The organism is Kocuria coralli, assembly GCF_008831305.1.
Lineage (GTDB): Bacteria > Actinomycetota > Actinomycetes > Actinomycetales > Micrococcaceae > Kocuria > Kocuria coralli.
This window is the reverse complement of sequence record NZ_ML708622.1, coordinates 1-57,671: the sequence shown is the minus strand read 5'-3', so window position 1 is coordinate 57,671 and position 57,671 is coordinate 1. Positions and strand designations below refer to the sequence as shown.

Below are 57,671 nucleotides of genomic sequence, written 5' to 3'. Positions count from 1 at the left end.
CGGGCGTGCGGGCCGAAGTTCAGCCCGATGTCGGCCGCGCACGACGCTCATGCGATCTCGCGTTCCAAGGGGACATCGTCCAGGCCTGCCATGGGGCGGGTGCGCCAGAGCCAGAGGATGCCGATGAACGGCAGCACGAGGGGGATGAAGCCGTAGCCCTGCCCGAAGTGGGACCACACGGTGTCGTCGGCGAACAGATCCGGGGCGATGAACGTCCAGGCGCCGATGGCGATGACTCCCGCCATCTCGATGAGCACGGCAGCCGTAGCCACTCGATGCCACACCCGTCCCGCCCTGGTCAGGGCGACGGCGGCCAGGACGTAGACCACCGCGGCGAAGAGGGAGAGCAGGTAGGCCAGCGGGGCGACGTCGAACTGGGTGCCGATCTGGTAGATCGCGCGTACCCCCGCGGAGAGGGCGAAGATGCCGTAGATCGCGATGATCACGCGCCCGAATCCGGTGGACTTGGCATCCTTGCGCACGGGCTGCCCGCGCGGCCCGAAACGGCGTTGCAGCACACCGCCCGTGCCCTGGACAGGTGCCTGCCCGGCGGGATCCACCGGGGAGGCGTCCTCATCCGGCTTCGGGGGAATGGGGTCGTGAGCCACGCACAGTCCTTTCTGGATGAGCTCTCTCGATGAGGCTCTGCTCCCTACTGGTAATACCAGATGAAGTTCATTCTGTAGACCATCACGATGATGGTGGGCCCGGTGGCCGCGAGGATCCAGTTGGACCAGCTCGATCGCTCGACGAGAGACCAGATGAAGGTCCCGGCCGGGATGATCAGGGCGGTCAGCAGATAGCCCCAGTATTCGAGCACGCTGCCCGAGGCCTCGGGGCCGATGAAGAGCATCAGGATCGACCCCAGGCCGTACAGCAGCAGGAAGGCCTCCTGCAGCAGGACGGAACCCTGGGTGAGGTCGCCCGGCGCCTTGCCGCGCAGCGCTTGGACCACGCACACCAGGAACGACAGCGTGCCGAGGACCACAGAGGCCCAGAACCATCCGTCATAACCCCACAGCACCGGTCGTCTCCTTCATCCGTATGTCTTTTGCCTCCGCCGGGCGGGCCGGTTCCACCGTAGTCCGGCTGTGTTGTCCGGCCGGCCATCCCCGTCTCATCTCACCGGGCGCGCAGCACCAGGACGGGTTTCGCCGTGCGCTCCCCGGGATTGCCCCGGTCTTCGACCAGGGCCACCACACGGCCCTCAGGGTCGAAGGCAGCGGTCAGGTCCCGGGTTCCGGTAGCCGGTATGCGCTTGCCGTGGCTGAGATCGAGCGCTTCCCGTTGCGAGAGCTCCCGGACGGGGAACATGGCTCGCGCCGCCTCGTCCAGGGAGGTCGCCGGAACGGTCCCGCCGTCGGCGACGATGGCGCGCAGCCGCTCCAGGTCGCTCGCGTGCGACAAGTCCAGCGAACCCACGCGGGTGCGCCGCAACGCGGTCAGGTGGCCATGGATGCCCAGAGCCTCGCCCAGGTCGCGGGCCAGGGCGCGCACGTAAGTGCCCGAGGAGACGTCCACGGTGACGGACAGGTCGATGACGGCCGAGCCATCGGCCAGCCGGTGCCGCGAGACCTCGTGCACCTCGAAACGCGAGACGGTCACGGACCGGGCGTCGAGCTGGACATCCTCCCCCGCCCGGACACGGGCGTAGGAGCGCTTGCCGTCGACCTTGATCGCGGACACCGCGGAGGGCACCTGCCGGATCGGACCCGTCAGCGCGCTCACCGCCCCCGCGATCGCCTCGTCGGTCACGGCCTCCACGCGTGCGGTCTCCGCGACGGAGGTGACCTCTCCCTCGGCGTCCTCCGTGACGGTGGCCACGCCCAGCCGGATGACGGCGTCGTAGGTCTTGTCCGCGCCCACCAGGTAGGTCAGGAGCTTGGTCCCCCGGCCCACGCCCGCCACCAGGACGCCCGTGGCCATCGGATCCAGCGTCCCCGCGTGGCCCACCTTCTTGGTGCCGCACAGACGGCGGAGGCGGCCGACGACATCGTGGCTGGTCCAGCCCTGGGGTTTGTCCACCACGACCAGTCCCTCGGGGACGGGAAGCTGCGGATCCGGACGCGGGACCTCCTCCCGCGGTGCCCGCTCCCCGCCCTCGACGGACGGGGAGCGGGCACCGCGGGAGGAGTCACTGCGAGCCGAGGCGGTCACCGCTCCGTGGACTCCGGCGACCCGGCCGGCGCGCCGGAATCCTGGTCGGCGAGGTCCTCGGCGTCCTCATCCGCGCTGCGGTAGGGGTTCTCGTCGGAGGCGTACTGGGCGCCGACGGCGGCTGCCGCGACCTCGGCGTCCTTCTCCTTGGCCCGGCGCAGCACGTCCTCGAGGTGCGATGCGGCCTCGGGGATCTCGTCGGCCACGAAGGTCAGGGTCGGGGTCAGCCGCGCCGTGATGTTCTTGCCGACCTCGGAGCGCAGGATGCCCTTGGCGGACTCCAGTGCCCGGGCCGAGTCGGCCTTCTCCTCGGCGGTGCCGTAGACCGTGTAGTACACGGTGGCATGCTGAAGGTCATTGGTCACCCGGGCGTCCGTGATGGTCACGAACCCCAGCCGGGGATCCTTGATGCGACGCTCCAGGGCCTGGGCCACGATCACCTTGATGCGGTCGGCCAGGCGGGATGCGCGCTGAGTGTCGGCCATGGTTGCTCCTTGGCTCGGTGAGTTCGGTGGGATTTGCTTGAGGGCTTGGTGGATCCGCGAGGGTGGCAACGGCCCGTACCCCGTCCGGTGAGGACAACGGTACGGGCCGTCACGATCGGGCGATCAAGCGCGGGGCTTCTCCTGAAGCTCCCAGGTCTCGATGATGTCGCCTTCCTTGATGTCGTTGAAGGAGCCGAGTCCGATACCGCACTCGTATCCGTCGCGGACCTCGACGGCGTCGTCCTTGAAGCGACGCAGCGACTCGATCTTCAGCTTGTCCTGCACCACGTTGCCGTCGCGGACCAGACGCGCGTTGGCGTTGCGCCTGATCAGCCCCTCGGTCACGTAGGAACCGGCGATGTTGCCCCACTTGGAGGAGCGGAACACCTCGCGGACCTCCGCCTTGCCGAGCTCGACTTCCTCGTACTCCGGCTTGAGCATGCCCTTCAAGGCTGCCTCGACGTCGTCCAGGGCGTTGTAGATGACCGAGTAGAACTTCATCTCGACGCCTTCGCGGTCGGCGAGGTCGGTGACCCGCTCCGCCGGACGGACGTTGAAGCCGATGATGATCGCGTTGTCCACGGTCGCCAGGTTGACGTCGTTCTGGGTGATCGCACCCACGCCGCGGTGGATCACGCGCAGTTGAACCTCGTCCGAGGCCACCTCGATCTTCATGAGCGAGTCTTCCAGGGCCTCCACGGCACCGGACACGTCGCCCTTGATGATCAGGTTCAGGGTGTCGATCTTGCCCTCGGCCACGGCGGCGTCGAAGGACTCCAGGGTCACGCGCTTGCGGCGCTTGGCCAGCAGGGCGTTGCGGTCGGCCGCCTGACGCTTCTCGGCGATCTGCCGGGCCGTCCGCTCCTCGCTGGTCACCAGGAAGGTGTCACCGGCACGCGGCACGGAGTTCAGGCCGAGCACCTGCACGGGCCGCGAAGGAGTCGCCTCTTCCACTGCCTGGCCGTCCTCGTCGAACATCGCCCGGACGCGGCCGTGCGCGCCACCAGCCACCATGGCGTCGCCCACGTGCAGGGTGCCGGACTGGACCAGCACGGTGCACACCGCGCCACGGCCCTTGTCCAGGTTGGCCTCGATGGCCACACCGCGGGCTTCCTTGTTCGGGTTCGCCTGCAGCTCCAGGGTGCCGTCGGCGGTCAGCACGACCGCCTCGAGCAGGCCCTGGATGTTCTGACCGGCACGTGCGGAGACGTCGACGAACATGGTGTCGCCACCGTATTCCTCGGGAACCAGGCCGTACTCGGTGAGCTGGCCGCGGATCTTCTCCGGGTTGGAGTCGGGCTTGTCGATCTTGTTCACCGCGACGACGATCGGCACGTTGGCCGCCTGGGCGTGGTTGAGCGCCTCGACGGTCTGCGGCATGACGCCGTCGTCGGCGGCGACCACGAGCAGGGCGATGTCCGTGACCTGGGCACCGCGGGCACGCATGGCCGTGAAGGCCTCGTGACCGGGGGTGTCGATGAAGGTCAGGCGGCGATCCTCGCCCTCCACCTCGGTGGAGATCTGGTAGGCACCGATGTGCTGGGTGATGCCGCCGGCTTCGCCCTCGATCACGCGGGTGTTCCGGATGGCGTCCAGCAGGCGGGTCTTACCATGGTCGACGTGGCCCATGACGGTCACGACGGCCGGGCGCGGCTCCAGCACTTCCTCGTCCTCGGCAGCCGATTCGGCGGCCAGGTCGATGTCGAAGGACTCGAAGAGCTCGCGCTCCTCGTCCTCGGGCGAGACCACCTTGATGACGTAGCCCAGCTCGGCACCGAGCAGCTCGAAGGTCTCCTCGTCCAGCGACTGGGTCTGGGTCGCCATCTCGCCCAGGTGGATCAGCACCTGGACCAGCGCTGCCGGGTTGGCCTCGATCTTCTCGGCGAAGTCCATCAGGGACGCGCCGCGGCGCAGCCGCACCTCGGTCGAGCCGTCACCGTGCGGAACGGAGACGCCACCGATCTTCGGTGCGTTCATCTGCTCCAGTTCCTGGCGCTTCGCCCGACGCGACTTGCGGCCCTTGCGGGAGGGCCCACCGCGCCCGAAGGCGCCCTGGGTCGCACCGCGGCCACCGCGGCCGGGTCCGCCACCGGGACGGAATCCGCCTCCGCCGCCGGGAGCACCGCCACCGCCACCGCGGCGCGGGCCGCCCTGGCCGGCACCGGCTCCGCCGCGGCCGCCGGGCCGCGAACCGACCGGGGCCACGTTGGCGGTGTGACCGGGCATCATGTTCGGGCTGGGGCGGGGACCCGCGGGACGGGGTCCGCGAGGCGCCTGTCCCGGACGGGGAGCAGCGGGACGGGGACCGCCCTGGCCGCCGCCCTGACCCGGACGGGGAGCCGCCGGACGGGGACCGCCCTGGCCGCCGCCCTGACCCGGACGGGGAGCCGCCGGACGGGGACCGCCCTGACCGCCCTGCGGGCGCGGACCAGGACGCGACATCCCCTGCTGCGAGGCGAACGGGTTGTTGCCCGGACGCGGGCCGCCGGGACGGGGACCGCCCTGGCCGCCGCCCTGCGGGCGCGGACCGGAGCGCGACATCCCCTGCTGCGAGGCGAACGGGTTGTTGCCCGGACGCGGGCCGGCCCCGCCGGGCTTGGGGCCCGGGGTCGGGCCGCCGGTGGGCTTGGGCGCGGGCTTGGCCGCCGGAGCCTCCGGGGTCTCCGCAGCCGGAGCGGCCTCGGCAGCCGGCTCAGCCGGTGCTTGCTGCGGCTCCGCCGGGGTCTCGGGCTTGGTCTCCTCGGCCGGTGCCTTCGCGGCAGCCGGCTTGGGCCCGGGCTTCACACCGGGCTTGGGAGCAGCCGAGGGCTTGGGCGCCGCGGCTTTCGTATCGGTCTGGGGGGCCTGGGCCGCCTTCCCGGCGGACTCCTTGGCCGCAGCGGACTTGGCGGACGCCGCACCACCGGTGCCGATGGCGTCCTTGAGCTTCTTGGCGACCGGCGGTTCGACCGTAGAGGACGCTCCGCGGACGAATTCGCCCAGATCCTGCAGTTTGGCGATGGCCTCCTTGGAGGTCATGCCGAGCTCTTTGGCCAGCTCGTGTACTCGTTGCTTAGCCACTTCTCTCCTGTCCCGGTCCGCATCCGTGACAGGAGGCGGACCGACTACTTGCCGTGGGGGTTCTCCCGCGCAGACTTCGGGCGCACGGGAACACCGTTTTCAGAGCACTCTGAAGCACTCATCGTTCGGCACTCATCGGGTTTCCATCAGCTTCTGACTCGCTTTCCATAACAGTCCGCACCGGAAGTCGTCTGTCCGCCACGTTGACGGGCCAGCCGGTCCGGACCCGGCCGCCCGTACTGGCGGCCGTGGTCGGCTTACTCGTGCTCGGCGGCCGTTTCCGAGGCCACCTGCCTGAACGTCTGCACCACGGCGTCCGCGTCCACCGGCGCGCGGAAGGCGCGGTTGAAAGCCTTGCGGCGCACGGCGTTCTGCAGACACTGTTCCGTGGGATGCAGCCAAGCACCTCGGCCACCGAGTCTGCGCCCTTCGTCGATCATGACGACGGCGGTCCCGGTCGCGTCGGTGCGCACGGTCAAGCGCACGAGCTGGTCGGGTTCATCGACGGCCCGGCATCCAATACAGGTGCGGCGCGCAACGTGTCTCACGAAATGAACGCACCCCTGTGTTGAGAAATTCCTCCGCGTGGTTCCGCGCGGAGGCACGTCCCATCGACTTTTCGACCGCCGAACAGTCTAGCCCCTCGATCGATTCTCAGCCGAATTTGAGGCCTTCGCCACGCTGGGCGGCTCGGGACGGCCCTCAGGCGCTGTCGCGGGATTCGGGAACGATGTCGATCTTCCACCCGGTCAGCTTGGCCGCCAGGCGGGCGTTCTGCCCCTCCTTGCCGATGGCCAGGGAGAGCTTGTTATCGGCCACGACGGCGCGCGCTGTCTTGGCCCGCTCGTCGAGAACCTCGACCTTCACGGTCTTCGCGGGAGACAGGGCGTTGCCGATGAATACGGCGGGGTCGTTGGACCAGTCGACGATATCGATGTTCTCGCCACCCAGCTCGTTCATGACGGCGCGCACGCGGGTGCCCATCTCGCCGATGCACGATCCCTTGGCGTTGACGCCCGACGTGTTGGCGGCCACGGCGATCTTGGACCGGTGGCCGGCCTCCCGGGCGATGGCCATGATCTCGACGTCGCCGTCGGCGATCTCCGGGACCTCGAACTCGAAGAGCCGGCGGACCAGTTCCGGATGCGAACGGGACAGGGTGATGGAGGGTCCCTTGGGGCCCCGGCGGGCCTCGAGCACGTAGGCGCGGATCCGGCCGCCGTGGGGGTACTTCTCCCCCGGCACCTGCTCGTGCGGCGGAAGGACGGCCTCGACCGTCCCCAGGTCCACCTGGACCATGTGCGGATTGCGGCCCTGCTGGATCTGCCCGGAGACCACTTCGCCCTCGCGGCCCTTGAAATGGCCCAGGACGGTGTCGTCCTCGACGTCGCGCAGACGCTGCAGGATGACCTGCCGGGCGGTCGAGGCGGCGATCCGGCCGAAGCCGTCCGGGGTGTCGTCGAACTCCCCGATCCTGCTGCCGTCCTCGTCCACTTCGGGAGCCCAGATGGTCACGTGGCCGGTCTTGGGATCGATCTCCGCGCGGGCGTCCTTGATGGCGCCCGGGGAGCGCATGTAGGCCAGGACCAGGGCCTGCTCGATCGTGGGGACCAGCAGGTCTACGGGGATTTCGCGCTCACGCTCAAGCATCCGCAGGGCACTCATGTCGATGTCCATATCGGGCCTTCCTGTCGTGGTGCGCGGGACCTCCTGCGCCCAGTGATTGACAACAGCGCACCACCCGGTCCGGGCGGAACGCTGTCCTCGAGAACTTACATGGCGGTCGCTTCCGCTCCGGTCCGCCGATCCGGCGGCCCGGATTGCGCGCTGCGCTCCGGTATCAGCCCTCCACCATACACCCGCCCGGGACCGGCCGAGCGGGCCCGTCCTCGCCGCGGATGCGGTACGGGCTCAATCCTGGACCTGGACCTTGGCCCGCCGGATCTCCGTCAGCGTCCAGGTCTCGGGCGGCAGCTGCTTGACCGGCATGCCCTTCTTGACCTGCTCGCTGCGCTGCAGCGTGACGACGGCGTGGTCCTCGCCGGCCGACGTGTCGACGGACAGCAGGCGGGCCGTGAACTTCGCCTCACGGACGGTGTCCATGGGCGTGACCGTGACCTGACGGCCCACGGAGCGCTTCCAGTGCCGTAGCTGCTTGAGTTCCCGGGCGGCCCCCGGGGAGGAGACCTCCAGCTCGTAGCCGGGACCGTCCACGGCGTCGTACTCGTCCAGGGCCTCCGACACCGCGCGCGACACCCGGGCGATGTCTTCGAGGTCCACGCCCTCGGTGGTGTCGTCGGGCAGGTCCACCAGGACCTGCACGATGCGGCTGGCGCCCGCTCCCCTGACGCTGATCTCCTCCAGGTACAGACCCTGGCCTTCGACCACGGGGGTCAGGATCTCGCGCAGCGGGGCAGCGGGGTCGGTGCTTGCCGGAGTGGTCACGGTTAGGCTCCTGGTGATCGGCGGGTTACGGTCCAAGCGCCCCCATCCTAAGGTCTCCCGCCGGCCCGGGAGTCTTCCCCAGTCCGCGGGCGCCCCTGAGTGCCGGCCCCGCAGCTCAGCCCCCGCCCCGGCCGCGAAGCACAGATCGTGAGAGAGGACGACCATGCGTCAACGCTCCGTACGCCCCGCTCCGCGGGCCCGGTCCTGGCCGGGCACCACGCCGGTCCTCGTCCTGATCGTCGTGCTGGCTGCGGCGCTGGCCGGGGTCTGGGGGCTCGCGGGCGCGGTCGGCTCCTCCCGGGACATCGAGGATCCGGACGCCACCCGTGCCTGGCTCGCCTCCGAGGCCCTGACGGAGGCCCGGCACTGGGAGGGCCTGACGGCCGGGCAGGCGGAGGCCATCAGGGAGGACCTCCAGCAGCAGCTCGACGCCATGGGGCCGGAGCCGTCGCAGTCCGCGCGGGAGCGGGCTGCCGAAGAAGCGGACGACGAGACGCAGCTGGTGCAATATTCCACCGTGACGGATCCGCAGCGGGCCCTGCTGAGCACGGCGCGTGAACTCCTGGACCTGCCCGCGGCGGACCGGCAGCAGCGCGCGGTGAACGTCTCGGCGGCGGCATATCGCGCCGCCGTCGCCGTGGACCTGGGTGCCGATCCCGGCAGCGCGACCTCCCTGGTGCCGGAACCGGCCGAGGAGGCGGCATCCGCCGTGACGGAGGGGCCGGCGGAGGACGGCAGCTCACCGGCGCCGTCGGACGAGCCGGCGTTCGGGCTCGCCTCCGCCCTGGCCGGCACCCGCTTCGCGGCGCAGACCTGGGAGGCCCTGCCGAAAGGCGAGAGGCCCCGGCCCGGGGACTGGTCGCGTTCCCTGGACCCCGTGCTCGACGGCGCCTGGCTCCGGGCCATGACCGCCCGCAGCCCGGGGGTGGTCAGCGGGCAGCCGAGCATGCCCGCCGGGTTCCGGAGCGAACCGGGACGAGCCCTCGACCGGCTGATGGCCGATCTCACCGATGCCGCCGCAGCCCAGATTCTGGACGCCGGGGAGGATCCGCGGGCGTCGGCGCCCGGCGAGGCGGTGCTGCTGCGAGCCGTCGTGACCCAGGTCCGGGTCCGCGGGATCGACGCGGCTCCCGGAGATGCCGCAGCCGGTCTCGAAGCCCTTCCGGGTCTCGAGACCGGCTGAGAGACGGACTCTGAAGGACGGGTACGGATCAGCCACGGATCGCCGCGGCCACCTCCGGGCCGACGCCGTCGCGCCGGACGTCGCGGGCCTCTCCGGTGGCACGGTCCTTGAGCTCGAGCATCCCATCGGCCAGGCCGCGGCCGACCACCAGCATGGTGGGCACGCCCAGCAGCTCGAAGTCGCCGAACCGCACACCCGGGGAGACCTTGGCGCGGTCGTCGAAGAGCACCTTGAGGCCTTGGGCCTCCAGCTCTTCCACGATCTTCTCGGCCTCGGCCATGAACTCCGCCCCCTTGCCGGTGGCCACGACGTGGATGTCGGCCGGGGCCACCGCCCGGGGCCAGATCAGGCCCTTGTCATCGTGGTAGGCCTCGGCCAGGGCAGCCACGGCCCTGGTGACGCCGAACCCGTAGGAGCCCATGGTCACCACGACCTGCTTGCCGTTCTGGTCGAGGACCTTGAGCCCCAGGACCTCCGCGTACTTGCGGCCCAGGGCGAAGACGTGCCCCATCTCGATGCCGCGGGCGGCCTCCAGGGGCCCGGATCCGTCCGGGGCGGGATCACCGGGCAGTACCTGCGCGCACTCGATGGTGCCGTCCCACGTGAAGTCCCGGCCGGCCACGAGGTCGTAGACGTGCTGTCCGGAGACGTTCGCCCCGGTCACCCAGCGGGTGCCCTCGACCACGCGCGGATCCACGAAGTACGGGATACCCGTCACGGACTTCTCGCCCAGCAGGGGCTCGCCGAGGTTCAGCCCCGGCCCCAGGTAGCCCTTGACGATCAGCGGCCGGGACCGGAGGTCGTCGTCGGAGGCCTGCTCGACCTCGATCTCGCCCTGGATCTCCAGGGCGTCGCCGATGCTGACCTCCAGGCGCTTGATGTCGACGTTGCGGTCGCCCGGCAGCCCCACCGCCACCAGGACGTGCTCGCCGTCCGGGCGGGTGATCTTCAGGACCACGTTCTTCAGTGTGTCCGCGGCGGTCCACTCCCGGTCCTCGCGCGGGTGCAGCTCCTGGGACTGGCGCACGAGCGACTCGATGGTCGGCGAGGCCGGGGTGTTGCGCACGACGGCGGCCGGGGCGTCGTCGTAGGGCACGGCCTCCGGCACGACGGTGGTCACCGCCTCCACGTTGGCGGCGTACCCTCCGGGCGATCGTACGAAGGTGTCCTCCCCTATGGCGGTGGGGAACAGGAACTCCTCCGATCGCGAACCGCCCATGGCGCCCGAGTCGGCGGAGACGGCGACGACCTCGAGTCCCAGTCGTTCGAAGATTCGCACATAGGCGGCCCGGTGCAGGCGGTAGGACTCGGCCAGGCCATCGTCGTCGACGTCGAAGGAGTACGAGTCCTTCATGATGAACTCCCGCGTCCGGATCAGCCCGGCCCGCGGACGCGCCTCGTCCCGGTACTTGGTCTGGATCTGGTAGAGGATCGTGGGCAGGTCCTTGTAGGACGAGTAGAGGTCCTTGACCAGCAGGGTGAAGACCTCTTCGTGGGTGGGCGCCAGGAGGTGGTCCGCGTCCTTGCGGTCCTTGACCCGGAAGAGGTTGTCGCCGTACTCCTCCCAGCGGCCGGTGGCCTCGTAGGGCTCACGGGGCAGGAGCGCCGGGAACAGCACCTCCTGGCCGCCGATGGCGTTCATCTCCTCGCGCACGATCGCCTCGATGTTGCGCAGCACGATCATGCCCAGGGGCAGCCAGGCGAAACCGCCGGGGGCGACCCGCCGGATGTAGCCGCCGCGCGCAAGCAGGCGGTGACTGGCCACCTCGGCGTCTACGGGGTCCTCGCGCAGGGTGCGCAGGAACAAGGTGGAGAGTCGCAGTGCCACGGGCGCTCCGTTTCGGGGTGATCGGTGAAGAGTTCGGTCCCAGCGCTTCCCCGGTGTGCCGCTGCAGCGCGACGACGAAGGGCCAGACCCGGGCCATCCTATCGCCCATGGGTCCGGCCCCCGCACACCGCAGGATCCCGTCAGGCCCCCTGGAGGAGCTGGGCCACCTCGGTCAGCAGCGCCTCGTAGTCCGCCTGCTCGCCCTGGTACTCGCCCGAGGACAGCACGGAGACGACGGAGTTGCCGTAGACCATGCGGCCGGAGTGCACGGCGATGCTCTCTCCGGCCCCGCTGGCGTTGAGCCGGGTGCGGATCGCGGTCTCCGCGCCTTCGACGGTGAGGTCCTCGTCGCTCAGTTCCACCGGCAGGGATTCCCCGTCGACCGACATGGTGGCCTCGGAGCAGTCGTCCACCTCGTCACGGAACCCCTGCAGGTCGGCCTCGGCGTCCTGGACCGAGTCGAAGGAGTGCACGGTGATGATCACGCTTCCGCCGGTGTCCACTCCCACGACGCCGTCGGCCATGTTCGACTGCATGATCCCGCCCATGAAGGAACCCTGGACCGGGTCCGCGCAGCTGGCCGGGTCGACCGCGACGACGCCCAGGGACTCCTCGAGCAGCGCGGGAATGTCCTGCCCGGAGGCCTCCATGAGGCTCACCGGCAGCGCGTTGAGCTCCACCCCGCCGACCACCTGGCCGTTGAGCGCTCCCATGACGCTGCTGTTGGACAGATCCGCGGGCGCCTCACCCGCGCCCCCGCCCGCCGTGGCGGACGAGCTCGCCGTGGCGCTCGGGGACGGTGCCGCCGAGGAGGTCTCCGCGGTGGCCTCGTCTGTGGCATCCGGGCTCGCCGTCGTCGCCGTGGCTTCCGCGCTGCTCTGCTGCGCGGTCTCCTCGGGTGCCGGCTCATCCTCGCCGCCGAACAGGCCGCAACCGGTCAGCACCAGGGCTGCTGCCGCCGAGGCGGCAGCCAGCAGGGGGGCTCTTCGGTGGTCTCTCATGGTGGGCTCCTCCCGGGCGTTCCGGGGGCCGCGCCGGCCCCCGGAACGGTGGCTATATCAGGATGCGGACGGGCTGGCGGAGGAGGTGGGCTCCACGGGACCGTCGACGAACGCGCCGGCGAGGTCCTTCAGGCTGGACTCCAGCTCGTCCTCGCTCGCCGGTGACGCCGTCGTATCCGAACCGCCGTCCACGACCGACATGCTGTCGCCGGGCGAGACCATGACGACCAGGTTGCCCACGCTCATGGAGGCGGCGCTGAAGGTGCTCTCCCCGCTGGGGCTCGCCGTGCTCCCGGCATCGCTGGCGCTGCCCTCGACGAGCAGCACCTGGCCCGCGCCCTCGATCTCCGGCGAGGAGGTCGAGGAGGTCATCTGACCCTCCTCACCCATCGCCGACAGGGTGATGTCGCCGCAGCCGTCCAGGCTGGAGGTCATGTCCTGGACCGCCTGGTCGGCTGCCTCGCGGGAGTCCATGACCCGGGCGGAGACCACGATGTCCTGTCCGGCGCTGCCGCCCACCATCTGGTCGAGGTTCTCACTCATCCCCTGGCCGTCCATGACGCCGGCGGAGACGATGGTGAACAGCGGGTCCTTGCACTCCTCCGGATCGGTCTCCACGAGTGCCATCATCGCGCCGAGCATGGCCTGGGCCGACTCGGCCTCGGAACCGCCCTCGGACAGGGCCTCCGAGGCGGGGGTCACGTCCGAGACCTGTTCGCCGCCCACCGTGGCGGAGGCCAGCGTGGACTCGGTGTTCTCCAGCGTGTAGTCGGCCGGTGCCTCAACGGGTGCGGCGCTCTCCTCCCCGCCGCCTCCGCCCCCGCCGCCGCATGCCGTCAGGGCCAGCACGCAGACCGCTCCGGTCGCCAGCAGGAACTTGGACTTCTCCGTCATGGTTCTCCCCTTCGTCGTCCGACCACCATCCACTCGGACCGTGGAGGCTTCGCGTCGGAAGATTGTATGGATTCACATTAGTTATGTGCAGATGCGAACGCTATCCATTGACGCACAGCCACGGGATACGGCGCTCGTGTGACATGACATGACGTCGCACGGGCCCGATCGGGGATCCGGCCGGAAGGGCGTCTCCGTGCACAGATGAGGCTCAGAAGAGGACCGTGGCGAACGTCCCCGCCTGCCGGAAGCCGACACGGCGGTAGGTCCTCAGCGCGGGCAGGTTGTAGGAGTTCACGTAGAGGCTCACGGTCGGCCAGCGCTGCTGCACCCGCTCCACGACGGCGGCCATGCAGGGCGCGGCGAGACCCTGACCCCGGAAGGCCGGCGCTACCCAGACGCCCTGGATCTGGCAGACCTCCCCGGCGGCGGCCCCCACATCGGCCTTGAACACCACGCGCCCGTCGCGCATCACCACGAACGTGCGCCGGTCCTGGATCAGCCGGGACACCCTGCGGACGTAGCCGTTGTCGCCCTCGACATAGGGCGAGTAGCCCACTTCCTCCTGGAACATGGCGGCGCTGGCCGGCAGCACCTCGGCGATCTCGGCGGGTTCGGCGTACCGGACCTCGGGATGCGGGGTCACCTCGCCGTTTCCCTCGAAGACGAGCAGCGGCTGATCGTCCCGCACGGCGAAAGGCTGAGGCCACCTGTCCTTCAGGGAGTCCCAGACCCCCAGAACCTCGCGCTGCGGGCCGAAGAAGGACGAGCGCGGTGTCCTGGTGACCAGCAGGTGATCGGCCACGAGCCTGATCCCGTCGTCGTCCAGGCTGACCGGCACCACGTTGGTACCGACCCAGCACGCTCCGTGGAGTTTCACGGCCTCCGTGCGCCTGCCGGGCAGGCCACGGCCCCCGCTGGTGATTCCCACCACCGGCGCGGCCCGCCTGGAACCCGCCGCGCGGTATCGGCCGACGTTCTCGGCCACGAACACCGAGGACACGGGGGTCGCTGCGAGCAGATGCTCGAGCGCCCCGTCCGGGACGGCATGCGGTGGAACCAGCCGTGGGGCCGTCCCGGCGAAGAGTCTCATCCCGCGACGGTCACGGTCGGAGCACCGGACTCCTCCCCCTCGGCCACGTCCATGTCCTCGGCGATGCGATTGGCCTCTGTGATCAGGGTCTCCACGATCTGGTCCTCGGGAACCGTGCGGATCACCTCGCCCTTGACGAAGATCTGCCCCTTCCCGTTGCCGGAGGCCACTCCCAGATCGGCCTCCCGCGCCTCACCCGGTCCGTTCACCACGCAGCCCATCACGGCCACCCGCAGGGGGACGGTCAGGTCCTTGAGGCCTTCCGTCACGTCGTCCGCGAGCTTGTAGACGTCCACCTGGGCACGGCCGCAGGAGGGGCAGGAGACGATCTCCAGCTTCTTGGGGCGCAGACCCAGCGACTGCAGGATCTGGCTGCCGACCTTGACCTCCTCCACGGGCGGTGCGGACAGGGAGACCCGGATGGTGTCCCCGATGCCCTGCGAGAGCAGGGCGCCGAACGCGGTGGCGGACTTGATCGTCCCCTGGAACGCCGGGCCGGCCTCGGTCACGCCCAGGTGCAGCGGCCAATCACCCGACTCGGCCAGCAGCTGGTAGGCGCGGACCATGGTGACGGGGTCGTTGTGCTTGACGGAGATCTTGAAGTCGTGGAAGTCGTGCTCCTCGAACAGCGAGGCCTCCCACCGGGCCGACTCGGCCAGGGCCTCGGGGGTGGCCTTGCCGTATTTCTCCATGAGGCGTTTGTCCAGAGAGCCCGCGTTCACGCCGATCCGGATGGACACCCCGGCGTCCTGGGCGGCCTTCGCGATCGCCCCCACCTGGTCGTCGAACTTGCGGATATTGCCCGGGTTCACGCGCACGCCGGCGCATCCGGCGTCGATGGCGGCGAATACGTACTTGGGCTGGAAGTGGATGTCCGCGATCACCGGGATGGGTGATTTCATCGCGATGATCGGCAGGGCCTCGGCGTCGTCCTGGGACGGGCAGGCGACCCGCACGATGTCGCAGCCCGCCGCATTGAGCTCGGCGATCTGCTGGAGCGTCGAGTTGATGTCGGTGGTGGGGGTCGTCGTCATCGACTGGACGCTGACCGGGGAATCGGAGCCGACGCCCACGGAACCCACCCTGATCTGCCGGGTCTTGCGACGCGGCGAGAGGACGGGCGGGGGTGCTGCGGGCATGCCCAGGCTGACCGGACTCACGAATGCTCCTGACACATTGGCGATTGAATTCTCTCGGCGGGGCCGTTTGTGAACGGCGCGTTGCCGATTTCCCATTGTGCCCCAGTTGAGGGCGCGACGGGCACCGGATTCGTGAGCGCTCGGGCACACCGGCGGCGGCATCCGCCGGCGGCGCACCGGGCGATCCGAGCGGTCCGCGCCCCGGTGAACGTCAGAACATCCGGATCGGCTCGACGATGTCCGCCAGCACCAGGACCAGCGTCATCACCATGAAGGCGCCCACGACCACGTAGGTCAGCGGCAGGAGCTTGAGCGGGTCGAAGGGGCCGGGATCGGTGCGGCGGGTGAGCTTGGCCAGGGTCCGGCGGATGCGCTCCCACAGGGCGCCGGCGATATGGCCGCCATCCAGCGGGAGCAGGGGAAGCAGGTTGAAGGCGAACAGCGCCAGGTTGACGGAGCCGATCAGGCCGACCAGCGTGGCGGCCTTCTCCCTCAGGTCCAGCCGGTCGGTCGTGGCCACCTCGCCGGAGATCCGGCCCACGCCCACCACGGACATGGGGCCTTCCGGATCCCTCGGGGCGTCGGTGACCGTGGAGACGGCCGCGTTCCAGACGTTGACCGGCAATCGCCACAGCACTCCGGCCACGGAGCTGAGGGCATCGCCGACCGCCCCGGGCACCTCCGTCACGGGCTGGGGGACCATGTCGAAACGCGGAGAGACCCCGATGAACCCGACCTGCTCCAGGACGTACTGCCCGTTACGGACGATCGGCTCGCCGTTGGCGTCCTGTTGTGGGCGTTCGGTCAGGAGCGGGGTGATGGTGGTGCTGACCCGCTGCCCGTCGCGCTCGTACTCCAGGGGCACCTCCCGATCGCCCTGCTCCCGGATGATCGAGGTGAGCTGCGTCCAAGAGTCCACGTCCTGGCCGTTGATCGACACGATCCTGTCGCCGGGCTCCAGACCGGCGGCGTGGGCGGGGGCCTCGGGGTCGGCCTCGCCGCAACCCTCCTGGGCCGGCCCGGGGCCGTCGGCGTCGCCCGCTCGGACCTGCACCACGCATTCGTTGACGGAGGAGACCTGGGTCGTCGGGGCCTGGACCCCGAATCCCGTGATCAGGACCGCGATGCACACGACCGCGATCACGAAGTTCATGAACGGCCCCCCGAGCATGATGATGATCCGGCGGTACACCGGGAGCCGGTAGAACGCCCGTTCCTCGTCCCCGGGTTGTGCCAGCAGGTCCTCCGCGCTGCGGGTCTGCGCCGCCGCCTGCTGGAGCAGGCCCGTGGAGTCCACGCGCGGTGCCTCGCCCCGGTGCGGCGGGTACATGCCCACCATCGCCACGTAGCCGCCGAGCGGGATCGCCTTCAGCCCGTACTCCGTCTCGCCGCGGCGCCAGGAGAAGACAGTGCGGCCGAAACCCACCATGTACTGCCGCACGCGCACTTTGAAGAGCTTGGCGGGCACCAGGTGGCCCAGCTCGTGCAAGGCGATCGAGACGATGAAGGCGACGGCGGCCAGGATGACGCCGACGGCGTAGAGCAGAACGGTCACGGCGGCCATGCAACCACACTCACCCTGGAATTACCGTGCCCGCCGCCTAAGCTCTGCCCCATGAGGCATATCGCATCCATCGGTTCACCCGCTCCGCCGGCGACCGGGGCATCCGCTCGTCGCGAGCGACCGGGCCCGGCACGAAAAGCGACCGCCACGAGCCTGCTCCTCCTCGCGGCCGGAGCCCTCATGGCCCTGTCCGGCTGTTCGTCCTCCGACCCGCTCCCGGTCCCGCCGGCGACGGGCAATGTCACGGACACCGCGGACGTGCTCTCCGACGACCAGGAGCAGGAACTCGAACGGGTGATCGAGGCGGGCAACGACTCGACCGGCAACGCCCGGGTCGCCGTCCTGACCGAGGAGGACGCCGGCGGCGACATCGAGGACCGTGCGCGTGCCGTGGCCACGGCGTGGGGCGTCGGGGACAAAGGCGAGGACAACGGCGTGCTCGTCCTGCTGGCGGTCGAGGACCGCGAGGTGCGGATCGAGGTGGCCGACGGAGCCCGGGAGCACCTCGATGACGACGACGCCGCGGCCATCGTGGAGGACACCATGGTGCCCGAGTTCGAGGACGAGAACTACGGCGCCGGTCTCATCGAGGGCACCCGGATGATCTACGAGACCGCCTCCGGACAGCGGGACCCCGTCGCGGAGTCGGAGGCCGGAGGGTCGAACAATGCGGTGATGTGGATCGTGATCGTCATGACCGGTCTCGCCGTCGTCGTCGGCGTGATCGTCGTGGCCTCGGTGGTCGTCGACCGCCGCCGGAAGCGGACGGCGCAGCAGTTTCTGGAACAGGCGCGGCGCGAGGACCCGGACCTTCAGCTGACGGAGCAGCAGGAGGAGGACTATGTGCGCTGGGCCAGAGGACAGCGCATGGCCAACATCTCGACCGTCGCCCTGTGGCTGCCTCTCTACGCCCAGGAGCCCTCGAACTACGGCGCCGCACCGCCGCCTTCTTCCTCGGGGGACCCCGGCGCCGGAGGAGGATCCTCCTTCGGCGGTGGCGGCGGATTCAGCGGGGGCGGTGCCGGCGGCAGCTGGTGAGCCTCCGTCCACAGCGGGTGCCGGTGACAGCGGGCTGACGGTGCGGAACTGGTGGGACAATGCCGAAGAGGCGCCTCCCCGGACGACTGAGCTGTCCGGGGAGGCGCCTCTTCGGCATTGAGGTAGGGACCGCGCCCTACCGCCGCATGATCTTGCGTGCCGCCGAGTTGCCGACGAACTGCACGAGCTGGACCAGCACGATGATCACGGCGACGGCGGCCCAGGTGACCTCGTCGTTGAACCGCTGATACCCCAGGCGCAGGGCGAAGTCGCCGAGGCCGCCGGCGCCGATCGCACCGGCCATGGCGGACATGTCGGTCACGCCGATCACCAGGAAGGTGTAGCCCAGCACCAGCGGGCCCAGTGCCTCGGGGAGGATCACGGTAGTGATGATCTTGGGCCGGGAGACCCCCATGGAGCGGGCGGCCTCGACCACACCGGGATCCACGGACATCAGGTTCTGCTCCACGATGCGCGCCACGGCGAAGACCGCCGCGATGGACATGGCGAAGATGGCCGCGTTCTGCCCCAGCCGGGTGCCGACCACCGCATCGGTCAGCGGCCCCAGCGCGGCCAGGAGGATGATGAACGGGATGGGCCGGACGAAGTTGACCACCAGGTTGATCCCCGTGTTCACCGCACGGCTGGCGTAGAGGTTCCCCGTACGCGTCACGTAGAGCGCGACGCCGAAGAACAGCCCGATCACGCCGGCGATCAGCATGGTCAGGGCGACCATGTAGAGGGTCTCCCCGATGGCGGTCAGCAGCTGGGGACCTTGGACGGACCAGTTCATGCCGAGACCTCCTTGACGGTGGTGACCTGACTCAGTGCTTCGATGGCATCGTCCACGACATGGGGCTCACCGCTCAGATCCACGGTCAGCGAGCCGAAGGACTGCTTCTGCAGCACGGAGACTCCCCCGAAGACGATGCGGAAACTCACGCCGCGCGCGGCCGCCGCGGACAGGACGGGACCGACGTCGACCCCCTGCCGGATGTCGATGACGACGAGCCTGCCCTGGCGTTTCTCGCTCAGGTAGGCCAGTTCCTCCGCATCGGGCTCGTCATGGCTGACGGTGGCCACGAACTTGCGGGCCGTCGAGGTGGTGGGGGCGGAGAAGACCTGGGCCGTGGCCCCCTCCTCCACCACCCTGCCGCTGTCCATGACGGCGACCCGGTCCGCGATCGAGCGGACCACGTCCATCTCGTGGGTGATCAGCACGACCGTGATCCCGAACTCGCGGTTGGCGCGGCGCAGCAGGTTCAGCACCTCCTGCGTGGTCTCCGGGTCGAGCGCGGAGGTGGACTCGTCGGCCAGCAGGATCTTGGGCTGGGCGGCCAGCGCGCGGGCGATGCCCACGCGCTGCTTCTGCCCGCCCGAGAGCTGCTCGGGGTAGTTCCCCGCCCGCTCGGACAGGCCCACGAACTGCAGCAGCTCGGCGACCCGCGCCTTGCGCTTGTCCTTGGACCAGCCCGCGCGGATCAGCGGGTACTCGACGTTGCCGGCAACGGTCCGGGACGTGAAGAGGTTGAACTGCTGGAAGATCATGCCGATATCGCGGCGGATGGGAGCCAGCTGCTCTTCCGTCCGGCCGTCCACGCGCCGCCCGTCGACCTCGATCTCGCCGCTGGTGGCGGGCTCGAGGCCGTTGATCATGCGCACCAGGGTCGACTTCCCCGCCCCCGAGTACCCGATCACGCCGTAGATCTCGCCACGCCGGATGTTCAGCGTGACGTCGTCCACGGCGGTGACCTCACGGCGCCCCTTGCCCTTGCCGGTGACGAACGTCTTGGTGGCGCCGTCGAACCGGACGATCACCTCGGCGTCCTCACCCGGCCGGGCGAGAGGGTTGTCCGTTGCCGTGGAGGTCACTTCTGCAGGTCCTGCTGGTAGTCGGCGAGGATCTGCTCGAGCTGCTCACGGGGCAGGTCCAGGGAGACGGCGGTCCCCTTGGACTCCTCCGCCTCCGCATCCAGGACGGGCTGGGTGTGGAAGAGCTCGGCGACCTTGTTCAGCGTCTCGTCGTCGGCGTTCTCCGGGGTCGTGGTGAACAGGTTGACGTAGGGGTAGGAGCTCTCCTCCCCCACGCCGTCCTCGGCCAGGGCGCTCTCCGGATCGATGTCGGCGCGCTCCAGGAAGTCGTTGTTGATCACCGACGCGGCCACGGAGTCCATCGACAGCACCGTCTGCTCGGCGGAGACCGGGGTCACGGTCACCTTGGAGTTCTCCGTGTCGACGTCGGTCTCGGTGGGCGCCGTCGTCTCGGAGGTGAACTCGACCAGGTCGTTGGCCTTCAGCAGCAGCAGGGCACGGGTCTGGTTGATGGAGTCGTTGGGGATCGCGATCTCGTCACCGTCCTGGATCTGGTCCAGGGAGTCGTACTGGTTCGAGTACAGGCCCAGGGGGTAGATCGAGGTCGACACGATCGGGGTGATCTCTTCCCCCGAGTTGTTCATGTAGTCGGCCAGGTAGGCGATGTGCTGGAACCGGGACATATCGATGTCGCCGTTGACGGTCGCCGGGTTCACCTGGCTGTAGTCGCCGAACTCCTGCAGCTCGACGGTGATGCCCTCTTCGGCCGCTGCCTCGACGATCGCATCGTCCACGGGCGAGGAGCCGATCACGCCGAGGGTGACCACGCCGTCGTCGTAAGGGCCCTGACCCTCCTCGTTGTCGGATCCGCCGCAAGCGGCCAGGGTGAGACCGAGGACGGAGGTCAGGGCCAATGCGGAAACTCGGTAAGCGCGCATGAAGGGTGTGCCTTTCGTTCGTGATGCGGCGGCCACAGGGCCCGCGGCATGCACGGTGGAAAGCACCTCGACGAGGGGCGCAGATTTCGTGCTTGCTGTCAGGTCCGTGACCGGAGCCGGATGTTCATCTGGGGCACCCCACCACGTGAGAGGGTTGCCGCCCGGCCAGCCAGAGCTAGTCGCCGGGACTCGTCATCCTTTGCGGAAACTTTAACATCGTGGCCGCCTCTCGGACCGCGTCGTGTCGCATCACGCAATACTCGGGCCGAACCGTCCATCCAGAAGATGTGCGCGATACGAACGTATTAAACGCAAACGAACACACATGTTCGGCAAGAAACCCACTGCAACTCCCTCCGGTGCGCGTACCGGGATCCCTAACGTTGTAGCTGTACGTGAGGACGCGTTCAGACCCGGACGGCGGCCTCACCGGACCGCCGGGACGTCACGATCGTCCCGGCTGCGCGAAGGAGGAGCCGCATGACCGCACAGACCACCGATCGCCCCGTCCACGACGAGGACGTCGACCCCGGAGCGCGAGCCTGGCGTGGTTTCGCGGCCGGTCCGTGGCAGACGGACATCGACGTCCGCGACTTCATCCAGCGCAACTACACCCCCTACGACGGGGACTCCGCCTTCCTCGAGGATGCCACCGAGCGCACGACCGGCATCTGGCAGAAGCTGCTCGAGATGTTCCCGGCCGAACGGGAGAAGGGCGTCTACGACATCGACGCCACGACGCCGTCGACCATCACCTCCCACCGGCCCGGCTACATCGACGCCGAGCAGGAGATCATCGTGGGTCTGCAGACCGACGCCCCGCTCAAGCGCTCCATCATGCCCAACGGCGGATGGCGCATGGTCAAGAGTTCGCTGCAGACCTACGGCTACCCCGTCGACGAGAACCTCGAGAAGGTCTACTCGACCTACCGCAAGACCCACAACGACGGCGTCTTCGACGTCTACTCCCCCAACGTGCGGGCCGCACGCTCCTCCCACGTGGTGACGGGCCTGCCCGACGCCTACGGACGCGGCCGCATCATCGGCGACTACCGCCGCGTCGCCCTCTACGGCGTCGACGCCCTGGTCGAGGGCAAGCTGCGTGAGCGCGCGGAGCTGGACCTCTACCCCGCCGAGGAGAAGGTGATCCGCGAGCGCGAGGAGAACGCGGAGCAGGTCCGCGCCCTGCGCGAGCTCGAGCAGATGGCCCGCTCCTACGGCTTCGACATCTCCGGCCCCGCTGCCAATGCCACCGAGGCCGTGCAGTGGCTGTACTTCGCTTATCTGGGCGCGGTCAAGGAGCAGAACGGCGCCGCCATGTCCTTCGGCCGCAATACCGCCTTCCTCGACGCCTACTTCACCCGGGACCTCGCCGAGGGCACGCTGACGGAGTCCGAGGTCCAGGAGATCGTCGACGACCTGGTGATCAAGCTGCGTATCGTGCGCTTCCTGCGCACCCCCGAATACGACCAGCTCTTCTCGGGTGATCCGACCTGGGTCACCGAGTCGATCGGAGGCATGGGCGCCGACGGGCGGACCCTTGTCACCAGGACCTCGTTCCGCTTCCTGCAGACCCTGTACAACCTGGGCCCGGCCCCCGAGCCGAACCTGACCGTGTTCTGGTCGGCGGAGCTTCCCGAAGGCTTCAAGCGCTTCTGCGCGCAGGTCTCGATCGACACCTCGGCCATCCAGTTCGGGTCCGACGAACTGATCCGCGACGCCTGCGGCGACGATGCCGCGATCGCCTGCTGCGTCTCCCCGATGACCGTGGGCAAGCAGATGCAGTTCTTCGGCGCCCGGGTCAACGTGGCCAAATCGCTGCTCTACGCGATCAACGGTGGCCGCGACGAGGTCTCCGGGCAGCAGATCGCCCCCGAGTCCCCCGCGGTCACCGGCGAGGTCCTGGACTTCGACGACGTCTGGGAGAAGTTCCTGGTCCTGCTGGACTGGCTGGCCGCCACCTACGTCGAGGCGCTGAACTGCATTCACTACATGCACGACAAGTACGCCTATGAGCGCCTGGAGATGGCCCTGCACGACCGCGAGGTGCTGCGCACCATGGCGTGCGGCATCGCCGGGCTGTCGGTGACCGCCGACTCCCTGTCCGCGATCAGGTACGCCACGGTGCGGCCGGTGCGCGATGACACCGGGCTGGTGGTGGACTACGAGATCGAGGGCGAGTTCCCCGCCTACGGTAACGATGACGACCGCGCCGACGAGATCGCCGTGCGGATCGTGCACGAGTTCATGGAGCGGATCCGCCGCCACCCGACCTACCGGGACGCCGTGCACACCCAGTCGGTGCTGACCATCACCTCGAACGTGGTCTACGGCAAGGCCACCGGCAACACCCCGGACGGCCGCAGGCTCGGTGAGCCCTTCGCCCCCGGTGCCAATCCGTCCAACGGCCGTGACACCCACGGCATGCTGGCCTCCGCGCTGTCCGTGGCCAAGCTGCCGTTCGGCGAGGCCATGGACGGGATCTCGCTGACCAGCACCGTGGTGCCCAGCGGGCTCGGACGTACCCGGGACGAGCAGGTCACCAACCTGGTCGGCCTGCTGGATGCGCAGAACCTCTCCGACGGCTACCACATGAACATCAACGTGCTGAACCGGGAGACGCTCGAGGACGCCATGGTCCATCCGGAGGACTACCCGCAGCTGACGGTCCGGGTCTCCGGCTACGCGGTGAACTTCGTGCGGCTGACCAGGGAGCAGCAGCTCGACGTGCTCTCCCGCACCTTCCACGACCGCGTCTGAGCCGGTCCCGCCGGCAGCCGCCCTGCCGTACCTCGCCAGGGCACGGCAGGGCGGCTGCCGCCCCGGACCCCTCGGGCAGCGACGAATCGAGCGGAGAACCATGCCCGGAACACGCACCATCCACCCCAGATTCACACCGTCGGAGGGCTCAGTCGCGGCCATGCGACCCACCGAGGCGGTGTCCCCCGTCGGCCACGGGGCCCCGGCACGACCGCGCAGCCGCGGAACGGCCTCCGGACTGCCCGAGACCCTGGCGGAGCTCCACCGGGAGCTCCTGCCGCTGGACGACGACGGAGCACCACTCCATCACGAGAAGGTCCAGGCCCTGCATGCGGGGCGGATCGGGTCGATCCATTCGTGGGAGCTCGTGACCGCCGTCGACGGGCCGGGCACGCGGATGACCCTGTTCCTCTCCGGTTGCCCGTTGCGGTGCCAGTACTGCCACAACCCGGACACCATGCAGCTCAAGAGCGGCACGCTGCAGCCGGTCGAGGAGGTGCTCCGGCGGATCAGGCGCTACCGGAAGGTCTTCGCGGCAACGGGCGGAGGGCTCACCATCTCCGGGGGCGAGCCGTTGTTCCAGCACCGGTTCGTACGCCGCATCCTGCGCGGCGCCCGCGAGATGGGGGTTCACACCGCCCTGGACACCTCCGGTTTCCTGGGCCGGGTCGCCGACGATGAGCTGCTCGACGACGTGGACCTCGTGCTGCTGGACGTGAAATCCGGCACCGAGGCCGTCTACCGGGAGACCACCGGCCGCGCCCTGGCCCCCACCATCGCGTTCGGCGACAGGCTGGCCGCCATGCGGAAGCCCCTGTGGATCCGCTTCGTCCTGGTCCCCGGCCTCACGGACGCCCCGGAGAACATCGAGGCCGTCGCGGACATCGTCGCGCAATGGGGCTCCGTGGAACGGGTCGAGGTGCTGCCCTTCCACACCATGGGCGCGGACAAATGGGCCGCACTGGGGCTGGACTACACCCTCGGAGGCACCCAGCCGCCGACGGCGCGGGAGACGGAAGCGGCTCGCGACCGGTTCCGCGCCAGGGGGCTCACCGTGTACTGAGCAGTTCGTCCGCCCGCGCCCGAGCCCATTCCTCGGCGGCCAGAACGGTCTCGACGCTGAGCTCCCGGGCCGGTTCGTGCTCGTCGACCACACGGGCCACGGTGTCCACGATGTCCAGGAACCCGATCCTGCCGTCGTGGAAGGCCAGCACCGCCTGCTCATTGGCCGCGTTGTAGACCGCGGGCGTGGTGGGGCTCTTGGCGGCCGCCCGCTTGATCAGGCGCACGGCCGGAAACGCGTCCTCATCCAGCGGCTCGAAGCTCCAGGAGGTGGCCCGGGACCAGTCGCACGGTGCCGCAGCCCCGGGGACCCGGTGCGGCCAGCCCAGCCCCAGGGCGATCGGCAGGCGCATGTCGGGCGGTGAGGCCTGGGCGATCGTGGAACCGTCTGTGAACTGCACCATGGAGTGCACCACGGACTGGGGATGGACCACGACGTCGATCCGTTCCAGCGGGACGCCGAACAGCAGATGGGCCTCGAGCACCTCCAGAGCCTTGTTGACCATGGTGGCCGAATTGGTGGTGACCATCAGGCCCATGTCCCAGGTGGGATGCGCCAGCGCGTCGGAGGGCTGCACCTCCAGCAGCTCGCTCCGTGCCCGTCCCCGGAACGGGCCGCCCGAGGCCGTCAGGACCAGGCGGTCCACCTCCGCGGACGTCCCAGAGCGGAGGGCCTGAGCCAGCGCGGAGTGTTCGGAGTCCACGGGGATGAGCGGATCCTCGTGGGGGGAGGCGGCAACCGCCTCGTCGATCAGGGCCCCGCCGGCGATCAAGGACTCCTTGTTCGCAAGGGCCAGGAGCTTGCCGGACTCCAGGGCGGCGAGCGTCGGAGCCAGTCCGATCGAGCCCGTGATCCCGTTGAGCACCAGGTCCGCGGTCTCCACGGCAGCGGCCCGGGTCGCCGCGTCGGGTCCGTGGATCACCTGCGGGCGATACCCCGCCGCCCCGGCGTCCCCGGCGCACGTGGAGATGAGCTCGGCCAGGCGGGCGGCGTCGTCACCGTCACCGCTGGTGGCCACCAGCTCTGGGCGGGTCTCCACCGCCTGCCGGGCCAGCAGCTCCAGGTTGGACCGCCCCGCGGACAGGGCCGTCACGATGAAGACCTCCCGCTGCGCCTCCCGGCGGGCCCCGCGGATCACGTCGAGGGCCTGGGTACCGATCGATCCCGTGGAGCCGAGGATGCTCACCCGGCGCGGGCGGTGCTCCAGCAGGGACTCCCACAGGTGAGGGGGTCGTCCGGTGGATGGGTTCTCGGTGCGGGCCATGCCCCCAGTATGACCGACCCGTCGCCGGCGGTGAGTGGGATAAAGTTCTGTCTGAGGCGCACAGGAACGGGAGAGCACTGCAGGCATCTTCGATCTCCCGGGCACGGCCGATCACAGGGGCGGCGCGACTACGCCGGTGCGCCGCGGCGAGACCGTCGACGGGGAACCGGCGGTCGCACCCTGGACTACCGTTGCAGAGAGACACCAGAGGCATGGGGATTTCATGATGATGTTTGCTCGTAGACAGGCTTCGAAGGCGCCCGCTCCGGTCGAGGCCCGTCCCGGGGATCTCGCGGAGGCGGGCAGCGCCGGGAGAGGACGGTGGACGCGGGGAGTCTACGGCGGCGCCGTCACGGGGGCGCTGGTCCTCGGTCTGGTGGCGTGCACCTCCCCCGAACCGCAGCCAGAAGGCGAGACGCTCCCCGAGCGGAACGCTCCCGGACGCGGCGAGTTCTACGCTCATAAGGAGAACTCCTACTACACCGACGTCGGCATGATCGCCAGCAGTTCGCAGGGCGAGACCCAGGCGGATCTGGAGGAGCTCGAGAACCTCCCCATCGCCGAGTGGATCGCCGACACCAAGAAGATCGACGACGGCTACGTCGCGCAGACCGTTCAGGCTGCCTCCGAGCAGGGGCAGCTGCCGTTGTTCGTGGCCTACAACATCCCCGAGCGCGATGTCGGCAACCACTCCACCGGGGGCGTGGACTCCGACGGCGAGTACGAGGGCTGGATCACGGCGCTGAGCGAGCAGATCGGCGACAACGGCGCCGTCGTGGTCCTCGAGCCGGACGCCCTCGCGCACCTGCCCGACCTGTCCGACGAGGAGGCGGAGGCCAGGGTCGGCCTGCTGGCGAACGCCCTGGACACCCTCCACGCGAACTCCAACACGGCCACCTACCTCGACGCCGGCAACGCCACCTGGCGCGACCCCGAGTTGACGGCCGATCTGCTCAAGAGGGTGGAAGAGCAGAGCCAGCACGGCGTCGAAGGCATCTCTCTCAACGTCGCCAACTTCATCTCCGAGGAGGACACCCGCGCCTACGCCGAAGAGGTGCAGGAAGCGTTCGGGAAGCCGCTGTACGTCCTGATCGACAACTCCCGCAACGGCGACCCGGAGGGCGTCGCCGAGGGCGATTGGTGCAACCCCGTGGGACAGCGCGTCGGGGCCATCGACACCACCTTCGATCCCGACGAGCCCGTCGAGGTCGCCTACATCAAGGTGCTCGGCCAATCCGACGGTGAGTGCGGCATCAGCCAGCGACCCGCCGGGGAATTCGACGGCGAGCTGCTGCTCGAGCAGGTCGGCGGGCGGTCCGAGACCCCGGCGGAATAGCACGGCCCCGGGTAGGCGGACCACGCCCGCCCGGATACACCAGTACCCCCGCACCGCCTTCTACGGGCGGTGCGGGGGTACTGGTGTTTGGAGGCTTGCGACCCGTGAGCCGGCTAGTGACCGGCGTGCCCCGCGTGCTCGGCAGCGGGGGCCTCGGCGTCGGCAGGTTCCCCGGCGCCCTCCCCCGTGACGTGCGTCCACGCGGCTTCCGACGGCACACCACGCTCGTCGACCACGACCACCATGTAATGGGCGTCCGGGACGAGCGCCGGATTGTCGGGGATGTGACCGATGAGCTCACCGTTCTCGCCGACCGTGAACGGCACGTCCACCATCCGCTGATTGGTGTCGGTGACGTGAGTCACCGCGCTGGGCACCATGAGCCGGACGTGCTCGATCGCCGAGTTCTGCACCTGGTCGGCCTCGATCACGATCTCCGATCCCCGTGAAGAGGTCTCGGGGACGGAGGTGATGGCCGGCCGATCGGTCAGCTCCCCGTCCTCGCCGTACAGATACGGCGGGGTGAAGATCTCGATGCGCTGGTCGAACTTGCCCGGCTGCGTGTTCTCCTCGTCGGCGTACAGCGGGTCGCTGCCGGCCACGAGGATCTGCCCATTGGGGAGCATGATCGCCGTGCTGTGGTAGTTGCGGCCCACCTCCGGCTCCGCCATGTCCGCGAGCGCACCGGTCTCGTGGTCGAGCATGTAGCTCTTGAAGATGTCCGACGCCCCGCGCCCGCGGTAGTCGCGCGAACCGTTCGTGATGAACATGTCGCCCGTGGGCAGGGTGACCAGGTTCGGGTAGCGGGTCTGGTCGGGCAGGTCGGCCAGGGCCTCGAACTCCGGGGCCTCAGAGTCGAGATCGATGACGTCGATCCGCCCCGTCGCCTCTTCCGAGTGGCCGATTCCGCCGCCGCCGACCACGACCAGCCGCTGGTCGTTGACCGGGCCGAGCCACGAGGCCGAGCCGGTCTCCAGCAGGTCGGGGTCCCGGAGGCCTGGGACGATGTCGAAGGTGTTATCGGTCAGGTCCCAGAACCCCGGGTCGCGGCCCTGGTCGTGCGGGCCCCAGCCCGTCGAGGGACCGGCGGAGAAGAGGACGTCCTCCTCCGCGGTCTGGAAGACCGCGGGGTAGGTGGGGAAGAACCGGCGCAGGTCCTCGCGTTCGGTCCACTTCTTGGTGTCCGGGTCGTACACCTCGTTCTGGCCGTCGAGGATATTGCCCGCGGCGTCCAAACCGGACAACGCGATGACGTGACCGTCATGCATCGAGGTCAGCGTGGGGTACCACCGGGCGTAGTTCATGGGGTCGCCCTTGATGTACTTCTTCTGGAAGGGATCGAACTCGTAGGAGACGTCGATGCCCTGGTACTCCTTCTTGGACATGTCGATCGCCGCCGAGTACCCGTGGAGATTCTCGCGGTCGTCGCCCTTCATGTCCTCGACCACGAACTGGTCGCCCTCCGGGAGCATGCCCGCCTCGCCGTCTTCGACGCTGTTGATGTAGACGTTGCGCTCCGTGGACGACACGTCCCAGGAGGTGTCGTCCACCTGGGTCTTCTTGGCCGCCGGCACGGTGATGTCGGAGTCCGTGACGTACTCCTTGCCGCTCTTGAGCCCCTTGACGGTGGTCCCGGCCTCGACGATGTACTCCTTGTCGGGGTTCTCGTTGACGAGCGTCAGCACCCCGCCGGCGGCCTCCTTGTTCTCGGGCAGCACCTCGTAGCCCTGGGTGCCCCCGGCCACCAGGACGTTGCCGTTCGGCAGGTGCGCGTGCCCGTTGCAGAAGAGGTCCTCCGGGGTGTCGATCAGCTCCCCCTCCCCCGTCTCCGGGGAGTACAGGAGCGTCTGGAACGTACCGGCCTCGAAGTGCTTCGCGTCATTGCCCGATCCGGCGATCAGGAGAACGTCGCCGGTGGGCAGCAGCACCGAATGGATCGCGTTGATCTTCAGATCGGCGTCGATGTCCAGGAGGTCCCACTTGCCGAACTCCGCCTTGTACTCAGGGGTGTTGATCCGCCACTCGTGGACGTAGGCGGTAGTGGTCGGAATGATGAAGGCGGGAAGGCTGACCGCGAGCAGTGCCCCCGTGGCCACCACGGGTACGAGGCGGCGCGGCTTCCATTTGCTGGTTCGAGTTTTTTCCATAGTTTTTTGCTTCTCAGGTCAGAACGCTCAGGGCCGCGGGGCGCCTGGTGCTGGTGGGTACTGTTTCCTGGCCGGCCATGAGCTCTTCGAACTGAGAGTCCAGGCTCCCGCCCAGGCGGTCGACGACGGCTCCGTCCCCGGCGGGGAGCGCCCGCCTCTGGGCGTGGAGCTCGCAACGCCACAGGACGGCGGGAGCAAGCGCGATGGCGATGCCCATGATCGGCCAGGACATCGATGCCAGGGGCATGTGGCCGAGGGAGATCGCGACGCCCAGCATCGCGGCGTAGAACGCGGCCCACATGATGTTGATCCGGAACGTGAACAGGCTGTCCCCCGAGGCCTTGGCGCCCTTCGGGGTCACGGAGAAGCCGACCGGGCGGCGGAGGAGGGTCTTGACGAGAGCCGCCGCATAGATGGGCGCCGACACGACGCTCATGAACATCCCGTAGATCCCGTAGGAGAACCGCTCCTCGTACGGACTGGTGTTGTACCGCCGCATCACGCTGTAGAGCGTGATCTGGAAGAAGGCCACCCAGCCGTAGAAGATCGCCCAGTGCGAGGGGTCCACGGCGATGGCGGTCGGGCCCCACACGGCCGTCACCACCATATTGGCCGCCGCGAGCAGCCAGAGGACGCCCATGATGCCGTAGAACGACATCATGATGTTGTAGTGCATGACGCCCAGCGGGTTCCGCCACATCCGCAGCGTGTTCCACAGGAGCTTCCCGCTCAGCACGTACTCGATGGCGCCACGCGACCAGCGGTCCTGCTGTTTGAAGAAAGCGCCCCAGGTCGCAGGGCCTTCCCCGTGCGCCAGGAGATCCGGCGTGTACACCGCCTTCCACTGCTTCCTGGTGGCCGGGTTGCACCGGCTGAGGATCGCCAGGGAGGTGGCCATGTCCTCCGTGATCGACGGCTGGATGCCGCCGACCTGCTGGAGGACGCTCATCCGGACGGCGTAGCTGGTGCCCACGAGCATCGGGGCCCGCGCGGCGTTCGCCCCCGTCTGGGAGACCGTGTGGAAGACGAACTGCTGCGACTCCGCCAGCCTGGCCACGACGGAGCGGCGAGCGTTCTCGTAGCTCTGCGGGCCGGCCACGTAGGCCACGTTGGCATCACGGAAGTACCCCAGCATGCGCCGGGCGAACTCGGGCATGGGGATGTGATCGGGATCCAGCCCCATCATGATGTCGAACGTCCCGTAGACCTCGGGGTGGCGCCAGATCTTGTCCAGCGCAGCGTTGATGTTGCCGTGCTTGGTCTTCGCCTCGAACCGCCCCTTGGGCTGGTTGTACACGCGCTGACCATGGCGGGATATCCGCTGCACGCGGTGGCCGGGCAGGCGGTTGACGCGCTGGATGATCGGATTCACCACACCGCCGTCGCCCTCGTCGAAGACGAAGATCTCGAGCTGGTTCGCCGGGTAGTCGATCCTCTGCGCCTCCTGCAGGAGGCTCTCCAGCATCGCCGCGTCCTCGGAGGACGGCACGAAGGTGACGATGAGCGCGACCCGATGATCGTCGCGCGCACGGGGCAGCACCGGCTTCTTGGCCAGCAGCGCCGTCCACGACAACGAGATGGTGAAGGTGGTGCGCAGCAGGTCGGCGACGAACGCCAGAGCGATACCTACCGTGAGCACCCCGGCCACGTAGCCGTAGTACGCCTGCCAAACCAGGTAGGCGAAAGAAAACCCCACCGCGAGCAGGGCGACAAAAAGTGTGAGAATCCACCTCCCGGCGGATTCTTGCATTCGACGGAACGAGATCTTGGTATCCCGTGTTTCCTGTGGCTCTCCGACGACGAAAGCTTTTTCGAGCTCCGTCTCGTCAAGGCAAACCCCCATTATTTCCCCCTGTTTCCGTGCGCGCGTCACACCGACGGTGGATCTGCCGCAGCGCGGGCCCTGTGATTCCCCCTCAACAAGGCGACCGCGAAATGTGAACGCACGCTTCACGAGTCATGCCCACTCCGTTCCCCCGGAGTCGAGCGATGACATCCACATCATAGGAGTTTCAGCGCGGCTGAGCTTCCGCTGAGACTCTTATGACCACAGAGAACAGAGTGTTACGCATCGGTCTGTTACGAACTCCGACGGCTCGGGCGGAGCCGTCGGAGCAGACTGCGCCCCCATGGGGTTCTGCACCGCGGGCGCGGGGTCATTCCGCATATGACGAGGTCAGAAGGCACTGGCCGCCCGACAGGCCCGCTTCCGCCGGCCTGTCCGGGTGCCCGTGCCGCCAGGTGCGCGGGGCATCTCACGACCGGATCATCCCCTCGTGGCGCGGCGGCGATGCCGGGGATGTGATACCTCTCATGCTCTAGTCGCGGGTTTTCGCCTGCGTACCGTCGAATTCGCAGCGTTCAGCCTCTCCCGTGCCTCGTTTTCCCAGGTCAGGACAACTGATGCATGGTCCGTCACTATGCGTAACGCGGCAGGGAGGATATCTTCCCGGAGTCCGGTAGGTGAAGGCATCACCGGTGAAATCAGTTCAAAGCCCCATGTCACCCGGGATTTCCTCACCTGCAGGAATTGTGCGCCGGGTCGAATACAGGGCTGCCTTTGCGAGCACTGCCGGGCGGGGCCGCGAAACGCCGAACCTATACCTCCGGGGTGGATCCCCGGCGCCACCTGCGGGATCACGGCGATCGCCATTGTTCTGTGGTCTTTGTCACGGACCGGCGTCGAGGCCATTCAGATGACATAAAACCCCTCCGCGGCCCGTCAGGGCCCCGAAGGGGTTTTACCGTCCGCGTCGAGGACTATCGCATCAACGACCCGCGCGGTTGCCGCGGCCTGCGACCAGGCCCCAGACGAACAGCACGACGAGTGCGCCGATGACGGCCACGATCAGTGAGAAGATCCAACCGCTGCCTTCCATGTCGATGCCGGGCAGGACAGAGATGATGAAACCTCCGATGACTGCACCGACGATGCCGAGCAGCATGGTCACGACGATGCCGCCGCCCTGCTTGCCGGGCATGATGAGCTTGGCCAGCGCACCGGCGATCAAGCCCAGGACGATCCATCCGATAATGGAGCCGATCATGAGATTCTCTTTCCGTAGGTTTCCCCATGGGGGACGCTGAGGACATTTCATCAGCATACTGATCGCTGATGACGATACCGAGCCTACTCGACCCGGGGCTCGAAAGCGTCCACCGTGCATGAGACTTATGCCATTCCGGCTCCTGCCGTCCTCGACTCGAGCGCGACGCGGAGAAGGCCTGGCGAACGAGCGGGGCATCGCCTCAGGACAGGATGCGCTCACAGTCGCGGCCCGGCACCTTCAGGTACCGGACCGCGACTGTGAGCGTATCAGCGAAGCGGATCAGTGCTGAACGGGCGCCTCCGCACCCACACCGGTCATGGAGCGGACCTCCATCTCGGCCTGCTTCTTCAGGTCCTCCTTGTAGGGGTCGGTCTTGGAACCGATGAACCCGAGGAGGAAGGAGGCAGGGATGGACACCAGGCCCGGGTTGGTCAGCGGGAACCAGGCGAAGTCCACGCCCGCGATCATCGCGGTCTCGGCCCCGGACATGACCGGGGAGAAGATGATCAGGCCCACCGAGATGATCAGGCCGCCGTACATCGACCACACTGCACCGCGGGTGGTGAATCCCCTCCAGTACAGCGAGTACAGGATGGTGGGCAGGTTGGCCGACGCCGCGACGGCGAAGGCCAGGGCGACCAGGAAGGCCACGTTCTGCCCCTGCGCGCCGATGCCGCCCAGGATCGAGACGATACCGATGACCACCACGGTGATCTTGGCGACGCGCAGCTCCTCCTTGCCGCTGGACTTGCCCTTCTTGATCACGTTCGAATAGATGTCATGGGCGAAGGACGCCGAGGCCGTGATGGCCAGGCCGGCGACCACGGCCAGGATGGTGGCGAAGGCCACCGCCGCGATGACGCCGAGCAGCACCGAGCCGCCGAGTTCGAAGGCCAGGAGCGGTGCGGCCGAGTTCACGCCACCGGGAGCACTGAGGATGCGCTCCTCGCCGATCAGAGCCGCCGCAGCGAAGCCCAGGACCAGGGTGAACAGGTAGAACAAGCCGATCAGGGCGATCGCCCACACCACGGAGACGCGGGCCTCCTTGGCCGTGGGGACGGTGTAGAAGCGCATCAGCACGTGGGGCAGTCCCGCCGCGCCGAAGACCAGCGCCATGCCGAGAGAGAGGAAGTCCAGCTTGGTGATGCTGTCCTCGCCGTAGCGCAGGCCGGGCTCCAGGATCGCGGCGTTGTTGGCGACGTCGACGGCCTCCCCGAGCATGGCCGAGAAGTTGAACCCGAACAGGGCCAGTGCCCAGATGGTCATGATGCCGACGCCGGTCATCAGCAGGCACGCCTTGATGATCTGCACCCAGGTGGTGCCCTTCATGCCGCCGATGAGCACGTAGGCGATCATCAGGGAGCCGACGACGACGATGACGAGCGACTGGCCCCAGCCCGAGTGGATGCCCATGAGCAGGGAGACCAGTGCCCCGGCACCGGCCATCTGCGCGAGCAGGTAGAAGAAGGTCACGCACAACGTGGAGGTCGCGGCGGCGATCCGGACGGGCCGCTGCCGCAGGCGGAAGGAGAGAACGTCGGCCATCGTGAACTTGCCGGTGTTGCGCAGCGGCTCGGCGATGAGCAGCAGCGCGACGAGCCAGGCCACCAGGAAGCCGATGGAGTACAGGAAGCCGTCGTACCCCTGCAGGGCGATCGCGCCCACGATGCCCAGGAAGGAGGCCGCCGACAGGTAGTCGCCCGCGATCGCGAGCCCGTTCTGCTGGCCCGAGAAGGACCGGCCGCCGGCGAAGTAGTCCGCGGCGGTCGAGGTGTACTTCGAGGCCCGCAGCACGACCACCATGGTCACGACCACGAAGGCCCCGAAGATCAGCATGTTCAGCCAGGGCGTGCCGACGGTCTCGGTCGCCTCGGCTGCTGGAAGCATTACGTTCATGGATCAGGCCTCCTCGGCGAGGGTCGAGCCGGGACGGGCCGCACCATTGCGTCCCGCGAAATCACCGGCCTCGAGGGTTGCGCGCAGATCCCGCGCCTGCGGGTCCAGGCTCTTGTTGGCGAAGGCCACGTACAGGCCGGTGATACCGAACGTGGTGACGAACTGCAGGAGGCCCAGGATGATGCCCAGGTTCACATTGCCGATGACCTGGATCGACATGAAGTCCGTCGCGTAGATGGACAGGAGCACGTACAGCGCGAACCAGACCAGGAAGAAGACGGTCATGGGAACGACGAACTTGCGGTGCGTGGACCGGAGAGATTCGAACTCGGGCGAGCGCTGCGCCGCCACGAAGTCCTCGGCCGTCGGTTCGGCCGGTGAGGGGTGCTCTGACACGGGAGTCCTCTCGTAAAGAACGTATGTGACAGGTGTCACAGTAGGGACTCGCTTACATTATCCTTACGTTTGCCTGGCACCAAGCTCGGTATCGCAAATCGAGCTCCCCAGTTGCCATCGAAATGGTGTTCGCGCCCGTCATGACGGGCGCGAACACCATTTCAGGGCTCTGGACAACCAGTTGCCGTCATGAAAGCTGCAGCTCAGCGAAGAGCCAGCAGCAGCTCCACGACCTTGTCCAGGAACGCGTCCACCTGCTGCTCCTCGTAGGCGTTCCCGCCCACGGCCGGTCCGAAGACCGCGCTGCGCACGCTGTCCGGATCCACTGCGCGGGACCGGCCGAGCCGGTCGGTCAGGGAGCGGCACAGCTCGTCGACGTCGCCGACGGCGTATCCGCGGGTGCTCGCACCGGAGGGTGCGCGGAAGCGCTGTCCGTCGGCACGCTCGAGACGCCCGAAGATCAGCTCCGAGAGCTGGTTGACCCTCGTCTCCCAGGCCTCCTGTCCGTGATCCCGCACGTAGGCCTGGATCTCCCGTTCGGTCAGGGCGTCCTCGACGCGGTCCAGCGTCGTGTCGACCTCTTGGGGCTCGTAGCCCCCGCGGGCCCGGCCGAAGACGACCGCCCGGACGTCCGCGCTCGTGAGGGCGCCCTCGGCCGACGTGCCATCGGATGTCAGTGCGGCCTCGACGTCGGCGAGGAACGCGTCGACCGTCTCGGGGGCGTAACCCCAGGCCCGTGACCCGACGCGCGGGAAGCGCGAGCCGTCGTCGTTGCCGGCTCCCGTCCGTTCGTCGCGGTCAGCTCTGCCGGGACGGTCCGGCCGGTCCGAGGAGTCGGTCTGCGGGTCCTGGGTTCGAGGGGACATGCTGCGCTCCTGCCGGGGTCGATGGGGAGTTCTGGTCGCTGACGGGTCGCCGGGGACGGCGGCGGTCATTGCAGGATGTGGAGCAGTTCGAAGACCACGTAGCCCACCGGTGCCACGAAGACGATCGAGTCGATGCGGTCCATCACTCCCCCATGTCCGGGCAGGAGTGTTCCCATGTCCTTGACGCCGATCTCGCGTTTGACCATCGACTCCGCGAAGTCCCCGAGCGCGGCCACCCACACCAGGCAGAAGGCCAGGATCAGACCGTGCCACCAGGGATCGCCCAGAAGCAGCGGGATCAGCAGGGAGGCCAGGATCATCGACCCGGTCATGGACCCGGCGAAGCCCTCCCAGGTCTTCTTGGGGCTGATCCGCGGCGCCATCGGATGCTTGCCGAAGAGCACGCCCGCGAAGTAGCCGAAGGTATCGTTGCCGACCGCCATCAGGATCACGATCAGGACCTTGGCCGCACCCTGCTCCGTGCGGAACAGCAGGACGAGCAGGGACAGGCACAGTGCCACCCAGGTGAGGGCGAACAAGGCGCCCATCACGGAGAGCATCATGCCCTGCCGCGATCCGAACACGCGGACGGTGATCACCACCAGGGAGGCCAGGATCGTGGCGATGATCAGCGCCTGCGCGCCGCCGTAGAACGCCGCGACCGGCATCACCGCCGCCATGATGCTCGCGGGCAGGATCGGGATCCGGATCCCTCCGTGCGCCAGGGATCGGCAGAGCTCGAAGACCCCCAGGCTGGCCGCGGCCGCGGCCAGCAGCGCTATCAGGGGAGGGACGACGAACAGACCCAGCCCGAGCATGACGAGAAGGCCCACGCCGACCGCGATGGCGGCCGGGAGGTCTCGTCCCGCGCGCGATGGTTTGGGCGCCGCGCCGCCGGACTCGGGCTGGGCTTCGTGGTCGACCGCCGGCATCAGACCTGCAGCAGCTCGGCTTCCTTGTTCTTGAGCAGGGTGTCGATCTGCTCGATGTGCTTCTTGGTCTCGGCGTCCAGGTCCTTCTCGGCGCGCTTGCCCTCGTCCTCGCCGATCTCCCCGTCCTTGACCAGCTTCTCGATGGCGTCCTTGGCCTGACGGCGGACGTTGCGGACCGAGATGCGGGCGTCCTCGGCTTTGCCGTGGACGACCTTGACGTATTCCCGGCGGCGCTCCTCGGTCAGCTCGGGCATCACCACGCGGATGACGTTGCCGTCGTTGGCCGGGTTGGCGCCGATGTCCGAGTCGCGGAGGGCCTTCTCGATATCGGTCAGGGCCGCACGGTCGTACGGGGTGATCAGCAGGGTGCGGGCTTCCGGGTTCTGGAAGCTGGCCAGCTGCTGCAGCGGGGTCGGCGCACCGTAGTACTCGACGAGCACCCCGGAGAACAGCGACGGATTGGCTCGGCCGGTGCGCACCGCCGAGAACTCCTCCGAGGCATTGGCCACCGCCTTGCCCATGCGGGTGGTGACGTCGGACTGGATGTCAGCGATCACTGAGAACTCCTTCTTGCGACAAGCTGTGTGGTCGGGTCCGCCCCACGGGGCAGTACCCGGCCGCGGACACTGGGGAACAGTCTACCGGCGCAAGCGCTCAGACCGTGATGAGCGTGCCCAGGTCCTCTCCCAGCACGGCACGGGTGACGTTGCCCGGCTCCTGCATGCCGAACACCCTCATGGTCACGTTGTTGTCCCGGCACAGGGAGAACGCCGTCTGGTCCATCACCCGGATGTTGTGCGTCAGGGCGTCGTCGTAGGTCAGGGTGTCGAGCTTCTTCGCCTCCGGGTTGGCCCGGGGATCGTCCGTGTAGACGCCGTCCACGCCGTTCTTGCCGACCAGCACCTCGTCGGCGTGCACTTCGAGGGCTCGCTGGGCGGCCACGGTGTCCGTGGAGAAATAGGGCAGGCCCGCGCCGGCCCCGAAGATCACCACGCGGTCCTTCTCCATGTGCCGGATCGCCCGGCGGGGGATATAGGCCTCGGCCACCTGCTCCATGGAGATCGCCGACTGCACGCGGGTATCCACGCCGCACTGCTCCAGGAAGTCCTGGAGGGCGAGGCAGTTCATGACCGTGCCCAGCATGCCCATGTAGTCCGCCCGGGACCGGTCCATGCCTGCGGTGGACAGCTCCGCTCCGCGGAAGAAGTTGCCGCCGCCGACCACGATCGAGGTCTCGACGGTCCCTACCGTCGTGGCGATCTGCTCGGCGATATTGCGGACGACGTCGGTGTCCAGGCCAACCTTCCCCCCGCCGAAGACCTCACCGGAGAGCTTGAGCAGGATGCGCCGTCGCCCTGCCCCCTGACCCGCGTCCCGGCTGGCACGCACGGCGTCGTCCTTGATTTCGGAGGGCGTGGTGGTCGGCATATCTGCTCCCAACGATGATTGCGGCAATGTTTGCTCGGCGGTTGCTGTGGCGGTGACGATTGCGGCGGTACTGACGATGATCGACGGGTCTCAGGCGGAGGGCGCGGGATACTTCCGAGGCCGCCGCCGATGAGCCGGATTCAGCATAACCGCCAGGCGACGGCCGCGTTCCCTCCGCGTCCGCGCTGCGGCCGGCGTCTGACCGGTTGCATGCGCGGAGCGTGCACGGCGACGCCCCGCCGGTGAACGCGGAGGCCGCGCACCGACGGGGCGTCGAGGTTCAGGCTGGCGTGGCGCTCATCGCGCCACTGCGCCCTAAGACGAGGTGGGGATCATGCACCCACGCGGAAGCGGGCGAAACCGGTGGCGGTAGCGCCTGCGCCCTCGAGGAACTTGCCCACGGAGACCTTGGAGTCCTTGGCGAAGTCCTGGTCGACCAGCACGGACTCCTTGTAGAACCCGTTCATGCGGCCCTCGACGATCTTCGGGATGATCTTCTCGGGCTTGCCCTCCGCCTTGGCGGTCTCCTCGGCCACGCGCTGCTCGTTGGCAACGGTCTCGGCGGGAACCTCGTCGCGGGAGAGGAAGGACGGCGACATCGCGGCGATGTGCACGGCGACGTCGTGAGCGGCCTCGGAGACGTTCTCGCCGTCGACGGCCAGCAGCACGCCGACCTGAGCGGGAAGATCCTTGGAGGTGCGGTGCAGGTAGAGGTCGACCTCGGTGCCCTCGACGCGCGCGATGCGGCGGACGACGACCTTCTCGCCCAGCAGGGCGCCGGTCTCGGTCACCAGATCGGAGACCTTCTTGCCGTCGACCTCGGCCTCGAGCAGGGCGTCCAGGTCGGCGACATCGTTGGCGATGGCGGCATCCATGACCTTCTCGCCGAAGGCGACGAAGGGATCGGCCTTGGCGACGAAGTCGGTCTCGGAGTTGACCTCGATCAGGTAGCCCTTGCCGCCTTCGACACGGCCCACGACGATACCCTCGGCCGTGGTGCGGCCCTCTCGCTTGGTCACGCCCTTGAGGCCCTTGACGCGGATGATCTCCAGGGCCTTCTGCTGATCGCCGTCGGCCTCGTCCAGCGCCTTCTTGACGTCGAGCATGCCGGCACCGGTGCGCTCGCGCAGTTCCTTGATGTCCTTGGCGGTGTAGTTCGCCATGTCAGCTCCTTGGTCTTTCGTGCCCGCGGCCAGCGCGGGGTCCCGTGGCGCGTCAGGCGCTTCCGGGACTGAAGAAAAGTTGAACGGTAGGGCGCGTCCGGACGCGCCTGACCTTCGTGTGCCCCTCACCGGTTCCGATGAGAGGCACACGAAGGGGAAGATCACTCGGCGGAAGTGGCCTCTGCGGTGACCTCGGCGGCGTCGGCGGCCTGCTCCGAAGCCTCGGTGGCCTCGGCGGCTTCAGCGGCCTCCGCGGTGCCCTCGGCCTGAGCCTCGGCGGCAGCGGCCTGCTCGGCGTTGTGCTGCTCGAGCAGCTCGCGCTCCCACTCGGCCATGGGCTCCTCGGCGGCGCCCTCCGAGCCCTTGCCGGAACGGGCCAGCAGGCCCTCGGCGACGGCGTCGGCGACGACGCGGGTCAGGAGGTTGACCGAGCGGATGGCGTCGTCGTTGCCCGGGATCGGGAACGTGACCTCGTCCGGGTCGCAGTTGGTGTCGAGGATCGCGACGACGGGGATGCCCAGCTTCTGGGCCTCGTCGATCGCCAGGTGCTCCTTCTTGGTATCCACGATCCACACCATGGAGGGGGTGCGGTTCAGGTTGCGGATACCGCCCAGGGTGCGCTCGAGCTTCTCCTTCTCGCGGCGCAGCAGGAGCAGTTCCTTCTTGGTGTACTGCGAGCCGGCGACGTCCTCGAAGTCGATCTCTTCCAGCTCCTTCATGCGGTCGATGCGCTTGGAGACGGTCTGGAAGTTGGTCAGCATGCCGCCGAGCCACCGGTGGTTGACATAGGGCATGTTCACGCGGGTGGCCTGCTCGGCGATGGCCTCCTGGGCCTGCTTCTTGGTGCCGACGAACAGGATGGTGCCGCCGTGGGCCACGGTGGACTTGACGGCCTCGAAAGCGCGGTCGATGTAGGACAGCGAGTTCTGCAGGTCGATGATGTAGATGCCGTTGCGCTCCGTCAGGATGAAGCGCTTCATCTTCGGGTTCCAGCGGCGGGTCTGGTGGCCGAAGTGGACGCCGCTGTCCAGCAGCTGGCGCATGGTGACGACGGACATGTCGTTCTCCTTGATGAAAAGTGCTCGCGCACCCCTGGTCCGGGTATACGAAGCACGGTTAGCGGTTGTCGGTCCTATCCGGCGGAAGGACCCCTGGCACGTCGCGGCTGCTGCGACTCAAGAACTGCATCGAGCTTCCGCCCACGACCCGTCACCCTCGTGCGGGGTTTCCGGGACCGGTGCGAGCGGGCCGCGCGTCCACGCGGGCTCGACCATAGGGCCGGTACCGTAGTGGACTCGCGACGACGACGTGCGCGAAGTCAGCGCTGAACGGTGTTCGCCTGCCCGGGGCATCGCGAACGGCACAGTTCAAGCACTGCGAGGGTCAACTTTACTACATCGGCACGGTTGCCGGAGACAGGACGTTGCTGAAGCCGGGACGGGTCGCTCGCAGCCGCCGCGCCATGGTCATCCGGCTCCACAGGTCCCGGCCGTCCACGGCGGCGGGGGCGGCCGTACCCAGCTTCGGTCACCGCGTGGAGACGATCTCTCCGCACGTCCACCCTGATGCCATGAGACCGCTCCCCCGCTTCATGGCGACCCTGACCGCGCTGGCACTGATCCTGCCCGTGGCGGCACCGGCCGCCGGGACGCTGCCCGTCCTGCCACTCGCCCCCGTGAGCGCCGCCGATGAAACCCTGCTGGCGGATCAGCGGGGAACCTGGGATTCCCCGACGGGCTCCGAGCCCGACGTGGCCAAGGATTTCCAGCCACCGGCCAAGAGGTGGCTCTCGGGGCACCGGGGCGTCGATCTGACCGTCCAGCTCAACGGCCAGATCCGGGCCCCCGCGGACGGCACGATCTCCCATGTCGGAACCGTGGTGGATCGCAGCACCATCACCGTGGATCACGGCAACGGGCTGCGCTCGAGCTTCGAACCCGTCGACAGCGATCTGAAGCGCGGCGATACGGTCCGCAAAGGGCAGGTGATCGGCACCCTGGCCAACGGCGATCACTGCTTCTTCTCGATCCGGGCCTGCGTTCACTGGGGCGTGCGCCTGCGGGACGAGTACGTGAACCCGCTGCAGTTCGTCGGGGCGTTCCTGCCCTCCGTGCTCCTGCCGGTGCCGGACTGAGCCGCGGGGACCCGCACTCGCCCCTACGATGGAGCCCATGTCGGTGACCCTCAACGATCTTCGAGCCCTGCGTCTCACGCCTATCCACGACCGCGACGAGGAATCGAGGTGGTGGCGCTCCTCGGTGATCTATCAGGTCTATCCCCGTTCGTTCCGCGACCTCAACGGCGACGGCATCGGCGACCTGCCGGGGATCACCGCCGAGATGGAGCAGCTGGCCGATCTGGGCATCGACGCGCTCTGGCTCTCGCCTTTCTACCCCTCCCCTCAGCTCGACGGCGGCTACGACGTCAGCGACTACTGCGACGTCGATCCGGCCTTCGGCACCCTCCAGGACTTCGACGCCCTGATGGAGGCCGCCGGGGCCCTGTCGATCAAGGTCATCATCGACCTGGTGCCCAACCACTGCTCGCACGACCATCCGTTGTTCCGGGCTGCTCTCGCCGCGGAGCCCGGAAGCCCGGAAAGGGAGCTGTTCGTCTTCCGCGACGGCCGTGGGGAGTCCGGGCAGCTGCCTCCCAATAACTGGCAGTCGCATTTCGGCGGGCCCGCCTGGACGCGGGTCACCGAGTCCGACGGCAGCCCGGGTCAGTGGTACCTGCACCTCTTCGACTCCTCGCAACCGGACTTCAACTGGGATCACGAGGGTGTCCGCCAGGAATTCGACGGCGTCCTGCGCTTCTGGCTCGACCGCGGCGTCGCCGGGTTCCGCGTGGATGCCGCCCATACCCTGATCAAGGCCGACGGCCTCCCGGACTGGGGCGGGCGAGCCGACGGGAAACCCTCCCCCGGCTATCCCTTCACCGAGGCGCCCATGTTCGGCCAGCCCCGGATCCAGGAGATCTTCCAGCGCTGGCGGAGGATCCTGGACGAATACGACGGCGAACGCATCCTGTGCTCCGAGGCGAACGCGCACCCGATCGAGCGCATGGCCGACTGGGTCCGCCCGGGCCAGATGCACCAGACCTTCAACTTCTCCTATCTGGAGGCGCCCTGGGACGCCGCGGAGCTGCGCCGGATCATCACCTCGTCCCTCGAGGCCTTCGATGCTGTGGAGGCGCCGACCACCTGGGTGCTGTCCAACCATGACGTCCTGCGCCACGCCACCCGCTTCGGCCAGTCCGCCGATCCGGCCCGCCCCGGCGACGGCATCGGCCCCGAGGACGAACAACCCGACCATGACCTGGGCGTCCGCCGGGCGCGGGCGGCCTCGCTCTTCACCCTCGGCCTGCCCGGCGGCGTCTACCTGTATCAGGGCGAGGAGCTCGGCCTTACCGACCACACCACCATGCCGCACGAGTTCCGGCAGGATCCCACCTACCAGCGCACCGGCGGGCAGCGCGTGGGCCGCGACGGCTGCCGGGTCCCGCTGCCATGGACCCGCGACGGGGACTCCCTGGGCTTCAGCGCCCCCGGGACCTCGTGGCTGCCGCAGCCCCAGGGGTGGGCCGAGCTCTCCCGGGAGGCGCAACGCCGTGACCCCTCATCGACCCTGGCCCTGTACCGCTCCGCGTTGGCGCTGCGACGGACTCGCGGGCTGGGTGCCGGCTCGCTGGCATGGGCGGAGGACTTCTCCGGCGACGGCTGCCTGGGCTTCGTCAACGACGGCATCCTCGTCCTGCTCAACCTGAACGCCACCGCGGTGGATCTGCCGGACCTGCCGGTCCTCCTCCGCAGCCGGCCGGAGACGACTACACCTCGCGTCCTGGGCTCCGAGGAATGCGTCTGGCTGCAGATCGGACAGCTCACGCCGGCTGCCTGAAACCACCCCGGCCGGATTCTCACGGAGCTCTTCCCGCCACCCGGCGATAGACTCGGCGCAAGGGTCTGGGGGTGGAGCTCATGGAACGGGTAGCGGATCTTGTGCTCGAAGGCGGAGGCGTCAAGGGCATCGCCCTGGTCGGCGCCATCGAGGTCCTCGAGGAACGCGGCTACACCTTCAAACGCGTGGCCGGGACCTCCGACGGCGCGATCGTCGGAGCCCTCGTGGCAGCCGGGATCCCGGCCGGGAAACTCGTCGAGATCATGAGCGCCGTCGACTACCCGGCATTCCGTGACGGGCGATGGTTCACCCGCTACACGGCCGGGAAGGCGATCAGCATCCTCGCCGGAAACGGGATCTACCGGGGTGACTACCTGCGCACCTGGCTGCAGTCTCACCTCGATGAGTACGGCGTCAAAACCTTCGCCGATCTGCCCTACGCGGATGCCGAGCGACCGCCCGCCCCGGAGAGGGCTTTCAGGCTGGTGGTCACCGCCTCGGACATCTCCAACGGTCGGCTGCGCTATTTCCCGGCGGACTACGGCGAATTCGGCTTCGACCGTTCCGGTCAGTCCGTGGTCGATGCGGTGAGGACCTCCATGTCGCTCCCGTTCTTCTACCGCCCCGTCCGGCTGGGCTCCCCGTCAGCGCAGAGGGCCTGGCTGGTCGATGGCGGGATGCTCTCCAACTTCCCCATCGGCGTCTTCGACGTCCCGTCGGGAACGGTCCCGAGGTGGCCCACCCTGGGGATCAAGCTGTCCGCCCTGCCCGATGCCTCCCAGGGGCGGGGTTATCCCGTCACCGGGCCGCTGAGCATGGGCCGCGCCATGCTCAAGACCATGACCGGGTTCTACGACCGGATGCACATCGATTCCTCCGACACCCGGGCTCGCACCATCTTCGTGGACACCGGCACCATCCGGACCACTGACTTCGGTCTCACCCGCGAAGATCGTGAGTTCCTGTACCGCCGGGGCCGGGCCGCGGCCGAGAACTTCCTCGACGGGACCCCCACCCGCCAGGCATGGGACTTCGACAGCTACATCGCCGCACACCGCATGTGAGCTGCAGCGCCTTTCCGGAAAAGGACCGGGAGCGTTTGGCAAGACTCCGTACATCCTGGCTGGTCAACACCCATTTCCTCTGAGGAAACCAGGCACTACGCCGTCCCCGCCCGTCATTAGAGTCGCGTCCACGGATAGACCCCACCCTCTCCTGACGGGAACTCATCATGACCACTCAAGACAGCCTCGACCACGTGCAGTCTCTCGTGCAACAGATCCGGGAGGAGTCCGAGCGTCAGAACGCCGAGCGCGAGAAGGAACTCGAACGCGCCGAAGAACAAGGCACTGCGAAAGCGGCGGCCACCCGCGATCAGCTCCTCGGGCTCGGTCTCAGCGAGTCCGATCTCGTCGTCGACGAGAAACAGGCCGCAGCGCAGCAGAAGGACATCGACCGCCTCCGCAAGGAACTCAGCAAGAGCCCAGGGGGAGATGACGGCGGTTTCGACCCCTCCCAGGTCGATCTGACGCCCGGCTCCGCTCCCGAAGGGGTCCGGGTTCTCCGGCCCGCATTCGCCTCGGTGCTCAGCGCGACCCATGAACAGACCGACGCACGGGCCGATGCCCCCGCCTCGGACTGGTACTACAACAACACGGAGCAGAACCCCTGGGTCTGGGCCCGGGGCGCCGGATCCGGGATCGCGGGCACCGGCGTCGGCGAGACCAGCATCGAGGTCGACTTCTGGTACTACTTCGTCCCCACCGCCGCGCGGTTCTACGGCGTCAATCCCTACACGTACTACCGCGGGTTCTACATCGTGAAGTCGGACGACAGCTGGTACGACTCCCACTACGCCCGGGCCGTGGTCTCCAGCCACGTCAACGTCTTCCAGTACAACTGGAAGGGCTGGAACAGCGTGAACGAGCTGGATGTCGGCAATGACAACATCAATGTCAACCAGCGCTTCGACACCGTGCGCAACCACTACTACTCCACGCTGCTGGGCGCCAACGACGGCGCGTGGATCCTCAATCGCGTGAAGCTGTGGGTCTACGCCCGTGGCGGTTCCGCCTTCTCCCAGCTGGACTTCGGCACGGGGGCCGGCAACTACATCACCGCTCCCTACGTGTACGTCTCCTGAGACCCGGGCAGGTGGAGACAGTGTCCGAGCAAGTCCACGTCTGCATCGACAAGACGCTGCCGGCAGACAGCATCGTCGACGCATCGCAACGCGCCATCACCGAGGCTCAGGAGAACGCACCCGACCTGACCGTCCGGGCGCCTCTCCCGGGGGTGTATCCCCATGCGCCCCTGGAACTCGCGATCCTCACGGGCAAGAAATGGCAGACCGGCAGGACCCTCACCGTGGGCTTCCTCGACGGGTCAGCCGGTCTGCGGGCCAAAGTCGAGGCCGTCGCCAGGCAATGGGAGGACCACGCCAATCTCACCCTGGATTTCGGGAACCACGCGTCGCCGGAGATCCGCATCGGTTTCACACCCGGCGGATCCTGGTCCTATCTCGGCACCGATGCGCTGAGCATCCAGCAGAGCCAGCCGACCATGAACTACGGGTGGCTCACCGACTCCAGCCCGGACGACGAGATCAGCCGCGTCGTCCTGCACGAGTTCGGCCACGCGCTGTCCGCGATCCACGAGCATCAGAATCCCGCGGCGAACATCCCCTGGGACAAGCCGGCCGTGTACGCCTACTACGGCGGCCCGCCGAACAACTGGACGAAAGCGCAGATCGATTCGAACCTCTTCGCGAAGTATTCGACGACGGTCACGAACCACACGGATTTCGATCGCGATTCGATCATGCTCTACGCCATCCCGAACTCGCTCACGCTCGGCGACTACGAGGTGGGGTGGAACCGCGTGCTCTCCTCCACGGACAAGGCGTTCATGGCCACCCTCTACCCGAAGGCATCGCCCGCGGTCACGGAGCTCACGATCAGCCCGGCGTACGTCAAAGCCGCCATCGGCGCCCACGCCGAGCAGGACCTGTACGCCTTCACCGTGACCGACGCGCAGAAGTACAGCGTCGAGACCTTCGGGCCCACCGACGTCGTCCTGTCCCTCTTCGGACCCGACAGCCAGACCACCCTCCTGGCCGAGGACGACGACGGGGGCGCCGCGAAGAACGCCAAGGTCACGGCTCAGCTCTCACCCGGCCGCTACTACGCGAGAGTGCGGCACTACAGTCCGACCGGCACCGGAGGTTACGAGATCGCCGTACGCCAGGCCGGCTGAGGGCCGGCGTCGTGGTCGATGACCGGAACCCGGTCATTCCCCCGGAAGCCGCGGAGGTACCCGGCTCACCTCCGCGGCTTCCGCACGCCGGAATGAAGGCCCTTGTCGCAGCCGGAAACGGCTCTTGACACGTATGGATTGACATGTTTGTATTTTCAGGTGAAGCGAAAATCGTCCTGAGAGTCCGCCGCTTGGCAGGCGGGTGCGGAGGTCACCGTGGACCTGGACCTTCCCTGCGTCGAGAGCTTTCTGGTGCTGGCCCACGAGGGCCACTTCGGGAAAGCCGCGAGGCGCCTGAACCTGAGTGTGGCAGGGCTGTCGAAACGTCTGACGCGCCTGGAAGGCCAGGTCGGTATCCGCCTGGTGGACAGGGACTCCAGCGGCTACCTGGCCCTGACGCCGGCGGGTGCGCATTTCCTGAGTCACTGCTACGCCCTGCTGCGCAGCGCACGGGAAGCCCGCCGTTCAGCCCTGGAGGACCGCGAGCCGCCGGTCGTACGTCTCGGCATACCGGGCTCGCCGGCCGACCATCTGTCCCTGACGGCCTGGAGGACCATGGTCGTGGCCATGGCACAGGTGCTCCCGGGCTGTCATCTGCGCGCCTGCCGTGTCCCGTACGGCAGGCTCGAGGAGAGTCTGCTGACGCACCGTGTGGACGTCCTGCTGAGCACCGGGGAGTTCGATCACCCCGAACTGCTGGCCGTTCCGATGATGCTCGCCTACCGGGTCCTGCTCGTCCCCGCTCATCACGAGCTGGCTGAGGCAGAGCGCCTCGGCCCCGCGGACATCGCCGATCTTCCGCTGATCAGGGAGCCCACGGCCACACCGGAGTGGATGGCGCCGTGGTTGCTGCAGGACCTCCGCGACCTCTCCGAGACCCCCGTGGTGGACGTCCGGGCCCGCAGCCTGGCCGATGTGCAGGCGGCGATCCTGACCGGGGTGGCCGTGACCATAGCGTCCGCGACGGTGACCCCCTTGCTGAATCCGGGACTGAGGGCGGTACCTCTGATGGGTGTTCCGCCGACCCCGCTGTCTGCCGTCCGGCGGCGTCGCGACGACCGGGATGAGATCATCGCGGCGCTGCAGACACTCAAGGTGCTCTTCGCCGCGCTGGCCGTCAACAGCCTCGGCACGAGTTGCATCGCCCAGCCCGCGCTGGTCCCCGTGGAGAGACTCTGACCGTGAGCGGGTGCACTGGGCAGATGGGGCGTGCAGATGCCCGGCACCATGAGTAGGGCGGGTGGGGCTTGAACCCACGACCAAAGGATTATCAGACCTCAGATTCGGCTCTACCCTCATACTCGCCGTCGTGGCCATCTACTCCCAGGTGGTACGGAACCGGGACGATCGATGACCACGTTCGCGGACTCCGAACGCGCTCGATTCGATCGGCATGTCCTACGAGGACCAGGACCAACATCCTGTTGGATCTGGGTCGGCGCCATCGGCGACGACGGCTACGGACGCTTCTGGATCCGCGACGAAACCGCACCTAACGGACAACGCGCCGTGCGGCCACACCGCTGGGCCCTGGCCGCACTCGATCATTCCTGGTCCGCCATCGACGGACTCCAATCCCTGCACCTCTGCGACGTCCCACTCTGTGTGCGCGCCACCACTGGCCCAGACACCCACCTAATCGCCGGCACCAGGTCCGAGAACATGCGCCAACGCTCCCAACGTGGGCGTCTGCCGGCACCCTCACTACCCCGGTACAAAGCCCAATCACGCCAACACAGCGCAGCACGGATCCGGGAACTACGCGACGCACTTACCCGTGACGGTTGGGACGACGCCGTCATCCAAGAAATCGCCCACGGAACAGATCCAAACGCTCTCACTCTCTTCTGAGCTGATCGCGCGGTTGCGACTCCACATCCCCCCAAGTTACCCACAGGTTGAAGCTGCCCACTGTGAAACCGATGCCCTGGCGGGTGACTATGACCGGATGGACGCCCCCACAACCCGCATCCAGGCGCCTCACACGCCGCATCCGGCCTGGGAGGACGCTCTCGCGGACTTCACCCGCTGGCTGATCGCCTCCGGCCGACGCCCGGCAACCGTGGACTTGCGCGCGTTGTGGATCCGACATCTCGCCGCGGGGGTCGCCCCAACCGGACCGTGGGAGATCACCGGACAACAGATCATCAGCTGGGTGGCAACCCAAACGTGGGCACCTAACACCCGCAGGTCCGCCCGGACATCCATCCAACGGTTCTTCGTCTGGGCCAACCTTGCCGGCCACCGAGCCGACAACCCTTCGCACTTGCTGATCAGCACCAAACCACCACGGGCTGTGTCTCGCCCCGTTCCCAGCGACGTCCTGGACCGCGCCATCCGGCAAGCGGATCCCAAAGCCAGGCTCATGCTGCTGCTGGGATCACGTGCAGGCCTCCGACGCTCAGAAATCGCCGCCCTCCACTCCCGCGACATCGAGCCGGGTTGGCTGTTCGTCACAGGCAAAGGCGGACAACGCAGGTTCATCCCCATCCACGAAGATCTGGACCCACTACTGCGAGCAGCCAAAGAACGAGGGGGCTGGATCTTCCCGGGACGATTTACCGGCCACTGCCACCACGATCACGTAGCCAAGACGATCTCCCGCGCATTGGGGCCAGGCTGGAGCACTCACAACCTGCGTCACTGGTTCGCCACGACCCTCTACACCTCCACCGGAGATCTCCGCGCGGTCCAAGAGCTCCTGGGCCACGCGAACATCGCCACTACACAGATCTATGTCGGCATCGACCGCAACACACTGCTCAACGCCATCCGCACCCTGCCATCCGCCGCGTGAGCCCGCGCGGCGTGGCTACTCAGCAGCTGAGCCCCCCACCCGACGCCCCAGGGCCATTTCCGGAGTCCATAGGGGAGGCAACTCCTCGATCCTGACCATGGCATCCCCAGGAAGGCGGTAGAGCGCCACGGACCCATCGAGCACTACCCAAACCCACACGCACTCGATGTGGGTCATGCCATTGCGCATCACTTGCACATCGTGAAGAACGCACTCCACCCAACCATCCGGAGTCGGTATTGCTAAGGGCTTTCCCACCCGCTCATTGGACAAGACACTGGCCCAGATCTCTCGCGTCAACATGAGTCCATGGTCACCGACAGCCCGGACAACACAAGAGCCCCACCCGAATGCGGGTAGGGCTCTCTGCGGCATCCCTTGAGCTTCAACACGTGCCTGCTATGGCTGGTTGCCTCAGCTTCAGTCATCCCACGCTTCTCCTCGCGCTGGGTGAACTGCGACCCGAGGCGGTAAAACCATCAAGGAAGGATCGGTCACCTGGGGTGGGGGGCCACTGGCTGGGTGACGGTGGACAACCGCAGCTGTAGCGCCTCTGGGGTCACCTGTCTGTGGCCCGGGGTACCAGACTCCACAGGGGCTAAAGACGTAGCGGTTCGTTTGGGTTTGTCCACAGTGCACGCATTTGTGCTTGTCCCCCGATGATGAGGTGTCAGACTGGATGCACGGGAATGAAGGAGCGCCCAGTGAACACCTTACAACTCACCTCTACGTTGCAGGGCCGGCCAACGCAGGTCGTCGCGGGAAGCCAATTCCGCGAGTCGATCTTGGAGGACGTGCGCCGCGAAAACCCCCACGCCTTCCCAACCATCTTCGAGCATGCCCAAGCCATCACGGAGGCAGGATTCTGGGTCCGGGCTGGGATCAGCATCGGGCCGGCAACCGCGCATGTCTTGGCATGGCCCGCAGTCCTGCCCGAAACCTTGTTCGAGGCCGGTCACTCCGTCGATGATTTGGCCGCTATTGATGGCCGTGCCCAGGACCTGCCACGTTTGGTTGGCAGCGGATGGGCCGCCGTGACTACCGCGACCCTGGTGCCGATTGCCGAGACGATCAGGCGTTACCAACTCAAGGCCACCTGGGATCACCTGGTGCGCGAATCGGAGATCTCCACGACTCTGTGGCGTGAGGAGATCGTCGGACAGGCCCTGCTCATCGAATCCGCGGCCTGGTGGTTGACCCGGGCGGAGGTGGCCCCGCAGCAGATGTGGGCGCACTTGATGGTCTGGCCTGAGCAGCTGGGCGAGTCATGACACGCTGACACACGCGCTGTCTGCAGCACCTCGATAACGGTCTGAGATCCCTACCTGGGTTCTCAGACCGTTGTGGTTCGGCTGAGGGGATGCACAGTGACCATGCGAACGATTCAGCTGCAGCCACAGAAGCTCTCGCTGCGGGCCGCCGGCACCGTCCTGGACGCCGCTGGCATGAACGAGGTCTGGTCGGCCACAGCCCAGCATGCCCGGGCCACCGGCCAGCCGGTCACCCTGTCTGTGCTCGATGGGTCCACGACCTTGCGTACCTGGTCGATCGCCCCGCACGGTGAGCGCACCCAGCTCGAGCGCACGCCGGCCGCCAGCACGTTCACGTTGCATCTCGCGCCGTGGGTGATGACGGTGCCCAGTGAGGCTGGCCCGGTAGAGCGTGAGGTTTCCACTCTCTCGGTCGCCCGTCAGCAGGCTGAGGACGCAGCCACCTCGCAGAATCACGATTTCACCGTGGCGGTCACCGGCGCTGATCTGGACGACGTCCAGGTCATCTCCCCGCGACCAGTGGTCATGGTCGAGGACGACGAGGACGAGCTCGATTCCTTGGAGGAGTTGTTCGCCGACGAGGCAGACGCCCAGGATCCCAAGGCCACAGCCGGTGCCCTGTCGGCATTTTTGCGGAAGCACCGCAAACCCTTGATCATCTCCTCGGCTGCCGGTGCGGCTTTGTTCATCGGCCTGGTCGGTGGCGGCATCCTTCTGGCCAACTCGACCACGAACCCTTCCGAGTCCGCAGCGGCAGCAGCCGCCCAGTCACCTGATACCACCAGTTCCCCCAGGATCCAGACCGCTGCAGAGGCCCCAGCCGGCTTCTCGGTCAACGCCGCCTGGGCGGCTGATGGGGCCACGGATCAGCGCAGCGCCTTGACACCATCGGGCTCGGTGATCGGCACGGTCTCCGGCCGGGTGCTGAACATCATCGACGCGGAAACCGGTGAGGTCCGTGACACGGTGCACCTACCGGTCAAGCCAGACACCGCCCCTGTGGGATTTCAGGACGCCCGCGGTTCCGGTGAGGGCCTGGTGATGACCGGCGGCACCACCTTGATGATCTGGACCGCGGGTGATGGGTTGACCATGCACACCACCAGCGAGAAGGAAACCCTGCAGGTCACCGGGCCCACCGTCATCGCCGTACCCAAATCCACGTCCACCCGACCGGATGCCATTCGTCTGCTGCACGGCAACGACTTTGAGACCTGGAAGTCCCCCGGCACCGGTGCATCACCTATCACCCCGGTCGATGGCGGCATGCTGTGGGCCAGTTCCGTGGACGGTGGGACGTTGGTGACGGCAGACGCCGAGGGGAAGACCAAGTCCTCCACCCGGCTGGTCGGTCCATCTCCCTCCGCGAAAATCAGCCGGTGGTTGGGTGCCAGCGAGAAGTTCGTGGCCGTGACGTGGTCCGAAACCGGCAGGGAACCCGTACTGGCGCTACACGCAGCAGACACTGGAGAAGTCGGGGACACCACCTCCATGGGCTCCGGTACCGCTACCAGCACCCGAGCCGTTTTGGGCCTGGAGAAGACCGTGATGCTCGTGGGCTCCACCCCCGTGGATCTGGATACCGGCCGTATCGGAACCCGCACGGAGGACCTGCCGTCTACGACCGATGCAGCCAAGGCCGTGCCCGGCGGGTGGTTGCTCCGAGCCCAGGACGGGACCGAAACGATCGTCACATCGCGCGGATCCACGATCATCTCTCCCACCTCTACGGAGACCTTGGTGGGTCTCACCGGTGAGGATTCCGTGGTCGTTGATCACCGCGGTGCCCTGGCCCGCTTCGACCCGGCACCACCTGAAACCCCCTGATTTCCACACACCCTGTTTCATCACGAAAGGAACCCATCATGATCCGCACACGAACCGCCGCAGCAGTCCTGGCCATCACCCCGATGCTCACGCTCACGGCGGCCCCAGCATTCGCAGATGACTTCACCCCGGTGACCATTGACCCCGGCACGGCGCCCGAGACAGGCCCCGGCTTGGAAGGCCCTGGGGTCATTGACCCGGGTGTCCCGGCAGTTGAACCGGCACCCGCCGTGGATCCGGTCGTTGACACCGCCCCCAGCGAACCTGCTGCCCCGTCTTTCCCTCCGGCCACTGAGGCTCCCGCACCGGAACCAGTTCCGGCACAGCCAGTTGTTGAGCCGCCGGCCGTTCCGGCAGTGCCGGTTCCGGACACGGCTGAGCAGGTACCCGTTTTACCCGTGGTTGAGCAGCCGGCACTGGCACCCGTCGTTGAACAGCCTGTTCCGGTCGCACCGGTTGCCCCCGCGGCTCCGGTGCAAACGCAACCGCCGGCAGCGGTCACAGCACCGGCAGCCCAGGTACCTTCCGCTGCCCCGATGCCTGCCACCGCGCAGCCGATCGTTCCGCAGAGCTCTTCCGGTGGCACGTCCGCCCCGTCCGCACCGATTGCCGGTACCCCGGCAGGTTCCGGCAACGCCGTTTCCGGTGGCACGCCACCTTCCGCCTCCGCCCCGGCGGCCGCGCCTTCGGCTCCTTCCGCCATTGCCGGTTCCGCACCGCTTCCGGCAACGGCAACGGAAGCGGCACGCACGCCGGTTCCGCTTCCGGCCGCGTTGTCTTCCGCTTCCGCTTGGACCGCGACGTTTGCCGCCCCGGGTTCCGGTCTTCCGGAAACCGGGTTCCCCATGGCAGCGTCTGCTTCCGCCCCGGAACTCTCACGCACGGTGACCGAGAACGATCCCGGAACCTACACGGTGGTCTCCGGCGACACTCTGTGGGACATTGCCATCCGCTATGACATCGACGGAGGCTGGCAAGCCCTGGCCGCCGCGAACTCGGACATCATCAATGACCCCGACCTGATCTTCCCTGGCCAGATCCTCACCATCCCCAACGACTAGGACTCTGGGACACCCCCACAGGGACAGACAGTGGCCCCTCCACCAACCCAGGTGGAGGGGCCACTGTCATACCTAACGGACACCACCAGCAGACCAACCACCCTCCACACCAGACCCCGAATCACAGCACCAACGAACCCACCATCCACGATCAACACCGGACCACGAACGAGAACCCCCGTCCTGACAAGAAAATCAAGAACTAACTGCACACACCTCTGGCACCGAGGTGCACTCACGGCGACATGTGTCGCCCGCACCAGATACGTGGCGCAGCATCAGGTCCGATGGGTGGGCATGCGAACCACGTTCTGCGCTGCCTGCGGTACGCCTTTAGAACTCGGATCCCGGCCCTCTCGTCGGTTCTGTTCGACACCGTGCCGGCGGCGGGCCCAACGCCGTCGGCTCCGAGGCCGGCCGGAGGCTGATGCTCTGATGCATGGTGCTCAGCAGGAGCTCCTGGACACGCTGCGTCGTCGCGAACGGCAGTTGGCTGGCAAGGCGGCAACGATTACCCGGCTGCGGTCCTCCCGCGATGCCGCCCGGAAGCAGGCTGCGGAAGCACGCGCGGAAGCTGCGGCATCGGCACGCCGGGCGGAACGGGCGATCATTGCCGCCGGAACCGCAGAAGCGGAAGTGCGGCAACGGGCGGCGGAAGGGGCAACGGGTTCCGGAACCGGTGGCACGCTGCGGCAACGTGATGAGGAGATCGCCGACCTGCGGAACCGGCTGGCGGAAGTCGCTGCCGTCAAGGTGGTGCCGCTTGCCGTGATGCGGCAGTGGCAGGGCCTTGCCGCCCAGATCGCTCAGCGCCAACGTGCCGGGTCCGAGCTCACGGTCCTGGAACGTGACGTGCTCACCACCTACCGCCGTCACCACGCAGAGATCGAGAACGCGACCGGAAACAGCGCGGGTGCTTCACCGCGGCCTCGCCGTCGTGCCGCTGCGGTACCCTCGGCGGCTCCGGTCCATGGAAAGCAGGTGGATGCGTGACGGTCTCAATCTCGAAGATGAGTGTGGAGTACTACCTTCAATCCGTCGCCGTCGGCGATGCCGCCCCGTCCGGAACCGGATCCCGTGATCTCACCGCCTACTACACGGCCTCCGGTGCCCCACCAGGCAGGTGGCTCGGTGCCGGCCTGGCGGGGTTGAACCTGGCTGAGGGGCAGCGCGTCACCGCTCGGGAGGCGCGCCGACTGTTGGAGCACGCCCAAAACCCGGTGACCGGTGCGCAGTTAGGTCGCGCACCGATCAAGGCCACCACCGCGCCTGCCGACGCCAAGACACCTGTAGGCAAGGCCGCCGGCCCGCAACGCCAACCGGTGGCTGGGTTCGATCTGACCTGCTCGGTACCGAAATCCGTCTCGGTGCTCTGGGCGTTGGCTGATGAGCCGACCCGAGCCAAGATCCACGCCGCACACCGCGCTGCCGTATCCTCCACCGTCTCCTGGCTGGAAACCAACGTCATCCAGTCACGGTCCGGGCCCGGCGGCGTAGCCCACGTCCCCGTTCACGGAGTCGCGGCCACAGCCTTTGACCACTGGGACTCACGGGCCGGTGACCCACAACTACACACCCACGTCGTCATCGCCAATCGCGTCCAACGAGTCGCAGATGGCAAGTGGGTGACCTTGGATTCCTACACCCTGCACCGCAACGTCGTCGCAGCCTCCGAACGATTCAACGCCACGCTCTTTGATGAACTGGCCCGCACCCTGGGCACCCAAACGGAGGTACGTGCCAAGCCTTCTCGCGCGAAGGACGGTCACCGCGGCACCCCCGCCATTGAACCCAGTGCTGGTGATTCGTCATTGCCGATCGCCCAGGGCGGGGCGCGTGTGGAGCTCGCCGGGATCCCGGATGAGCTCATCGCGGAGTTCTCCACCCGTTCCCACGACATCGAGGCACAGGTGGACCGTCTGGTGGAGCAATGGACCCTGACTCACGGTCAACCACCCACCGGTCATGTCCTCGCCCAGATCCGGCAGTCAGCCACGCTGGCCACACGGGATCGGAAGTCCGATGGCGTGACATCGCTGGTGGAGAAAGCAGCCGCGTGGCGCACCCGAACCCAAGGTCTGGGGCACGATCCGGCGGCCGTGGTTGCGGCAACCCTTGACCGTGACCCCACCCTGCTGCAGTCCGCCACAGTGCATCCCGAGACGGCGGACCAGATCGCTGGACGGGTGATCGCCACGCTCGGCGCCCGGCACACCACATTCGCGGTCACGAACATTCATGCTGAAGCCTCCCGGGCATTGGCGTTGGTGCGAACGATCAGGGACGAGGACCGTGATGCTCTGTTGACGCGGGTGGTCGATGCGGCCATCGACCAAGCAGTCTCGCTTTCCCCCACCCGATACGGCACACCGCTGGAGAGTCACAGCGGGCTCAGCGTTCACGGCCGACATGCCTTTGACCACGACCGCCGTTTCTCCACTCAGGAGATCGTCTCGGCCGAGGCCCGGCTCATTGCCGCAGCGACCACCGTGAACGGTCCCACGATCGAGAATCACGACCGCGTGCAGGAGCTCCTGGAGGAGGTCACGATCGCCGGTGGCCACAAACTGGCCGCAGACCAGTCACAAGCAGCTTTCGAGATCCTCACCTCCCGGCAATCCCTCACCGGGATCGTCGGGCCTGCAGGTGCCGGCAAGACGGCCGCCCTGGCAGGGATCCGCAAGGTCTGGGAGGACACTCACGGCCCTGGGTCCGTGGTGGGGCTGGCACCATCGGCAGCGGCTGCAGCCGTGCTGGCCAAGGACCTGGAGATCCCCACAGACAACGTGGCGAAATGGCTGTGGGAGACCGGCCCCGGAGGCCAACAACGCGCCCAACGCCTGGATGCTGCGCGCACCGAGTTTGAAACCACCCCCGCCACCGACACCGCCCGACGCTCACGACTGAACACCATCATCACCGGCCTGGAAGCCACCGCTGACCGATACCGTATGAACCCCGGGCAGCTGATCATCGTCGATGAGGCCTCAATGGCCGGCACTCACGCCCTGGACCAACTGCGCGGCCAAGCCCAAGAAGCTGGCGCGAAAGTCGTGGTCGTGGGGGACCCCATGCAGCTGGGCTCCATTGACGCAGGCGGGATCCTGGGATGGATGGACCGCCACCACGACGCCGAGGGCGTCGCATCCGCCCGTCTGACCTCTCTGTGGCGTTTCAAAGAGAGTTGGGAAGCCTCCAACAGCACCCGGCTGCGTGCAGGCGACACCAACGGCATCAAGACCCTGATCGAACAAGGACGAGTGCTGGGAGCCGCCTCCGAGGACGACGTGGAATCCATTGCCTTCAACCGGTGGGTGGTGGCCGAAGAAGCCGGGGAGACCGCGCTGTTGATCGCCGGATCACTCCCAGCCGTTGACCGCCTCAACGCCCGTGTTCAAGCCGCACGCATGGAGGCAGGGGTCGTGGATCACTCCGCCACAGTCGTCCTCAGCAACGGGGTGAAGGCCGGTGTGGGTGACACCGTGCTGACCCGTCGGAATGACCGACGCATCACCGATGAGGCCGGCGGGTTCGTGAAGAACGGCGACCTGTTCACCATCTCAGACATCCACGACGACGGCAGCCTCACCGCGGCCCGGGCCACCGGCGAAGTCGTCACCCTCACCCCAGAGACGCTGTCCACAACGCAACTGGGCTACGCCTCCACCGCATACCGGGCACAGGGCGTGACCGTGGATCGCGGGATCGCTGCCATCGATCCGGACAACACCTCACGCGAACAGTTCTACGTGGCCCTCACCCGAGGCAGGCTCTCTAACCATGCAGTCTTGCCTCCACCGGAGGAACTCCCTTCACCGGACCCGTGGCACATGCTCCACGAGATCACCCCCAAATCACTGATGCAGCAGCTGCAGACAGTGATGACTCGCACCGATACGGAGCTCACGGCCCATGAGGTCCAGGACCACGAACACGGGTGGGCCAACGACCTGGCGCGGCTCAAAGACGAAGCCGGGTACCTTACGGACGCCATCGGCACACACCGCGCCACCCAATGGGTCACCAACACCCACGGTCACCAGGCCCTGGATACTTGGGTAACATCACCCCACTGGACCAGCATTATCCAGTACGCATCCCGCGCGACCCTGCCTGATCTGGCTCCACAGGATCCCGCGACCGCCGCCCAAGACCTGGCCCGTCACGGGCGGGCGCCCACCACGATCCACGGGGTCCTTCCTCTACCCGTTCCAAGCACTTCTGAGGAACAACGCACCCTGACCCGTCTCCTGGAGCACGTTCAGCACCGCCTGGACCAGCTCGAAACCCAAAGCCGAACCGAACCGTGGCGCGCCGAGCTCATCGGCGCCCCGTCCGACGTCCTCGACGCCGCCCTCCTGACCCGCGCTGCCCTGAACTACACCGGAGAGGCGTTGATGCCCCCACGGGACGCCTGCCCGGACCGTCGATCCCTGCACGCCTTGGAGGCCTTCGAGCAGTTGCACGCATCCCGGCGCACCACCACTCCACAACCCGACACCGCCTTCGTGCCGGCACCACCACCCCAGACAACGGGACCTGTTCAGGACGCGGTTCTGGTCAGCAACCCCACCGGAGCATCATGGACCCGATAACCGGGCCTTCACAGCTGAGTGTGGGTAGCGG

The 57,671-nt window shown here is 67.9% G+C and carries 46 protein-coding genes, 1 tRNA gene and 1 riboswitch; of the genes, 17 read left to right on the top strand and 30 right to left on the bottom strand.

All coding sequences use genetic code 11. From position 1 onward, the window contains the following. Positions 1 to 47 precede the first annotated feature (47 nt). The 8 genes from FCK90_RS11430 to FCK90_RS11395 all read right to left on the bottom strand — a co-directional run bounded on the left by FCK90_RS11430 (position 48) and on the right by FCK90_RS11395 (position 8,147). Complete coding sequence (locus FCK90_RS11430; protein WP_425481703.1) at positions 48 to 608, bottom strand: hypothetical protein; 561 nt, start codon at positions 606 to 608, stop codon at positions 48 to 50. A 44-nt stretch (positions 609 to 652) separates the two neighbouring features. After that, positions 653 to 1,024 carry a hypothetical protein gene (locus tag FCK90_RS11425; protein ID WP_158034435.1) on the bottom strand — a complete coding sequence of 124 codons (372 nt, stop codon included), beginning with the start codon at positions 1,022 to 1,024 and terminating at the stop codon, positions 653 to 655. Positions 1,025 to 1,122: 98 nt separating this feature from the next. Further along, a complete protein-coding gene (gene truB, locus FCK90_RS11420; protein WP_246180231.1) occupies positions 1,123 to 2,034 on the bottom strand; it encodes a tRNA pseudouridine(55) synthase TruB in 912 nt (303 codons plus the stop codon). A 119-nt stretch (positions 2,035 to 2,153) separates the two neighbouring features. Continuing rightward, positions 2,154 to 2,642 (bottom strand): 30S ribosome-binding factor RbfA, encoded by a 489-nt coding sequence (rbfA, locus tag FCK90_RS11415; protein WP_158034433.1) that lies wholly within the window; start codon positions 2,640 to 2,642, stop codon positions 2,154 to 2,156. Positions 2,643 to 2,765: 123 nt separating this feature from the next. Beyond that, positions 2,766 to 5,702 carry a translation initiation factor IF-2 gene (gene infB, locus FCK90_RS11410; RefSeq protein WP_158034432.1) on the bottom strand — a complete coding sequence of 979 codons (2,937 nt, stop codon included), beginning with the start codon at positions 5,700 to 5,702 and terminating at the stop codon, positions 2,766 to 2,768. A 257-nt stretch (positions 5,703 to 5,959) separates the two neighbouring features. Further along, positions 5,960 to 6,250 (bottom strand): YlxR family protein, encoded by a 291-nt coding sequence (locus FCK90_RS11405; protein WP_158034431.1) that lies wholly within the window; start codon positions 6,248 to 6,250, stop codon positions 5,960 to 5,962. Between the two features lie 154 nt (positions 6,251 to 6,404). After that, positions 6,405 to 7,379 (bottom strand): transcription termination factor NusA, encoded by a 975-nt coding sequence (gene nusA / locus FCK90_RS11400; protein WP_158034430.1) that lies wholly within the window; start codon positions 7,377 to 7,379, stop codon positions 6,405 to 6,407. Positions 7,380 to 7,613: 234 nt separating this feature from the next. Further along, positions 7,614 to 8,147 (bottom strand): ribosome maturation factor RimP, encoded by a 534-nt coding sequence (locus tag FCK90_RS11395; protein ID WP_246180221.1) that lies wholly within the window; start codon positions 8,145 to 8,147, stop codon positions 7,614 to 7,616. 163 nt (positions 8,148 to 8,310) lie between these two features. Between FCK90_RS11395 and FCK90_RS11390 the strand changes: the two genes are divergently transcribed. Then, entirely contained in the window at positions 8,311 to 9,330 is a 1,020-nt protein-coding gene (locus FCK90_RS11390) for a hypothetical protein (protein WP_158034428.1), read from the top strand. Positions 9,331 to 9,358: 28 nt separating this feature from the next. On the opposite strand, the gene FCK90_RS11385 is transcribed toward FCK90_RS11390, so the two are convergent. The 6 genes from FCK90_RS11385 to FCK90_RS11360 all read right to left on the bottom strand — a co-directional run bounded on the left by FCK90_RS11385 (position 9,359) and on the right by FCK90_RS11360 (position 16,849). Continuing rightward, the gene (locus FCK90_RS11385) at positions 9,359 to 11,158 is read right to left on the bottom strand and encodes a proline--tRNA ligase (protein WP_158034427.1); all 1,800 of its coding nucleotides are present in this window, start codon (positions 11,156 to 11,158) and stop codon (positions 9,359 to 9,361) included. A 140-nt stretch (positions 11,159 to 11,298) separates the two neighbouring features. Beyond that, positions 11,299 to 12,159 (bottom strand): hypothetical protein, encoded by an 861-nt coding sequence (locus tag FCK90_RS11380; protein ID WP_158034426.1) that lies wholly within the window; start codon positions 12,157 to 12,159, stop codon positions 11,299 to 11,301. Between the two features lie 57 nt (positions 12,160 to 12,216). Beyond that, positions 12,217 to 13,053, bottom strand: a complete 837-nt coding sequence (locus FCK90_RS11375) for a hypothetical protein (protein ID WP_158034425.1) — start codon at positions 13,051 to 13,053, stop codon at positions 12,217 to 12,219. Between the two features lie 211 nt (positions 13,054 to 13,264). Beyond that, on the bottom strand, positions 13,265 to 14,146 hold the full coding sequence (locus tag FCK90_RS11370) for a GNAT family N-acetyltransferase (RefSeq protein ID WP_158034424.1): 882 nt from the start codon (positions 14,144 to 14,146) through the stop codon (positions 13,265 to 13,267). After that, positions 14,143 to 15,306, bottom strand: coding sequence for a flavodoxin-dependent (E)-4-hydroxy-3-methylbut-2-enyl-diphosphate synthase (gene ispG / locus FCK90_RS11365; protein ID WP_158034423.1), 1,164 nt, complete (start codon positions 15,304 to 15,306; stop codon positions 14,143 to 14,145). The genes FCK90_RS11370 and ispG overlap by 4 nt, the downstream gene beginning before the upstream one ends. Positions 15,307 to 15,496: 190 nt before the next feature. Next, positions 15,497 to 16,849 carry a M50 family metallopeptidase gene (locus FCK90_RS11360; RefSeq protein WP_158034422.1) on the bottom strand — a complete coding sequence of 451 codons (1,353 nt, stop codon included), beginning with the start codon at positions 16,847 to 16,849 and terminating at the stop codon, positions 15,497 to 15,499. A gap of 51 nt (positions 16,850 to 16,900) precedes the next feature. Between FCK90_RS11360 and FCK90_RS11355 the strand changes: the two genes are divergently transcribed. Next, positions 16,901 to 17,887 (top strand): TPM domain-containing protein, encoded by a 987-nt coding sequence (locus FCK90_RS11355; RefSeq protein WP_158034421.1) that lies wholly within the window; start codon positions 16,901 to 16,903, stop codon positions 17,885 to 17,887. A 136-nt stretch (positions 17,888 to 18,023) separates the two neighbouring features. Here FCK90_RS11355 and FCK90_RS11350 read toward each other — a convergent pair whose 3' ends face one another. From FCK90_RS11350 to FCK90_RS11340, 3 genes are read right to left on the bottom strand one after another with little or no spacing between them, the layout of a single operon-like run. Continuing rightward, a complete protein-coding gene (locus FCK90_RS11350; RefSeq protein ID WP_158034420.1) occupies positions 18,024 to 18,680 on the bottom strand; it encodes a methionine ABC transporter permease in 657 nt (218 codons plus the stop codon). Beyond that, positions 18,677 to 19,759: a methionine ABC transporter ATP-binding protein gene (locus FCK90_RS11345; protein ID WP_158034419.1), complete on the bottom strand. Its 1,083-nt coding sequence runs from the start codon at positions 19,757 to 19,759 to the stop codon at positions 18,677 to 18,679. The genes FCK90_RS11350 and FCK90_RS11345 overlap by 4 nt, the downstream gene beginning before the upstream one ends. Next, positions 19,756 to 20,637 carry a MetQ/NlpA family ABC transporter substrate-binding protein gene (locus FCK90_RS11340; RefSeq protein ID WP_158034418.1) on the bottom strand — a complete coding sequence of 294 codons (882 nt, stop codon included), beginning with the start codon at positions 20,635 to 20,637 and terminating at the stop codon, positions 19,756 to 19,758. The genes FCK90_RS11345 and FCK90_RS11340 overlap by 4 nt, the downstream gene beginning before the upstream one ends. Before the next feature lie 83 nt (positions 20,638 to 20,720). Next, a riboswitch (SAM riboswitch) is annotated at positions 20,721 to 20,834 on the bottom strand. Between the two features lie 283 nt (positions 20,835 to 21,117). Here FCK90_RS11340 and pflB point away from each other — a divergent pair. Next, the gene (gene pflB, locus FCK90_RS11335; protein WP_158034417.1) at positions 21,118 to 23,397 is read left to right on the top strand and encodes a formate C-acetyltransferase; all 2,280 of its coding nucleotides are present in this window, start codon (positions 21,118 to 21,120) and stop codon (positions 23,395 to 23,397) included. Between the two features lie 160 nt (positions 23,398 to 23,557). Then, positions 23,558 to 24,460, top strand: coding sequence for a pyruvate formate-lyase-activating protein (gene pflA / locus FCK90_RS11330; protein ID WP_158034416.1), 903 nt, complete (start codon positions 23,558 to 23,560; stop codon positions 24,458 to 24,460). On the opposite strand, the gene dxr is transcribed toward pflA, so the two are convergent. Further along, complete coding sequence (gene dxr / locus FCK90_RS11325; RefSeq protein ID WP_158034415.1) at positions 24,447 to 25,724, bottom strand: 1-deoxy-D-xylulose-5-phosphate reductoisomerase; 1,278 nt, start codon at positions 25,722 to 25,724, stop codon at positions 24,447 to 24,449. The genes pflA and dxr overlap by 14 nt on opposite strands. A gap of 223 nt (positions 25,725 to 25,947) precedes the next feature. On the opposite strand from dxr, the gene FCK90_RS11320 reads away from it, so the two are divergent. After that, entirely contained in the window at positions 25,948 to 27,060 is a 1,113-nt protein-coding gene (locus tag FCK90_RS11320; protein ID WP_158034414.1) for a glycoside hydrolase family 6 protein, read from the top strand. A gap of 113 nt (positions 27,061 to 27,173) precedes the next feature. Here FCK90_RS11320 and glxA read toward each other — a convergent pair whose 3' ends face one another. From glxA to rpsB, 11 genes are all read right to left on the bottom strand, one after another. Next, positions 27,174 to 29,207 carry a radical copper oxidase GlxA gene (gene glxA, locus FCK90_RS11315; RefSeq protein WP_158034413.1) on the bottom strand — a complete coding sequence of 678 codons (2,034 nt, stop codon included), beginning with the start codon at positions 29,205 to 29,207 and terminating at the stop codon, positions 27,174 to 27,176. Positions 29,208 to 29,220: 13 nt separating this feature from the next. Next, complete coding sequence (locus FCK90_RS11310; RefSeq protein WP_181954299.1) at positions 29,221 to 30,903, bottom strand: glycosyltransferase; 1,683 nt, start codon at positions 30,901 to 30,903, stop codon at positions 29,221 to 29,223. Between the two features lie 1,072 nt (positions 30,904 to 31,975). Then, on the bottom strand, positions 31,976 to 32,254 hold the full coding sequence (locus FCK90_RS11305) for a GlsB/YeaQ/YmgE family stress response membrane protein (protein WP_158034411.1): 279 nt from the start codon (positions 32,252 to 32,254) through the stop codon (positions 31,976 to 31,978). Between the two features lie 282 nt (positions 32,255 to 32,536). Next, a complete protein-coding gene (locus FCK90_RS11300; protein WP_158034410.1) occupies positions 32,537 to 34,153 on the bottom strand; it encodes a solute symporter family protein in 1,617 nt (538 codons plus the stop codon). Positions 34,154 to 34,156: 3 nt separating this feature from the next. Further along, positions 34,157 to 34,549: a DUF485 domain-containing protein gene (locus FCK90_RS11295; protein WP_158034409.1), complete on the bottom strand. Its 393-nt coding sequence runs from the start codon at positions 34,547 to 34,549 to the stop codon at positions 34,157 to 34,159. A 203-nt stretch (positions 34,550 to 34,752) separates the two neighbouring features. Beyond that, positions 34,753 to 35,415 carry a DivIVA domain-containing protein gene (locus tag FCK90_RS11290; protein WP_158034408.1) on the bottom strand — a complete coding sequence of 221 codons (663 nt, stop codon included), beginning with the start codon at positions 35,413 to 35,415 and terminating at the stop codon, positions 34,753 to 34,755. Positions 35,416 to 35,480: 65 nt separating this feature from the next. Then, on the bottom strand, positions 35,481 to 36,347 hold the full coding sequence (locus tag FCK90_RS11285; protein WP_158034407.1) for a phosphatidate cytidylyltransferase: 867 nt from the start codon (positions 36,345 to 36,347) through the stop codon (positions 35,481 to 35,483). Further along, a complete protein-coding gene (gene frr / locus FCK90_RS11280; protein WP_158034406.1) occupies positions 36,347 to 36,904 on the bottom strand; it encodes a ribosome recycling factor in 558 nt (185 codons plus the stop codon). The genes FCK90_RS11285 and frr overlap by 1 nt, the downstream gene beginning before the upstream one ends. 97 nt (positions 36,905 to 37,001) lie before the next feature. Further along, a complete protein-coding gene (gene pyrH, locus FCK90_RS11275) occupies positions 37,002 to 37,775 on the bottom strand; it encodes a UMP kinase (protein ID WP_158034405.1) in 774 nt (257 codons plus the stop codon). Between the two features lie 332 nt (positions 37,776 to 38,107). Beyond that, positions 38,108 to 38,938: a translation elongation factor Ts gene (tsf, locus tag FCK90_RS11270; protein ID WP_158034404.1), complete on the bottom strand. Its 831-nt coding sequence runs from the start codon at positions 38,936 to 38,938 to the stop codon at positions 38,108 to 38,110. Positions 38,939 to 39,099: 161 nt separating this feature from the next. Next, a complete protein-coding gene (rpsB, locus tag FCK90_RS11265) occupies positions 39,100 to 39,996 on the bottom strand; it encodes a 30S ribosomal protein S2 (protein ID WP_158034403.1) in 897 nt (298 codons plus the stop codon). 512 nt (positions 39,997 to 40,508) lie between these two features. Here rpsB and FCK90_RS11260 point away from each other — a divergent pair. The 6 genes from FCK90_RS11260 to FCK90_RS11235 all read left to right on the top strand — a co-directional run bounded on the left by FCK90_RS11260 (position 40,509) and on the right by FCK90_RS11235 (position 47,268). Continuing rightward, on the top strand, positions 40,509 to 41,072 hold the full coding sequence (locus FCK90_RS11260) for a M23 family metallopeptidase (protein ID WP_158034402.1): 564 nt from the start codon (positions 40,509 to 40,511) through the stop codon (positions 41,070 to 41,072). 37 nt (positions 41,073 to 41,109) lie between these two features. Next, a complete protein-coding gene (locus FCK90_RS11255) occupies positions 41,110 to 42,834 on the top strand; it encodes a glycoside hydrolase family 13 protein (protein ID WP_158034401.1) in 1,725 nt (574 codons plus the stop codon). 80 nt (positions 42,835 to 42,914) lie between these two features. Next, positions 42,915 to 43,898: a patatin-like phospholipase family protein gene (locus FCK90_RS11250; protein WP_158034400.1), complete on the top strand. Its 984-nt coding sequence runs from the start codon at positions 42,915 to 42,917 to the stop codon at positions 43,896 to 43,898. A 167-nt stretch (positions 43,899 to 44,065) separates the two neighbouring features. Next, on the top strand, positions 44,066 to 44,977 hold the full coding sequence (locus tag FCK90_RS11245; RefSeq protein WP_158034399.1) for a coiled-coil domain-containing protein: 912 nt from the start codon (positions 44,066 to 44,068) through the stop codon (positions 44,975 to 44,977). A 20-nt stretch (positions 44,978 to 44,997) separates the two neighbouring features. Continuing rightward, positions 44,998 to 46,089 (top strand): pre-peptidase C-terminal domain-containing protein, encoded by a 1,092-nt coding sequence (locus FCK90_RS11240; protein ID WP_158034398.1) that lies wholly within the window; start codon positions 44,998 to 45,000, stop codon positions 46,087 to 46,089. Between the two features lie 216 nt (positions 46,090 to 46,305). Then, positions 46,306 to 47,268, top strand: coding sequence for a LysR family transcriptional regulator (locus FCK90_RS11235; RefSeq protein ID WP_158034397.1), 963 nt, complete (start codon positions 46,306 to 46,308; stop codon positions 47,266 to 47,268). A 53-nt stretch (positions 47,269 to 47,321) separates the two neighbouring features. Here FCK90_RS11235 and FCK90_RS11230 read toward each other — a convergent pair. Beyond that, positions 47,322 to 47,385, bottom strand: a tRNA-Ile gene (locus FCK90_RS11230). Positions 47,386 to 48,037: 652 nt separating this feature from the next. On the opposite strand from FCK90_RS11230, the gene FCK90_RS11225 reads away from it, so the two are divergent. The 6 genes from FCK90_RS11225 (at position 48,038) to mobF (ending at position 57,640) form a co-directional block, all read left to right on the top strand. Next, complete coding sequence (locus FCK90_RS11225) at positions 48,038 to 48,886, top strand: tyrosine-type recombinase/integrase (protein WP_158034396.1); 849 nt, start codon at positions 48,038 to 48,040, stop codon at positions 48,884 to 48,886. A 704-nt stretch (positions 48,887 to 49,590) separates the two neighbouring features. Beyond that, on the top strand, positions 49,591 to 50,157 hold the full coding sequence (locus FCK90_RS11220) for a hypothetical protein (RefSeq protein WP_158034395.1): 567 nt from the start codon (positions 49,591 to 49,593) through the stop codon (positions 50,155 to 50,157). A 102-nt stretch (positions 50,158 to 50,259) separates the two neighbouring features. Next, the gene (locus FCK90_RS11215) at positions 50,260 to 51,984 is read left to right on the top strand and encodes a hypothetical protein (RefSeq protein WP_158034394.1); all 1,725 of its coding nucleotides are present in this window, start codon (positions 50,260 to 50,262) and stop codon (positions 51,982 to 51,984) included. Between the two features lie 845 nt (positions 51,985 to 52,829). After that, the gene (locus FCK90_RS15775; RefSeq protein WP_181954298.1) at positions 52,830 to 53,045 is read left to right on the top strand and encodes a LysM peptidoglycan-binding domain-containing protein; all 216 of its coding nucleotides are present in this window, start codon (positions 52,830 to 52,832) and stop codon (positions 53,043 to 53,045) included. Positions 53,046 to 53,480: 435 nt separating this feature from the next. After that, complete coding sequence (locus FCK90_RS11205) at positions 53,481 to 54,038, top strand: hypothetical protein (RefSeq protein WP_158034392.1); 558 nt, start codon at positions 53,481 to 53,483, stop codon at positions 54,036 to 54,038. Next, the gene (mobF, locus tag FCK90_RS11200) at positions 54,035 to 57,640 is read left to right on the top strand and encodes a MobF family relaxase (protein ID WP_158034391.1); all 3,606 of its coding nucleotides are present in this window, start codon (positions 54,035 to 54,037) and stop codon (positions 57,638 to 57,640) included. The genes FCK90_RS11205 and mobF overlap by 4 nt, the downstream gene beginning before the upstream one ends. Positions 57,641 to 57,671 lie beyond the last annotated feature (31 nt).

Excerpts from the sequence above, each read along its gene's own strand:
- FCK90_RS11250 (WP_158034400.1), top strand. The coding sequence starts at position 42,915 with ATGGAACGGGTAGCGGATCTTGTGCTCGAAGGCGGAGGCGTCAAGGGC.
- dxr (WP_158034415.1), bottom strand. The coding sequence starts at position 25,724 with ATGGCCCGCACCGAGAACCCATCCACCGGACGACCCCCTCACCTGTGG.
- FCK90_RS11355 (WP_158034421.1), top strand. The coding sequence starts at position 16,901 with ATGAGGCATATCGCATCCATCGGTTCACCCGCTCCGCCGGCGACCGGG.
- pflB (WP_158034417.1), top strand. The coding sequence starts at position 21,118 with ATGACCGCACAGACCACCGATCGCCCCGTCCACGACGAGGACGTCGAC.
- FCK90_RS11350 (WP_158034420.1), bottom strand. The coding sequence starts at position 18,680 with ATGAACTGGTCCGTCCAAGGTCCCCAGCTGCTGACCGCCATCGGGGAG.
- FCK90_RS11255 (WP_158034401.1), top strand. The coding sequence starts at position 41,110 with ATGTCGGTGACCCTCAACGATCTTCGAGCCCTGCGTCTCACGCCTATC.
- FCK90_RS15775 (WP_181954298.1), top strand. The coding sequence starts at position 52,830 with ATGGCAGCGTCTGCTTCCGCCCCGGAACTCTCACGCACGGTGACCGAG.
- FCK90_RS11305 (WP_158034411.1), bottom strand. The coding sequence starts at position 32,254 with ATGATCGGCTCCATTATCGGATGGATCGTCCTGGGCTTGATCGCCGGT.
- rbfA (WP_158034433.1), bottom strand. The coding sequence starts at position 2,642 with ATGGCCGACACTCAGCGCGCATCCCGCCTGGCCGACCGCATCAAGGTG.
- FCK90_RS11260 (WP_158034402.1), top strand. The coding sequence starts at position 40,509 with ATGAGACCGCTCCCCCGCTTCATGGCGACCCTGACCGCGCTGGCACTG.
- FCK90_RS11340 (WP_158034418.1), bottom strand. The coding sequence starts at position 20,637 with ATGCGCGCTTACCGAGTTTCCGCATTGGCCCTGACCTCCGTCCTCGGT.
- FCK90_RS11225 (WP_158034396.1), top strand. The coding sequence starts at position 48,038 with ATGGACGCCCCCACAACCCGCATCCAGGCGCCTCACACGCCGCATCCG.
- FCK90_RS11215 (WP_158034394.1), top strand. The coding sequence starts at position 50,260 with ATGCGAACGATTCAGCTGCAGCCACAGAAGCTCTCGCTGCGGGCCGCC.
- FCK90_RS11205 (WP_158034392.1), top strand. The coding sequence starts at position 53,481 with ATGCATGGTGCTCAGCAGGAGCTCCTGGACACGCTGCGTCGTCGCGAA.
- rpsB (WP_158034403.1), bottom strand. The coding sequence starts at position 39,996 with ATGTCCGTCGTCACCATGCGCCAGCTGCTGGACAGCGGCGTCCACTTC.
- tsf (WP_158034404.1), bottom strand. The coding sequence starts at position 38,938 with ATGGCGAACTACACCGCCAAGGACATCAAGGAACTGCGCGAGCGCACC.
- FCK90_RS11300 (WP_158034410.1), bottom strand. The coding sequence starts at position 34,153 with ATGAACGTAATGCTTCCAGCAGCCGAGGCGACCGAGACCGTCGGCACG.
- pyrH (WP_158034405.1), bottom strand. The coding sequence starts at position 37,775 with ATGCCGACCACCACGCCCTCCGAAATCAAGGACGACGCCGTGCGTGCC.
- FCK90_RS11360 (WP_158034422.1), bottom strand. The coding sequence starts at position 16,849 with ATGGCCGCCGTGACCGTTCTGCTCTACGCCGTCGGCGTCATCCTGGCC.
- nusA (WP_158034430.1), bottom strand. The coding sequence starts at position 7,379 with ATGGACATCGACATGAGTGCCCTGCGGATGCTTGAGCGTGAGCGCGAA.
- FCK90_RS11375 (WP_158034425.1), bottom strand. The coding sequence starts at position 13,053 with ATGACGGAGAAGTCCAAGTTCCTGCTGGCGACCGGAGCGGTCTGCGTG.
- pflA (WP_158034416.1), top strand. The coding sequence starts at position 23,558 with ATGCGACCCACCGAGGCGGTGTCCCCCGTCGGCCACGGGGCCCCGGCA.
- FCK90_RS11370 (WP_158034424.1), bottom strand. The coding sequence starts at position 14,146 with ATGAGACTCTTCGCCGGGACGGCCCCACGGCTGGTTCCACCGCATGCC.
- FCK90_RS11380 (WP_158034426.1), bottom strand. The coding sequence starts at position 12,159 with ATGAGAGACCACCGAAGAGCCCCCCTGCTGGCTGCCGCCTCGGCGGCA.
- FCK90_RS11245 (WP_158034399.1), top strand. The coding sequence starts at position 44,066 with ATGACCACTCAAGACAGCCTCGACCACGTGCAGTCTCTCGTGCAACAG.
- glxA (WP_158034413.1), bottom strand. The coding sequence starts at position 29,207 with ATGGAAAAAACTCGAACCAGCAAATGGAAGCCGCGCCGCCTCGTACCC.
- FCK90_RS11290 (WP_158034408.1), bottom strand. The coding sequence starts at position 35,415 with ATGTCCCCTCGAACCCAGGACCCGCAGACCGACTCCTCGGACCGGCCG.
- FCK90_RS11320 (WP_158034414.1), top strand. The coding sequence starts at position 25,948 with ATGATGATGTTTGCTCGTAGACAGGCTTCGAAGGCGCCCGCTCCGGTC.
- FCK90_RS11285 (WP_158034407.1), bottom strand. The coding sequence starts at position 36,347 with ATGCCGGCGGTCGACCACGAAGCCCAGCCCGAGTCCGGCGGCGCGGCG.
- FCK90_RS11390 (WP_158034428.1), top strand. The coding sequence starts at position 8,311 with ATGCGTCAACGCTCCGTACGCCCCGCTCCGCGGGCCCGGTCCTGGCCG.